Origin of the sequence: Pseudanabaena sp. CCNP1317 (assembly GCF_034931345.1) — a bacterium.
In the GTDB taxonomy this organism is placed as follows: Bacteria; Cyanobacteriota; Cyanobacteriia; order Pseudanabaenales; family Pseudanabaenaceae; genus Pseudanabaena; species Pseudanabaena galeata.
Genome location: NZ_JAYGIF010000096.1, coordinates 1 through 57,671 on the forward strand (window position 1 = coordinate 1; position 57,671 = coordinate 57,671).

The following is a 57,671-nucleotide window of genomic DNA, read 5'->3' on the forward strand; positions in this document are numbered from 1 at the left end:
CTGCGATCCAAGGACGCATACCGAGGCGGTAAGACAATTCCCATTCACGTCCCATGTAGCAGAAAATGCCGAGCAAGAAGTGGAATACTACCAATTGGTAAGGACCACCGTTGTATAGCCATTCGTCGAGGCTATCTGCTTCCCAAATGGGGTAAAAGTGCAGGCCAATCGCGTTTGAAGAGGGTACGACTGCGCCAGAAATCATGTTGTTTCCGAATAGCAAGCTGCCTGCTACTGGTTCGCGGATTCCGTCGATATCGACTGGAGGTGCGCCAACGAAGGCGATGATGAAGCAAATGGTGGCGGAGAGTAAGCAAGGGATCATGATTACGCCGAACCAACCTACATAGAGGCGGTTGTCGGTGCTGGTAATCCAATTGCAAAACTGATCCCAGATGGAAGCGCTTTCGCGTCTTTGTACTGCTGTGGTCATTTTTGTAATTTTTGTTTTAGCTTTATTTTTGATAAGCATTTACTGCTTATGTAAACTACTTTATCAAATTGTTAAGATTTGTCAATAATTCTTTCGGTAGAGTCGTGATTACCGATCCAAATAAAAAGGGAGGTGCGTTACACCTCCCTTTTTATTTGGTTTTGATTTATTCGTAAACCCAAGCGGTTAAGTTTGGTTGCCACTCGACTAATTCTTCAGGCTTAAACCAAAGATTAATCTCGGTTTGAGCAGTTTCGATCGCATCGGAACCATGAATAATGTTACGTCCAATATTTACGCCAAAGTCTCCACGAATAGTACCTGGTTCCGCAGTAAGAGGATTAGTTGCACCGATAATCTTGCGTGCTGAAGCAACTACACCGTCGCCTTCCCATACCATGGCGACTACTGGCCCTGAGGTAATAAAGTCAACTAGACCAGCAAAGAATGGTCTTTCCTTATGAACTGCATAGTGGCTTTCGGCTAGTTCGCGGGTTGGTTGCAACAATTTCAGTCCGACGAGCTTAAAGCCTTTAGTCTCATAACGACGGATAATTTCTCCGATTAGGTGACGTTGCACGCCATCGGGCTTGACTGCCAAAAAAGTACGTTCCATGATCTCTGTAAAAATATTCCTAGGAGTATTAAGCAATTGTAAAGAAGTTTACAGAAAGCATTATTTCATTTAAGGAACGCAAATGAAATAAAGAACCATTTTTTTCAGCAATTCTCATTATGAAACCGATTTTGGTGTTTCCAGCGCCGAAGGCGCTGGAAACACCAAAATCGGTTTTTTGAAAGCCCGCCAACGGCGGGCTTTCAAAAAACCGATTTTTATAATGAGAATTACCAACCATTTTCCAAGAGAAATGCTGGAGTTATGGCAGGAGCAGCGAGATTGTGTGGAGTCATATGACTTGACTTAAGAAATTTCTCCACATATTTACCCAGCAAATCACCCTCTAAATGCACTGAACTACCTATATCCAGATATTTCAAAGTGGTGTTGTCATAAGTATGGGGGATGACAGCTACCCGAAAATTTGAGCCTGAATCATTGCAGTAGGAAATCGTCAGGCTAATCCCATTAATCGTAATACTGCCTTTAAAGACAACGTAACGCGCCACTTCAGGAATAGCTTCAAAGCTTAACTCCCATGAATTTCCAACTAAGGCGCGATCGCTTAATTTCCCCACCCCATCGATATGCCCAGACACAAAATGTCCACCAATGCGATCGCCCACTGCTAGAGCCATTTCTAAATTGACATACTTTAATTTGCGATCGCCTAAATTAGTTCTTCCTAAAGTTTCAGGTGAGACATCAGCCACAAAGTTGGTCTCAGAGACATGCGTTGCAGTCAGACATACACCATTGACAGCAACACTATCGCCGATCGCAATTTTGGCAACGATGTCAGGACAATGAATGACCAGACGCGCATGATCGCGTTGCTCAATAAGTCCGATAGTTTGAATGAGTCCTGTAAACATAGGTTTTAGTTTACGACAGGGAGCGCAAAGCGCTATCTGTAGCGAGATCTGTTATGAGAGAAGTCAACTTATCAATGGTACGTGCAGCTTGTTTCGCTGGATTAGTCGTAGGTTGGCGATCGCGATCTAGCCAGAATGCTGTAATTCCCGCATTAGTCGCCCCCAGATAATCTTCACCAAAACTATCGCCAATATGCCATGCCAAATTAGGCGATCGCTCAATTTGATGTTTAGCTAGCGCCGCTTCAAATATTAAGGAATCGGGTTTAGCAGCCCCAATCTCAGTAGATATGGTGATCGAAGTGAAGTAATCTTCTAGCCTCAACGCTTTCATGACTGAGTAGATCCGACTATCAAAATTTGATAAGACACCCAAAGTAATGTCCTGCTTTTTCCATGTATCCAAGGCTAGCCAAGTATCTTCGTAAATAAACCAAGGCTCAGCCGTAGCAAAGTAGGCATATAGGCTTTTAAAGAATGTCTCGAAATCTAAAAATTTTGTTAAATCACCTGTTTGGCTAAAGGTCTGCTCAGCAAGCGATCGCCACCATTGATATTCAGCGAGGGGGATGTCAGACTGGGGCAAATCTGGAAAAGCGATCTTGGGTGCGGCTTGAAAAGCTTGGTAAAAAGCACGGTTAATTAACTGAGGATCGAGGCTAACATTAAAATCTGTGGCAATTTTGGCATATTGTTCACCAACGCTACCTTTCACTCCAAACAGAGTACCAACTGCATCTACAAAAATAACCTGAGGCGATCGCATTGTATTTCGGGGAAATTACTGAGATAAACTATTGAATGTACTGATACAATGACTGCCAAATCTTGTAAAAACTGACTCTATTATTATATTAAAACTACATTTATTATGACAGATGTTCAGTTTCTAATGATGAGATGGTTGGATTAAGGAGTACTTTTATGCATATATCTCAACTTGGCAAATTAATTCTATTGACATTGATTGCTTATACTCCTTTACCCGCTTGGGCGCAGAATACTACAATTGAAAAGCCATCTGCATCAGAGTCGTCAAATTCTAATCTCAAACCATTAGTTAATCTTAATGGTGGTAAACAGACTTTAAGTGTTAGTGAATCTCAAGACACATTTCGCTACACTCTAGGCGCAGGAGACAATATCAGAATTGAAGTTTTTAATGTGCCAGAGCTATCTGGAACTCAAACGATCGCTCCTGATGGAACGATTAATGTCTCCTTAATTGGGGCAGTCAAGCTAGAAGGATTAGGACTAGATGAAGCCAACGCTTTACTACGCGAGAAACTAAACCCTTTTCTAGTGCGTAATATTGTCAATATATCCTTGATTTCTCCCCGTCCCCTAAATATTGCGATCGTGGGCGAAGTAAACCGTCCCGGACCCCGTTTCTTAACCTATGTAGGAACTGCGGGTTTAGGAAGTAATGCCGCTACGTTAACTAGAGCATTGGAATCTGCTTCAGGAATTACCTCAAGAGCAGATATTAGTAACATTCAAATTTCACGTCGTGATGGGACTCTAGGTCGCCGCATCATTAAAGTCAATCTCCAAGACCTACTAGAGAAAGGTGATATTAGCCAAGATATTCGTATTCTTGACGGTGATTCAATTCTTGTACCGCCATTTTCTGAAGCAAGTGCATCCCAAACTCGAACTGTTAGCAACTCTACTTTTTCCCCTGATACGTTTACGATTCAAGTCGCGATCGTCGGTGAAGTTAATCGAGTTGGCCCACAAACTCTTGTTTACTCTAGAAATGGCGTTGTTCCCACTGGGCTTACAGGGGAAACTACATCGGCTGGCACTGCATCAGGCGGAGGTCCAGTTACCCTCAGTCGCGCCTTACAAGCGGCAAATGGGGTAACTGAAGTTGCCGATATTCGTAATGTCCAGATTTCCCGTTTGAATGATAAGGGGCAACGCACAATTGTTAAAGCAAACTTGCTGGATTTGATTACCAAAGCCGATCTCAGTCAAGATATTACTTTAACTGACGGTGATCTAATTACTGTACCTCGACTAGAGAAAACAAATCCTGCTGATTATCAACAAATTGCTAAGGCAACTTTTTCGCCTACAGTAATTACTGTACAAGTAGTTGGAGAAGCGGTTCGACCAGGACCGTTACAACTGAGACCCAATAGTTCGTTTACCGAAGCTATTTCCTTTGCAGGGGGTCTGACGAATGATGCTGATTGGCGAGCCGTTGAGCTTTATCGGGTCAATCCCGATGGTTCGATTATGCGCCGCAATCTAGTTGCTGATTTGAATCTTCCATTAAGTGAAGAGTCGAATCCAGGATTACGCGATCGCGATGTAATTGTGGTTCGCCCCTCCTTTGGAGCAGGCATTCTCAACTCAGCTACTAGATTTCTCGGAAACATTGTTGCTCCTTTCACATTAATTGATAACCTCTTTAGAAGATAAACATGAAAATTGTAGTTACTGGTGGTGCAGGTTTTATAGGATCACACTTAGTTGATCGACTGATGAATTCTGGGCATGAAGTTATTTGCATTGACAATCTATATACAGGGCGAAAATCAAATAATGCTCAATGGAGCGAAAACCCGAATTTTCAATTCATTGAGCATGATGTTGTTAATTCGATCGAGATTGATAATATTGATCAAATCTATCACCTTGCTTGCCCAGCTTCACCTGTGCATTATCAATCCGATCCCATTAAAACCGCTAAAACCAACTTTTTAGGAACTCTAAATATGTTGGAATTAGCAAAGAAATCTAAAGCACGGATTTTGCTAGCATCAACTTCAGAAGTATATGGTGATCCTCTAATTCATCCACAGGTCGAAAGCTATTGGGGAAATGTCAACTGTACAGGTATTCGTAGCTGCTACGATGAAGGGAAACGCATTTCCGAGACCATAACTTTTGACTACCACCGTCAGTTCAATGTTGAGGTGCGCGTTGCGCGAATTTTCAACACCCACGGGGAGCGAATGCTAGAAAATGACGGGCGTGTAGTTAGTAATTTTGTGGTTCAAGCCCTTAAAGGAATTCCTCTGACCGTCTATGGAGATGGCGCTCAAACCCGTAGCTTCTGCTATGTCTCAGATCTTGTTGAAGGATTGATGCGTCTGATGAATGGAAGTTATATTGGACCTGTTAATTTGGGCAATCCTGGGGAATATACAATTTTACAATTGGCTCAAACTATTCAGCACATGATTGATCCCACGACAGAATTGATTTTTAAGCCTTTACCTCAAGATGATCCCCAACGTCGTCAGCCTGACATCTCGCAAGCAAAGGTTCATTTAGATTGGGAGCCAAAAGTTCCCTTAAAAGAGGGACTTTTGAAGACGATCGCTTATTTCCGCGATTATCTCAATACCAATCAATTATAAAATCCCAACTCAATTTTATAGGCTCTGCTAATCAAACTGAGTTTTGCTTCTGAACAGTCAAAAGTTATAGGTAATAGAACATGCGTGTTTGTGTAATTGGAACTGGTTATGTGGGTTTAGTCACTGGTGCTTGTCTTGCCTATATTGGTCATGACGTGATTTGTGTCGATAATAACGAAGAAAAAGTCAAACTGATGAAATCAGGGCAATCGCCAATCCATGAGCCGGGATTGCCTGAAGTGATCGCTGAGTCAATTCGTCAAGGGAAAATCGAATTTACAACGGATATTGCGGCAGGTGTACAGCATGGTGAGATTTTATTTATTGCCGTGGGTACGCCATCTCTGGCTGATGGACGTAGTGATATGCGCTATGTAGAAGCCGTTGCCCGCAGCATTGGCGAAAGTCTCACGGAAGGATATCGTGTAATCGTGAATAAGTCCACAGTGCCGATTGGTTCTGGTGACTGGGTACGCATGATCGTAATGGATGGAATGTCGGGCAAGAGCAATATCGATCAGATTCAGTTTGATGTGGTGAGTAACCCTGAATTTCTGCGTGAGGGTGTCGCAGTTTTTGATACCTTCAATCCCGATCGCATTGTAGTTGGTAGTGGTAGCGATCGCGCTCTGAAGTTGATGCAAGAGCTTTATCAACCAATTATTGATCGTTCTTTTGCCGAAGACAAAACTTTGCCGCCAGTGCCTGTGGTTGTTACTGATCTGAACTCTGCGGAGATGATTAAATATGCTGCGAATGCATTTCTCGCCACTAAGATCAGTTTTGTGAATGAAGTTGCAAATATCTGCGATCGCGTCGGTGCAGATGTAAAGGAAGTTGCTAAGGGAATTGGATTAGATTCGCGCATTGGCTCTAAATTCTTACAAGCAGGGATTGGCTGGGGCGGCTCCTGCTTTGGCAAAGATGTTTCGGCTCTAATTTATACTGCCGAGGACTATGGATACTCCACAGAGATTTTAAAAGCTTGTGTACGGGTGAATGAATTGCAGCGGACTTTAGTCGTGGAGAAGTTGCAGCAAGCCCTGAAAATTCTCAAGGGTAAAACCATTGGTTTATTGGGCATGACCTTTAAGCCTGATACTGATGATATGCGTGATGCACCTGCTTTAACTTTAATTGATCAGCTCAGCCGTTTGGGAGCCAGAGTTAAAGCCTACGATCCCCTAGTTTCTCAATCGGGATTGCGTCAAGGTTTTTCTAATGTGATTGTCGAAACCGATCTAGAGCGTCTAGCCGATGGCTGTGATGCGGTGGTTTTGGTAACAGATTGGCAAGAATTCTTGGCGATCGACTATGCCAAAATGTTGACACTGATGGCGCACCCCGTCATTATCGATGCTCGTAACTTCCTTGATGGCAAGGAGCTAAAAGCGTTGGGATATCATTATATTGGTATTGGGCGATAATTTTTTCCTTTCTAGGGTGTGTGAAAATGCACCCTAGAAAGAGCATAAAAGCCTTTAACGTTTATATTCTTTAGTCAGGAGATCAAGCTATGTCTAAATCTAAAAAAGATAAAGGCGGTAAGTCCAAAAAATCGAAAATTAAAATCGAAGAGACTTTAGTTGATTCAGATTTAGGCGATCGCTCCGAAGATATGACTGATGATGGATTGAATGCTAAATCAACTGACTTGCCCAGACTGTCGAAGAAAAGTTATGAAAAGGAACTAAAGCACATACAAGTTGAACTTGTTAAACTGCAAGAATGGGTCAAACATCAAGGGCTGAAAGTAGTTGTTGTGTTTGAAGGAAGAGATGCTGCTGGTAAGGGTGGTGCTATCAAAAGTATTACTCAATCTCTAAATCCGCGTATTTGTCGAATTGTTGCGCTGGGTAAACCTTCAGATCAAGAGCGTACTCAGTGGTATTTTCAGCGCTACGCAGCCGAATTACCTGCGGCGGGTGAGATTGTGCTATTTGATCGCAGTTGGTACAACCGTGCAGGTGTCGAACATGTGATGGGCTATTGTACCCATGAGGAGTATGTGGAGTTTTTGCGTTCCTGTCCTGAGTTTGAAAATATGCTTCAGCGATCGGGAATTATTTTGATTAAATATTGGTTTTCAGTCAATGATACTGAACAGGAAAACCGCTTTCAAGATCGGATTAAAGATCCCCGCAAGCGTTGGAAGTTTAGTCCCATGGATTTAGAGGCAAGGACTAGATGGGTGGAATATTCTAAAGCGAAGGATGACATGTTTAATGCCACCGATACTGAGCTATCTCCTTGGTATGTGATTGATGGCGATGATAAGCGGAGGGCGCGTCTCAACTGTGTTAATCATTTATTAGCCAAAATCCCCTATGAGGACGTTCTGCCCAAGCCTTTTGACTTGCCTCCTTTACAAAACAAAATGGTCTATGTTCGCCCTCCAATGCATTTACAGAAATTTATTCCCGATGTAACAGCCCATTTAAAATAAAAAAAGCGGTGCTTTGCACCGCTTTTTTTTATTATGACATCCGACAAAATTGACCTGAATGTAATTTAATTTCCCCAAAATCAGGAATCCAGGCCGCCCAATGTCCGTCAGGATATTGACACATCAACAAGGCTTCATCGTAACAATTAGGAGTCGGCGGCTCTAACAAAGTTACCCAAGTAGAAGGCATAGGGGTAAGGCACTGAGGAGCAGAGTTGTGACGAATATTTTTAGTTGTTTGGACTGTGCGTTGACGTGTGGTGGTTTTCATAGCTTTCTTTCTGAAATTTTTCGAGTAACTTTATCAATCAACTTTTAAAGCAATTTTTTATACTGCACGTTTTACGAGTAACAAACAAAGTATGTTATGAAACTATTATATATGCAAATTTTAGTATTAAAAGATACAGAAATATTATTAAAAGTTAAAGCTTTAACCAAAAACAGAGAGGCAGCGCAAAGTGTTGCCTCTCTGTTTTTGGTTTTTACAGAGGATGTAAAGTGTTTTTGATCGAAATTAGGGTTTTATTAGTGGCAAAATACGGTTAAAATCTTGCCCTAGTTTGTGAATTTCTGGTGGACTGAATGCGCGATCGCCATTATTGGCAAGAAATGACTAGCAAGCCTTGGTGGATCTACTTGGGCATGGTGTTTGTGGCGATCGCAATCATCTATTGCTTAATTTTAGGAAGGATTGCACCTGCACAAGCCCAGTCCGTAGAGGAGTTAAAAAACTATCAAAACTTTGTCGATCAACAGCGTCAAATCATCCAGAAGCAACAGGAACAAATTAACGCACTCACTAAACCTGCCCAATCTCGACTTGATGCTCTAAGAAGGAATGTGCGGGTAACTGATACTCAAATTAAAGACAATGAGAAAAAAATTCGTCAGGCAAGAGAGCAACTCCAAAAACTCAGCACTAAACTACAAGAACTAGAATATGACCTCAATAAAAGACGGGGTACAACTACGGCGCGATTGCGCTATTTGCAGAGGCAACAACTACAGCGTTGGTGGGTAACTCTGCTCAGCAGTCAAGATCTCAATCAATTTGCCGATCGCCGTCGTCAAATTGAACGTATTTATGACAGAGATCGGAAGCTACTTGCAGATTTGACCCAAAGATCTAATCAGGTTGAAAAGCAGCGTAATCAAATCACTGCTCAAAGAAATGAGGTGGAACTATTAACTCAAAAGCTGAAATACCAAAAAGCCAATATTGAAGCCGAGGTGGTCGCGCAACAAAATACAATCGAACGACTTAAGAGCGATAATCAAGCCTTATCTCAAGCTGAAGATCGTCTTGCGGAAGATTCACGCCGTTTATCACAAATTATTTTGGCAAAAGTTCAGCCTTACGATGGACTAATACTCCCTCCTGGAACTGGACAGCTAATGTATCCCACGATTGGGCCAGTTACGAGTAACTTTGGCTGGCGTATACATCCCATTCTGGGTACTGAGCGCTTTCACGCAGGCATTGACTTTGGTGCGGATTACGGCAGTCTTATCTATGCTAGTGAGCAGGGGCGAGTGATTTATGCTGACTGGTATGGAGGCTATGGTAATGCTGTGATTATTGATCATGGCAATGGTATGACTACACTTTACGCCCATTGTAGTGAGTTATATGTCAAGGATGGAGATGTCGTTGCAAAAGGACAACCGATCGCTGCTGTTGGTTCGACAGGCTTTTCAACGGGGCCACATTTGCACTTTGAGTTACGAGCTAATGGTGAGCCTATTGATCCCGCTGCATATTTATAAAAAAATCAAAAAAGACGGCGCGTAGCGCCGTCTTTTTTACCAAACATCTTTTACCAAACATCTGGCAAAATCGCATCTTGAAAGTCAGTAGTTTCAGTACTTGCGCCACTAAAGTTCGCTTTACTAAGATTGGCACTAGTAAACTCAGCCCGATTGAGATCGGCACGACTTAAATCGGCTCCAATAAAATAGGCTTCACTACAATTTGTCCCGCGTAGATCCGCTCCTATGAGATCGCAGCCACAGAGATTAGCCCGATAAAGGTTTGCCCCAATTAAATTTGCCCTAGATAGATTTGACTCACTTAAGTCAATATCTACTAGAGTTGCACCAATCAGATCTGTACCAACCAATGTCGAAACATTGAGATTGCTATGGGAGAGATCGGCTTCGCTCAAATTAGCACGACTAAAATCAGTGCCTGCAAGATTAGCTTCCCTTATCTCAGCTCGGCTTAAATTTGATCCAATGAGAATTGCGCCAACCATGCTAGCTCCATTCAAGCTAGACATATTGAGCTTAGTGGTTGATAGATCGGCGAGATCAAGTTTAGCCAAACGCAGATTGGAGCCGCGAAGATCTGCACCACTTAAATTGGCTTGACTAAGATTAGCTTCACTCAAACAAACCATACTCATATGGGAAGCGCTCAGATTTGCTTGTTTGAGTTCGATCCCCCTAAGATTAGCCATACTTAAGTCTGCCCCGCGCAAGTTAGCCGATGATAGATTTACGTTATGCAACTTTGCCCCACGCAAGTTAACCATACTCAGGTCGATCCCTGTCAGGTTGAGTCCCTCTAGCTGAATTTCACTCAGATCAACACCACGCATATCAGGGGCGGATTCTCTCCACTCGTTCCAGATATCCACGCCTTGATGAAGCAGTTTTATAAATTCTTCTTTCGCCACAGTTACTTTTGCTTGTACATTTAGTACAGTTTCAGGTTAATAAATTTAAAGAGAACATATTTCGTAAGAGCTGCGAAGCAGCTATCACTAAATATGTTGTCAACGTTAATATTTTCGTTCTTGGGGAGTAAAACGATCGCGATCAAGCAATTGTAAACTCATATCAACTGCACGATCGCTAGTCTTTACATTACCACTTTCCAGATAGCCGAGGGTATGTTTGAGATAATTTGCATCATCACGTTGAGGGTAGTCTTCACGGGAATGTGCGCCACGACTTTCTTGACGTGATAATGCACTAGACATAATGATCTCACCTACCGTGAGCAAGCTTTTTAATTCGATCGCTTGCATGAGTTCCATATTAAATACAGAACTGCGATCATCCACCAGTAAGTCTTGGTCGTAGCGATCGCGGATAGTTTGTAATTTTTGCAAACCATCCTTTAAACGTTGATCATCCCGAAAGATGCCACAATGCTCAGTCATTGTGTCTTGTAATTGTTGGCGAATATCGGCAATGCGCGAATTACCCTGTTTCGATAATACGCCTTTTAACTTAGCTTCGGCTTCATTGAGATAAGGACGAGGATCAACCTTGGGCATGACGCGATCGCTAACATACGCCCCCAGTTTTTCTCCCGCACGTTTGCCAAAGACCACGCACTCTAACAGCGAATTTGCCCCTAAACGGTTTGCGCCATGAACGGATACACAGGCACATTCACCTGCGGCAAAAAATCCTGCGATCGCTTTGCTATCCGTACCAATTACTTGACAGTCAATATTTGTGGGAATGCCTCCCATAGAGTAATGCGCGGTCGGACGGACGGGTAAGGGATGATCGATGCAGTCCACACCTGCTAGGCGTAAACCCTCTTCACGGGCAAAGGGAATCCGACTTAAGATTTTCTCCTTTCCTAAATGACGCACATCTAAATGCACATAGTTACCACCATTGATCCCACGCCCTTCCATAATTTCACAGGCAATATTGCGCGAGGTGATATCACGGGGTGAGAGTTCCATCCGATTCTTGCTGATCGGATAATTTGCCATAAAGCGATCGCCTAAATTATTAATTAAATAGGCTCCTTCCCCACGTACTGCCTCAGAAATCAGTACGCCCACTGGATATAGTCCCGTAGGATGGAACTGCACAAATTCCATATCTTGCAATGGCAAGCCAATATTTGCGGTCAAACATAAGCCATCACCCGTTGAAGCCAAATCATTAGAAGTAGTATTAAAAACCCGTCCATAGCCACCTGTGGCTAGCAATACAGCTTTAGCACGAAATACTTCAATCTCCGAAGTTTCCAAACTATACGCGACAACGCCTTTTACCTCTTTGCCATTTGAGCCATCTTCGTAAATTAACTGCATGACGTACCATTCTTGATAAATCGTGCCGCCCAATCGCTTGAGGTTCATCACTAATTCATGCAGAATCGCATGTCCAGTTTTATCAGCAGCATAGCAAGCGCGACTATAGGTGTGTCCGCCAAAGGGTCGTTGAGCAATCCGTCCATCTTCAGCACGGGAGAATAAAACTCCTAAATGCTCTAAATCAATAATTACTTCGGGAGCCGATCGAGTCAAAACCTGTACCGCATTCTGATCGGCAAGATAGTCGGAGCCTTTGATGGTGTCAAAAGCATGGGTGAGCCAGTCGTCATTATCGACATTTTTTAGTGATGCGGCTATGCCTCCCTGTGCAGCGACGGAATGCGATCGAATCGGATGTACTTTAGAAACGAGTCCCACACTGAGATGGGGATAATTTTGGGCGACAGCTAGTGCGGCTCTAGAACCTGCTAATCCTCCACCAATAATCAATACATCATGCTCAATCATCGAACTCACTTCCTCTTACATACGTTCTAGAGTTTTACCGCCGATATCTCGATCGCCGAACTATACAGCAATTATCGCTCAAACAAACCACCAGAGATTTTTTGAGAGTGTGGCTTAGCCACACTCTCAAAAAATCACTTCCTTGGTTACTGCAATTACTGATCAAACGAACCACAATAAAATTTTTGAAAGCGTTACAAAGCAACGCTTTCAAAAATTTTATTGGTTTGGGTTTGAGCGCAAAGCGCTGTAAATAGTAAAACCCTATGCTTTAGCAATCACAAATATGCCGACAGCTATCATTACTCCACCAGCAGCTATGTTAATTTTGGTTTTGATTTTAGAACTAGCGATCGCACTCACTTTATCTGCCATTAGTACATACATAAGCTTCACACCACCTACGGCTAATGTGGCAACTAAGATAATAGCGATCTTATCTAAATAGGATATTTTCGAGATGTCAATAAAAGCTGGCAGAAAGCCAAGATAGAATAACGTCGCTTTTTGGTCACCTAAAGTAATCACTAACCCAGTAACAAAACTAGAAAACAATGAAGACGTTACAGGCTGATCAGTTTTAATTTCTTGTGCTTTTGACTTACATAGACTGATTCCTAGCCATATCAAATAAGCCCCACCAAGGTATTTGATCAAAATAAAGAGGCTGCCCATAGTTTCAGAAAGAAATGACAAGCCCCAAATGGCAATCAGTATGAGAATGATATCTCCCGTCACTATGCCGATGGTTGTGAATACGCCGTGAATAAATCCATAGGTAGCTGCTCTCGTGGTTACAGTTAACACACTAAGACTAGGAATCACAGCCAGTATGACCATGGAGATGAATAGGGAAACAATATTGCTAAATGTCATCATAGGAAACCGCTTAAAGATTTGCAGTGAAATGAACCTTAGAAACTGTCTAGATCCCCTCAGCTACACTTAAAAATGCGGAAAATTAAGCCCTTGCTCATCTCATCTTGTGACAAAATGTGCTGAGTTAGTTTACAAAAAATAACTATGTCTGATATCACAGCCTCTGAAATTTTGCAAAATCGTCTCAGCTATCAAGGTAGCAAATTTTCCTTTCATGTTGATCGCATCAAATTACCGCATGGCGTAACAGGTGAGTATTCATATATTAAACATCCAGGGGCAGGACTGGCGGTTCCTGTGACAGACGATGGCAAATTTGTATTAGTTAAGCAATATCGGTTTGCAATTCAGCGCTATTTATTAGAGTTTCCTGCTGGCACTTTAGAAGTTGGGGAAGATCATGGTGTAACAATCAAGCGCGAAATTGAAGAAGAAACAGGCTATCGAGCTAGCCAATGGCAATATTTAGGAGGCTTCTATATTTGCCCAGGTTATTCTGATGAGATTATTCATGCATATCTGGCTCAAGGGCTGGAGAAGCTAGAACATCCTCCTGCTCAAGATGAAGATGAAGAGATAGAAGTTGTGTTATTGAGTCGTGAAGAGATAGAAGCGTTATTGCGATCGCAGAGTGCCGATACTAGTCTGGATGCCAAATCAATCACTGCATTTCATCTGGCTTTGCAAGCTTTATAAACAATAAAAAACGGCGCTTTGCGCCGTTTTTTATTGTTTATAAAGCTGCTTCTTTTTTGAGTTTGTCGCGATCGCTTATCTTTGTATTCGGTGTCTGAAGAGCAAAGTAGAGCTTGTTCAAAGCACTGAGATAGGCTCTTGCTGAGGCAACAATAATATCGGTGTTTGCCGAATGTCCAGAAAGAGTACCAACATCAGGATGCTTGAGTCGAATTGTAACTTCGCCAAGAGCATCAATACCTGCAGTAACAGACTGCACTGAGTACTCGATCAATTGATTTGGGACATTTACAATGCGATTAATCGCTTTGTAAATCGCATCAACAGGACCAGTTCCCACTGATGCATCAGTAATTTCTTTTCCATCGGGCATCACAATCGTGATTGTTGCGGTGGGAATCGCGCGATCGCCACAGCTTACTTGCACATGATCGAGCTTGAAGGCTTCGGGCGCGTGACGGATTTCGTCGTTGACGATCGCCTCTAAATCGCGATCGCTAATCTCGCGCTTCTTATCCGCAAGTTCCTTAAAGCGGACAAAGGCGGCATTAAGTTCCTGTTCTGAAAGCTCAAAGCCAAGCTCTTTGAGGCGAGAACTCAAAGCATTACGTCCCGAAAGTTTACCAAGGACGATCAAGTTATCGGTTAAGCCGATGGACTGAGCATCCATGATTTCGTAGGTGAGACGATTTTTTAATACGCCATCCTGATGGATGCCTGACTCATGGGCAAAGGCATTTGCGCCAACGATCGCTTTATTGGGTTGTACCAACATGCCAGTGAGATTCGATACAAGACGAGAAGTTTTGTAAATCTGCTTGGTATCAATGTTGCAAAGTGGAGCAGTGGATTCGGTAGGGCGACCGAGAAAGCTATTGAAATAGGAGCGGCGCACATGCAACGCCATCACCAATTCTTCGAGAGCAGCATTTCCAGCCCGTTCACCGATCCCGTTGATCGTACATTCCATTTGACGCGCCCCATTTTTAGCAGCTTCAAGGAAGTTTGCCACTGCTAAGCCAAGATCGTTATGACCATGCACAGAAATAATGGCGCGATCAATATTTGGTACATTTTCTTTGATGCCCTTGATCAAGGCTCCAAACTCAGATGGAGTTAAGTAGCCAACAGTATCAGGAATATTTACCGTCGATGCTCCTGCGGCGATCGCTGCTTCTAAGACTTGATAGAGAAACTCAGGATCAGAGCGTCCAGCATCTTCAGGGGAAAACTCGACATCAGCAACTTTGGATCTGGCATAGGCTACCATCTCTGGCACGATCGCTAAAACTTCAGCACGAGTTTTGCGGAGCTTATATTCCAAGTGAATATCAGAGGTGGCAAGAAATGTATGAATGCGACCTTTTGCCGCAGGCTTGACCGCTTCAGCAGCCGCTTCAATATCACCTCTCGTCGCACGGGCTAAACCGCAGATTGTGGGACCATTCTCTGTACCAACGAGCTTAGCAATTTCTTGGACAGCATGAAAATCTCCTTTACTCGCAAAGGGAAAACCCGCCTCGATGATGTCTACACCAAGTCGAGCCAGTTGCTGCGCGATTAGCAGTTTTTGCTCCACGTTCAGAGTTGCGCCTGGGGACTGTTCGCCATCGCGCAAGGTGGTGTCAAAAAAGATAATGCGGTCTTGAGCAACTGGGGACTCTTGAGATGTAGTAGACATAACGCGTTAATTCATGAATATATATTGTGAAAACGTAACTATGGAGATTTGGCTAAATTTTGGGGCGATTAATTCGCTAGGCTGTAGCGATCACCACAGGATTTAGGCTATTGCAATCTTAGCCCTTTTTTTCAAAAATAGTAAGCCAATTAACGAGAGTTTGCCGTCCCTAGACGCGGTAAACACATACATATGCTAGGCTATGGCATCTGTATGAGATTTGCGATGTCGCGCATGAAATCTTTACCTGAATCATCAAAACCTTTTGGCGATCTTGTTAAGACAGATCGTGAGTTGCAAGACGTTAATTCCTCTGGACATGATTTGCCAGAGATCGATTTGCGCGATCGCTTCACATGGTCAAATCTAACTATCGTATTGAGCATTCCCATAGTTGGAGGACTAATTGGATTAGGGCTACTCTATCTGACTAATCCCTTAGCAATTAGTTGGTTAGTCGCTTCTGAGGCTCCTGCTTTTTATTCTAATTCATTATGGAATCTTCCTAAAAGCATCCCCCAAATCCAAGCAGAACTGGGGCGTAGCCAATTAAAACTTGGGCAGAATTTTAATCTCAAAACAGGGGAAATTATCTATACCGTTCTGGAAACAGAAACGCAAAATATCCGCGAAATCCGATTCTATCAAACAATTTCAGATCGGGGTGTTGAGAAATTACTATTGGTAAGCACAACCACGATCGCAGGAATTGACGAGTATTTTGTGCGATCGCCACGGTTTAAATATGCCACTGAAGCCATTCCTGAACGAATGCGCCCAGATCGCAATCGTCTTCCCCTTAAGAAATTATCACTGCTAAATAATGCTCCTTCTCAATTTAATGGAGTTTGGTTCACCACCTCAGGTAATGTCGATGGAATTAGCTACGGACAGATTTACTATTTTGTCAATAATAAGCGATCGCGGTTAGTAGAATTAGATACATGGACAAGTCCTATAGGAGAACTTCCCAAATGGCGTAATGCTTTAGCGAGTAATGCTGGTTCTGTGCAACTAGTAATTAATCAAACTCAAGCATTTGAACCACAATTTTTGATTTTTCAGCCTGAAGAAGCGATCGCTAATTCTATTCGCCCAGTAAAATTGCGACAGGTGACATTAAATGAAGCGAAGGGACAGCCCAAGTCTTACCGAGATGCTTTAGTGATGGCTAGTGTGGGGCTATGGTCACCTGCTTTGGGTAAGTTTAATTTGATGGTTGAGGACTTGAAAACTCAGGGTAAAACGCTTTCGCCATTTTTGCAAGAGCAGTATGACATGATTGCTTTACATGCTCAGATTACCTCGCAGCAAGCCAAAAATCCCAATTCTAATTTTGGCGATAAGGCTCTAATTAATATTATTGATGGCAGATGGGCTGATGCGCTGGCGATCGCCAATGATCCTGCTTACAAGGGTGACAAAATTGCGGAAATGTTAGCGAAATATCATCCCCATATTTGGCAAAGGGTGATGACCATGTTAACTTTTACGGGAGCCAAAGAAATTAAGTTGTGGGGAGGGTTAGTGGTTTTACAGCGCAATGGGTTACGCCGCGCTGAACATTGGCTCAGGGAGCAGAAAGTTGATCCTAAAGATTCCAATCAATTATTGCAACGTCTCGATCTGGCTCCAGTTACCCTCAACCCCAAACAATTGATGGGAACAGTTACCTATATTGGTAAGGGCGATGCTGCTGGTAATGAATGGTTTTTACCGCCACCAAAACTTGAATCAGGACAGGCTTGGTATGAAGTTAATATCAATTTAATTAAAGATGGGGATAAGTGGATTAATGATCCATTTCCCGAACTTAGCGATCGCTCCTCAATTTTGCTATGGAGGATTTTGGGACTTTCGCTGAATAATAGTCTGGGAGTCGTGCTATACGATGGCTATGGAAAATCGCAAACAGCAACTTTAACTGCCCAGTCTCTCTGGATTAGTAATAGCGGAGGACTGAGGATTCTGGCTTCAGGTGAGGCGAGCCTTGCTCCTTTGCTTAACACGAGTACGATCCCGCCCCTTGTTACCAGTGGCGGTGCTTTTAATGCACCCGCTGGCACTCCTGTCGAGTGGTCATCTCTCTCATCGGTAACGATTGAGAGCATCATTCGGACGATGTATCGTGAGTTGCAACGCAATGGTGAAGTTTCACTCAGTATCGAAGACTTTAGTGTGTTAGTGCAGCAGCAATGGACTCTATCATCAGTTAGTCTGGATGGTGTTGGTAAGCCCGAATATCTATTATTACTCGATCGCGAGAAAGTTGATTTAGGCGATCGGCATTACCCTCTAGCGATCGTTTTCTCTAATGATGGTGCTCTTCTATTCAGCGATATGAATGGCAACAGAATTTGGATGGATGTATTGCCCAGTAGTACTGAAGGACAAGTTCTCACTCTTCGCAATGGACGTTACGAGGTATGGAACTTTCGTTAATTACCAATCCTCTTAAGCCTAAAAATTATGGTTGTCTCATCCTTGAATTGGTATTTGTTATTCCCTCCACGATCGCTATTTCTTCTTCTGTCAAACCATACAACCGATAAACGATCGCATCAATCAGTTTGTCACAGTTTGTTAGTTTTTCTTTGATAGGTAAAAGAGTATTCATGCTATCTTGATATTCTTTTTCTAGCGATTGTTGTTCTTTGCGGGAGACTGGATCAATTTTAATTTTCTTTTTGTTTTTCTTGAGAACTTCGATTAGGTCATCAAAACTAAGACTTGACTCATTTTTGTAATAGTCACCTAGATAGTTTTGAATTTTAGATTTATTGGTAAGTGTATCAATTTCGCATCCGATAAAGCGCTCTAGCCATTTTAGAAAACTTTTAATTTCAGTTTGTTTTTGCTTATTGAGTTCGATCATTTGCTCGGCTAGATAAGCAAGCAAGTCATGGATCACATCTGCTTCTTCTTGCTCTTGACTAAGATGATGGTTGACTTGGTTTAAAAGCGGTTCAATTTGGCGATCGCTCTGGTATTGATGGTAAAGGGCGATCGCATTTTGTAATGACTGCTCACGGCGATCGAGTGGAGTAGTAAAATTTATCTTTGGAACTGGTAAAGATTCGATCTCGTAACCATTAACATTATTATTAGTGCTGGTTAGATTAAATCTCCAATCAAGAAAAGTTGAATTAAGTAGGGTAGATATAAAACCCAAACTATAATCTTTAATCTCTGATATATATCCAGTTGTATGAGAACAAAAATAGTTTTCAGGAAGTATTGTTGCAATCAATCTTCGATAATTATCTATAGCCGCATAGCGCTGATAAACGACTCTCATTTGTTGATGAGCTAGAGCTTTTTTACTATTGGCATGTTCTGACAAATATAAATCACGATTAAAAAAGATTGCTTCTCCTTGTTTTGGTTCGACAACTGCATACCTTGCAATATGGGAACCTCGAATTGCCTCCTCTCCAGAAATACTATCACTCAAGTATGGTTTAAATGAAATATTTATCATTAGTTCACCAGGGGAAGCTGAGATGAAATCTCCTAATCTGATAAATATCTCGTCAGTTGCTAAACGCAAGGTAAGATTCCAAGAGCGTTTATCTAATCCAGGAATCGAAAGATTATGTGAATCAAATTTCATAAAATCATTTTGCAATGTTTTGTAATAAGCTGAGTCATCTAAAATATCTTTTCCTAGATGAGTGCGAACATAAACTTGATGCTCTCTGTTAGGTAGTTTTTTGGAGAGTATATAAATGCAAGTTGATAGCTTTGCCTCAAAAAATATTCTGTTATGTCGATCATCTTTTTGAGGAAATTGTTCGATAGTGTTTAGCTCAAAATTTTCGAGTAAATACTTCCTTAAACTTAATGTAAATTGATCAGCTAAGAGAGATAAGGGTACAATAAAGCCATGCTTCCCGTTTGATTTGAGGATGCTAATACCTTGCACAATAAACAGTCGATAGATATTGATGCGATTACCTAGCGCGTGATTAAATCTGACTGCTGATTGGAAATAGACTATTTCATTAGCTACACTACTCCTCTCTTCTTCAGATAATTCCTCATACGGAGGATTACCGATTACTGCGTCAAAACCTGCATTGTTATCCCAACGGGCATTTTCTAGATCTATAAATACTTCTGGAAATTCGAGATCCCAATGAAAGAAGTGTTTTTCTTCACTGAGTTTTTGAGCATTTTTATATACAGCCGCATCAGCTTTATTCATTTTTGTGACATCAGCCGCGATCGCATTTGTTCCAAAAACACGTAAGAAATGATCGGCACGTTTTAATCCAAAAGATTTTGATACATAGATGTCTAGCAATTTTTTATAGGGTTTAGCCGCTTGATCGAATTGGCGAAATAGCTTTTCGCTTTGTTCTAACTCAGCAAAGGTGGCATCACTGAGAATACTCACCCCACGCATAATTTCGGCGGCGCGGAGCAATCCTACAAATGGACCAGCAAGCAAATTAAACTGTCCCGTTGACTCTTGTATCATACTGGCTTCAGCTTCCTTTACAGTTGTACCAATTAGCGAATTACCACAGCGTAAATGGTGATCAAGGAAGCTAAGCGGAGCGCCAACGGTAAAGGAATGCAACCACAAACTTACCTTTGCTAATTCCACTGCCATCAAGTTTAAATCCACACCATAAATACAACGCTTCATCACCACACGTTGTAAAAGTTGAGTTGGCTCTAACCGATCTGGACTAATCCTAATTCCTTGTTTTGCTAAATTTTCTAAAATGCTTTCACGGGTCTGATTTAGCATTTCTAAAATCGGATTATGCTCAGGATATTGATTCAAAATCAAAATCAATTCATCGGTTAAATAATCCACAGATTCGACTAAGAAGTGACCACTTCCCATCGATGGATCACATACTTTAATATCTAGTAATGTCGTTTGAGCTTCACGTCCTAAGCGTTGTAAATCCTTTTGAATTCCATTGCGACTTTGTACGCCTAAACGTTTATCTTGCAACTGTTGATTTAACTGGCTAATTTCTGTCATTAGCTCAGAAAATCTTTGCGATCGCTTTTCTAATATTGGCTTCAAAGTATGACTGACAATGTATTTGACAATATAATCGGGGGTGTAATAGGAACCCGTAGACTTACGTTCGCCTTTATCATTTTCTAAATGCACTTCTCCCTTTTCAGCATTGTCAATTACCACGCGATATTCTAACAATCCCTCATAGATAGAACCTAATTGACGCACACCTAAAAAGCTATAGTCGATTGGAAGTCCTTCAAATCTGGCTAATTTATCTAAAGCTGGCGCTAGAATTGCATCAGAAAGCTTAAATCTAAATAGAAAATGGTTGGCAGGATAATTAACCTGATCGTCAGACTGATTAAAGTCAAAGTGAAATAGTCCACCGTTATAACGCGGTACATCCAAACTTGGATCGCCACGATCAATAATTTGAAATAAGCTTAGCAATCGATCATATAGTCCTGTTCCTGTTTGACTAAATTTCTTCTGATTACCTATTCCTTGTGCTATTTCTTTCGACATCTCAATTAGACTATAATCTCGATAATCGCTATTAATTGGCAGTAAATTTCTCGCCTCAGCATAGAGTAAAAATAGAAGCTTGTAGAGAAATGATAAAGTTGCTTCATAAATCTCTTCGGATGTTACTTGATGTTGCAATCGGAAAGCATTTGCCGCAAAACCACCTGCCACACTTGGGAATACTTGCTCAAACACCAACGCCTTTAACTCTTTACCCACCTGCGTTGCATAGGTATTACTCCCTTCGCGTACTCGTTCTAAAAAATTACGCCCCTGTGGATCTTTAACAAAACTATCTCCACAAAAGAACAACCAAAAATATTTAAACTTTTCAAATTTATCCTCATCTCGCGATTCCAACAATTCCACCAAGTCCACTTGATAGAACTCCGTCGCAGTCGAAGAAGCTAATCGATAATAGAGCCGCCACTCACGACCATTTGTCAAAATCCCCCAATCAACCCCAGTTCCCACTAAATAATTCGTAATCTGAAAGGATGGATTGGCATTTTTATAAATATCGCGTTGATCATTTGCCGAAGCTTTACTAAGTGCGCGTTCCCAATACTTAGCCTCAGCGATCGCACTCACCCGCGCATAAAAAGCCATCTCATTACCTTGCAATGGATAAGCATCATTGCGATCGCTTTCACTAGTAAACAGTGCATAATCTGGACGCTCAGCCCTTCCCTTCCCATGGGTTGTTACTTGAGGAATATTACTAAATCCCAAGATATCCAAGACAGGCTTAATAAATTCTGCTTCTGTCTGGGCTTCACTTAGTTTTGGCAACAAATCCTTTTTAGACAAATAAAGTTTTTGCAGCGACTCAAACTTACCCCCTACATCAAGCTGCCATTCAGAACATTCTTGAATTCTGTGATCCAAGTAATGCTGCGAAAATAGAGGTTTGTTTGTCTTCTGCACATCTGTCATGCTCAGGTTCTCTTAGGGGTCGGTGATGGCGCTAAACTCTATAGTCAGCCATCTGAATTATATCTCAATCCATACCTCATGATTATTTCACTAGTTGAAACCACAAAAATTGCTGCGATCGCCTACACTAGTAACAAATCTTTACGCTAGCTAAAGCATAACTGCGATCGAATGCCAGACCATACTCATATTCATGTCAGGGGTGCTAGACAGCACAATCTCAAGAATGTTGATCTCACAATTCCCCGCGATCGCCTGATCGTGTTTACAGGTGTGTCTGGCTCTGGTAAATCATCCCTAGCCTTTGACACGATTTTCGCTGAGGGTCAACGCCGTTATGTTGAGTCCTTAAGTGCCTATGCCCGTCAATTTTTGGGACAAGTCGATAAGCCTGATGTGGACTACATTGAGGGCTTGAGTCCCGCAATTTCCATTGACCAAAAATCAACTTCCCATAATCCGCGCTCAACCGTTGGCACGGTCACCGAGATTTATGATTATTTGCGATTGTTATTTGGTCGTGCAGGTTCGCCCCATTGCCCGATCTGCGATCGCAATATTGCGCCGCAGACGATTGATCGGATGGTGGACTCGATTATGGAACTTAGCGATCGCACCAAGTTTCAATTACTAGCGCCTGTAATTCGTGGCAAAAAGGGAACTCATAAGAAATTATTGTCAAGCTTAGCGAGTGAAGGTTTTGCAAGGGTGCGGGTGGATGGAGAAGTACGTGAACTGAGCGACAATATTGAACTGGATAAGAACAAACTCCATGATATTGAAATTGTGGTTGATCGTCTGGTTCGCAAAAATGATATTCAAGAACGTTTGACTGATTCCCTCGCAACTTGTTTAAAACGTGCCGAAGGGATTGCAATGGTTGAGATTTTGCCCTCACCCCCAGCCCCTCTCCCAGAGGGAGAGGGGAGCAAGAATAATATTCTAACTTTCTCAGAAAATTTTGCCTGTCCTGAACATGGCGCAGTCATGGAAGAGCTATCGCCACGTATGTTCTCGTTTAACTCTCCCTATGGCGCTTGTCCAGCCTGTCATGGATTGGGAAGTATTAAGACCTTTAATCCTGAGTTGTTAGTTCCTGATCAGTCTTTACCTGTTTATGCAGCGATCGCTCCTTGGGCGGACAAAACCCATACCTACTATATTTCGCTTCTATCTAGTGTGGGCGAATATGCTGGCTTTGAGATTACCACACCTTGGGAAAAGCTATCTCAGGCTCAGATAGATATTATTCTGCATGGCACTACTGAGAAAATTTTAATTAAGCCAGACTCGCTCTATCGCGATCGCAGTGAGGGATATTACAAGCGCTATGAAGGGGCGATCGCTATTCTCGAACAGCAATACAAAGAAGCAGGAGAATCACAAAGGCAGAAACTCGAAAACTATCTAATTGAAGAGTCTTGCTCAACCTGTGACGGAACAAGACTGAAACCCGAATCTCTCGCAGTTCGGATTGGTGGTTATAACATTAACGATTTTGTGTCAGTGCCGATTGGGACTTGTCGCGATCGCCTCAAAAATCTCGACCTTGATGCGCGAACTCGCCAAATAGGCGATCGGGTATTACAAGAAATCGAAGCAAGACTGCAATTCCTTTTAGATGTGGGTTTAGATTATCTGACCCTCGATCGTTCTACGATGTCCCTCTCTGGTGGTGAAGCCCAACGCATCCGCCTTGCTACCCAGATTGGTTCAGGCTTGACAGGTGTTCTCTATGTATTGGATGAGCCGAGTATTGGACTGCATCAACGTGATAACTCGCGGCTGCTTGCGACATTAACCAAACTTCGCGATCTTGGGAATACCTTAATCGTGGTCGAACATGACGAAGAAACAATCCGTGCTGCTGACTATCTCGTAGACATTGGGCCAGGAGCGGGAGTGCATGGCGGTAAGATCGTGGCGCAGGGTAGTGTTAAAGAAATTGAAGAAAATCCTGAATCGCTCACAGGTGCTTATCTATCTAAACAAAAACAAATTCATACACCCGCCGAGCGACGAGAAGGTAATGGCAAGTATCTTGAAATCTGTAACGCCTATCTCAATAATCTCAAGCATATTAATGTCCAGATTCCCCTAGGAAAACTGGTTTGTATTACAGGTGTATCAGGCTCAGGTAAATCCACCTTGATTAATGATTTACTCCACCATTCCCTTGAACATAATTTTTCGCGCAAAGTACCAGTTCCCAAAGGTATTGATGAAGTAAAGGGACTGAAGCATCTCGATAAGTTCATCGTCATCGATCAATCGCCCATCGGACGCACACCTCGTTCCAATCCTGCGACTTATACAGGTTTATTTGATGTCATCCGCGAGACCTTTGCTTTGACGACTGCGGCGAAAACGAGAGGTTATAAAGCAGGGCAATTCTCTTTTAATGTCAAGGGTGGACGTTGTGAAGCTTGCTCTGGGCAAGGTGTGAATATCATTTCCATGAACTTTCTACCCGATGTCTATGTGCAATGCGATGTCTGTAAAGGTGCAAGATATAACCGCGAAACTCTACAGGTGAAGTACAAAGAGAAGACGATCGCTGATGTGTTAGATATGACCATCGAAGAAGCGATGCATTTCTTTGAGAATATTCCTTCGGCACATGCCAAATTAGGGATGCTGGTGGATGTGGGTTTAGGCTATGTCCGTCTTGGTCAGTCTGCTCCTACTCTCTCAGGTGGTGAAGCCCAACGGGTCAAGCTAGCCACAGAACTAGCGCGTCGAGCTACAGGTAAGACTCTCTATCTCATCGATGAACCGACCACAGGTTTAAGTTTTTACGATGTGCATAAATTATTAGATGTAATGCAACGCCTTGTCGATAAAGGCAATAGCATCATTACGATTGAGCATAATCTCGATGTGATTCGTTGTGCTGATTGGGTGATTGATTTGGGCCCAGAGGGAGGCGATCGCGGTGGTGAGATTGTCGCTGAGGGTACGCCCGAACAGGTCGCCAAGGTCAAAAAATCCTATACTGGCAAATATCTCAAGCAAGTATTAGCGGATTATCCCCGTGCTAAGTAGTAATCTGTAAAAAATAGGAGGTTAAATTTATGATCGCTACCCAACAAGAACTCCTCAAGACCTTTGCGAGCCTTCCGCCCGAAGCACAACGCCAAGCCCTAAACTTCATCGCCTTCTTGCAACAAACATATGCCCCTGCGATCTCTAAACCCCAAAAAATGGAAATTGATTGGGCAAATGATCCTTTTATAGGCATGTGGCAAGAGCGTCAAGACATGGATGACAGCACAACATGGGTACGCAATATTCGGAATAGCGAGTGGTAGACAATGACAAATCTAACTATTATTGATACAGATATCTTGATTGATACTTCTCGTAATAAAAGTGAAGCAATTGATTATCTGCAAAACTTACAATCAACTAGCATTCTAGCAATTAGTGCAGTTACACAAATGGAACTCATTGTCGGTTGCACCAATAAAGCAGATTTAAGAAAGATCGAAAATTTTCTCCAACAATTTTCTATCATCAAAATCGATCAAGATATTTCAGACAGATCAGTTGAGTTACTAAAATTTTATCGTTTGAGTCACGGATTGCTCATTGCTGACAGCCTGATCGCAGCCACTTCGATTGTTTGGGATTATCCACTCGCCACTAAAAATCAACGCGATTACAGATTTATTCAAGAACTAAAACTCTTGCCATATCCATAAATAGAGTGCATAAACATGCAAATTACCATTGAAATACCTGATGAACTTTAGCAATCTCATCCAAAATAAAGGTAAACCCCTTAATGTTGCGATTATCGAGGCACTAGGCTTATATGTGCAACATGAACCAGCTATCAACGCCATCCAAAATCCCATTCAACCAGAAATTGACTGGTCAGCAAAATGGGAACAATGGTTTGAAGAATGTGAAACTATGCCAATACATACCGCAAATTAGCGATCACGATTCATTTGAGGTGATTTGCCATGATAGTAAAATTTAGGAATTTTGAACTTGGTTAACTAAAAATCACTTATCTTAAAAAGTAAGCCCAGTGCAACTAATTTACATCCCATGACTAATGTTCATCCGTTTATCCGACTGACTCGCTATGCCCGTACTTATCGCCAACAAATTTGGATGGCGACAACTTGCTCGATTTTAAATAAATTCTTCGATTTGGCTCCGCCAGTCCTGATTGGTGCGGCGATCGATCTGGTACTGCAAAAAGAGAACTTTTGGGCAAATCCCTTTGGGGTGCAAGGATTAGCAGCGCAGTTACTAGTACTTTCGGCAATTAGTGGTGTGATCTGGGGCTTGGAGTCGATTTTTGAGTATGCCTATGCGCTTCAGTGGCGTAACCTTGCTCAGACGATTCAGCATGACTTGCGCCTTGATGCCTATCAGCATTTACAAGAGTTAGAGCTAGCCTTTTTTGAGGAGCGGAGTTCGGGGGGATTGATGTCGATATTGAGTGATGATGTTAATCAATTAGAACGATTTCTTGACGGTGGCGCAAATGAAGTAATTCAAGTTTCGGCGACGATTCTGTTGATTGGTGGTGCATTTTTTGTGATTACGCCCAATGTGGCTTGGTTAGCGCTATCACCAATGCCATTTATTTTATGGGGTTCGATTTGGTTTCAGAAATTCCTTGCGCCGCGATATGCAGAAGTTCGCGAAAAAGTGGGACTACTGAACGGGCAACTATCGAATAATATCGGCGGAATCACGACAATTAAGGCTTTTGTCACAGAAGCCTATGAACGTAAACGCATTGAGAAGGAAAGTAATCAATATCGTCAAAGTAATCGCAAAGCGATCGCCTACAGTGCCGCATTTGTTCCTTTGATCAGAATCCTGATCTTTATGGGATTTATTGCGATTCTTTATTATGGTGGCTTGGAAGTGCAAGCAAATAGGCTGTCGGTGGGTAATTACTCCGTAATGATTTATTTAATTCAGCGACTTTTATGGCCGCTCACGCGCTTAGGCGAAACCCTCGATCAATATCAAAGAGCGATGGCTTCGACTAACCGCATTCTCGATTTGCTCGATACCCCGATCGCAATTCACTCAGGCTCACAGGTACTAAACTCCGTAGTCACTGGCGATATTCAATTAAAAAATGTTACCTTTGGCTATGCCGCAAACTTCCCAATTGTAGAAAATCTATCCTTAGAAATCGCCGCCCATAAAACTACTGCCATCGTCGGGGCAACAGGTTCGGGCAAAAGTACCTTAGTAAAACTGCTGCTGCGTTTATACGAAATTCAATCAGGGAATATCTTTCTCGATCGCATTGATATTCGTGACTTAGAACTGCGATCGCTACGTTCTTGTATGGGCTGGGTGAGCCAAGATGTGTTTCTATTTCATGGCTCAGTTCTAGAAAACATTGCCTATGGCTCCTTTGATGCAACCGTGGATCAAATTGTCGAAGCTGCCAAGATTGCTGAAGCCCATGACTTTATCGAAATTTTGCCCAAGGGTTACGATACGATCGTCGGCGAGCGTGGTCAAAAGCTATCAGGAGGTCAGAGACAGCGCATTGCGATCGCCCGTGCAGTGCTACGCAATCCACCGATTTTAATTCTCGATGAAGCAACTTCGGCAGTGGATAATGAAACGGAAGCAGCGATCCAAAAGTCTTTAGATCGGATTACCAAAAATCGCACCACGATCGCGATCGCCCATCGTCTATCGACTATCCGCAATGCCGATCTCATCTATGTCATGGATCAAGGTAAAGTGGTAGAAACTGGAACCCATGATCAGTTAGTTGCAAACAATGGAATTTATGCAGGTTTATGGAATCTGCAAACAGGACAAACCCATATTTAAAGAAAAAAGGCAGCCCTTTGGGCCGCCTTTTTCATAACATTAGTGGGTTAAAGCCTCTAGTTTGGAAAGTTTGATATACATAGTTATATTGGTCTTCTATATTCTCTAAAAGAATAGCAATTTTACTGATATCTTCTTCAGTATATGCATTCGACTTGATTAACATCTTGCAAATAGATTGTAGGGCTTGGCAAGAAATAAGAAGTTGTGTGGCTCCAAAGGTAGCACTTCCTCCTTTGAGGGCGTGGTTGTGGGCTTCCATCTTCACAAAGTCTTTAGTCTGAAAAGCAGCTTTCATGGTGGCGATCTCTTTTGCCGAATGTTCTAAATAAACAGTAATTAACTCATCTAGATTCTGTGATCCTACGGAATCTTCTAGATTGGAGAGGATCGATAAGTCAATAGGCGGCTGACTATGATCAATAACCAAATTTTGATGTTGAGGAATTTTTTGTAAAGCTGCTATTAAGTTTGTGGTTTTTAGAGGTTTAGTCAGATAGTCATTCATCCCAGCACCCAGCGCCGAATCACGAGATTCTGAGAAAGCATTTGCCGATAGCCCGATAATCCAAGGTTGCTGAATTGCCAACTGACGGATACTTTGGCTTGAAGTCAAACCATCCATAATTGGCATTTGGATATCCATAAAAATGAGATCGTAGGCTTGATTTGAGACAGCATTAATAGCCTTCTGCCCATTATCCACAGAATCTGCTCTGTAGCCCAAACTTTCTAACATCAACAGTAGGATTTTGTGATTGACAGGATTATCTTCTACAACCAAAATTTTAAATGGATAGCAATTAGCAAAATTCTCGTCCTTCAAAATCTCATCGCTTGTATATAAGGATTGAGAACCTACATTAGTTATGCATTGGGGAAATGTTGTGGCTTTGCGACTAAAAACATTGGAAAAAGCTTGAAAGAGTTTTGATACCGATATGGGCTTAGTGATGTAATCTCTAAAGCAAGCTAATTTGATATTGTTATTTTCATTGAGGTTGATATTTACAGGAGTTAACAGAATTAAATTTAACTCAGGAAAAATCTCTTGAATATTTTTGGCGAGTTCTAAACCATCAATTTGAGAACCATCAGACTCTTTGAGTTTTCGATCAATTAAAACAACATCAAAGCTTGATGTTGTCAGGGATTGAAGTGCCTCGGTAGCTGAGTAAGCAGCCTGTACACGCATCCCCCATGGTTTAGTATATAGAGCGATCGCTTGCTGAAGTGTCGAATTAGTGTTAACGCTTAAAACCCTTTTTCCTATCAGTTCTGGCAAGAGCAAATTTGTGGTATCAGTATCCTCGGCGATGGCGCGAGATTTGATAGAGAAACTGAAAGTTGAGCCTTCCCCAACATTACTGCTCACCCCAATTTCACCACCCATTAGTTCGCAGAGTTGTTTGCAAATAACCAGTCCCAACCCAGTCCCACCATATTGCCGTGCAATCGATTTGTCAGCTTGACTATAGGCTCTAAAAAGTTTGGCGATCGCTTTAGGGGCAAGACCAATTCCTGTGTCACGCACATCAAACCGCAATTCATAGGTGTTGGTCTGATAATCGATTAATCGTGAAGTTACCGTAATGACAACTTCCCCAGATTCGGTAAACTTAATAGCATTGCTCACTAAATTAACGAGGATTTGACGTAAGCGTGTATAGTCTCCAAGCAACAGTTGTGGAACATCTAGACTCACAAATGTGACTAGTTCTAGAAACTTCTCGGCCGTGCGCGATGACATCAGTTCTAGCACTTCCTCAATACATTGTTGAAGTTTAAAAGGACTCTCTTCAATTTCTAAATATCCTGACTCAATTCGTGAAAAATCGAGAATATTATTAATCACTGATAGTAGCACCTCTCCACCTTGACGAATCGTAGCGACATATTGCTGCTGTTGCCGCGTTAGAAGAGTGTTCCCTAAAATCTCGGTCATCCCAATCACTGTATTCATTGGAGTTCGCAGTTCATGACTCATGACCGCGAGAAATTCACTTTTTGCTTTGTTCGACAATTCAGCTACTTGCGCTGCCGCTAATTTGGCTTCAGTTTGCTTGCGCTCAGTTACATCTTCTACCCCTGCTACAAATTGAATTGGCTTGCCATTTTCATCTCGCACTATTCCAAATCGACTAATCACACTGATCGCATGACCATTTTTATGAATATATTGTTTCTCAAGTTCACCACTAGTGGCTTCATTCTCAATTAAACGATTTAGAGCCTTTAATGTTTTTTCAACAGAATTGGGATGAGTAAGCTCAATTGCTGTCATATTCAGTAATTCTGCTTCGCTATATCCAAATGTATGACAGAAGCCTTGGTTTACCATCAAGAATTTACCTTCCAAGTCGAAAGTGGCGATCCCCAGTGGCACATTGGAGATCGTCAACTTGAGTAAAGTTTCATTCTGAAGAAGTTTGGCTTCTACAAGTTTGCGATCGCTAATGTCTTGAGCAGTTCCATAAAGCCTAACTACTTGCCCTTGATCATTATATTCTGCATGACCAATCGCTTCAATGTATTGACCAGAAACCTCAGGTCGTTGTAAATCTAGCTCTAAATGATAAGACTTTCCTGTATTGATGATTTCATCAACTGCTTGTCTTAATTTTTCCTGAGATGAGATTGTATAGAATTGCAGATGTTCTTCAAAGTTAGGGATTGGTATCGCAGGGTCGTACTTATAAATATTAAACAGTTCTCTTGACCAAATAATTTCATCATCTGAGATATTCCATTCCCAACTACCAAGTGAAGCAACTTGCTGAGCTTCAGCTAGACTTGCTTCACTTTTGCGTAAAGCTTGTTCAATCTCTTTGCGATCGCTAATATCAAAAGCGGAACCCCGTAAAACTTTAGTTTTCCCATCTGTTGCCAAACCAAGGTGAGCAGTATCACGCAGCCATATAATTTTGCCATCACTAGCAATCATTCGATATTCACAGCAAAAAGGTTCTCCAGTCTCTATAGTGTGTCGAACTGCTTGATGCACGCGATCGCGATCGTCAGGATGCACATACTCAGCCCAACTATTAAAAAAACCTGCATTCCATTTAGAAGAATCGATACCTAAAAGTGTTTGCAATTGTGGACTGACATAGGCAAACTCTGGAGTGTTCTTGATGGGTGAGACATAACATACATTAGGGATCTGCTCCACAAGACAACGATAATTCTCCATCCACCGATACAAGGTCGCGTAGGATTGCTCTGCGTCTTTTACCTGCTCTAGCAAACGGGTACTACGATTTTCTCGTTGTAAAATAATCTCGATCTGTATGGCTATTTGTTGGAGCATCAGCACATCATCTTGATCCCATGAGCTTTGAAAAGCCTCCCCATCCCTAGCCGTACATTGATGAACTGTCAGAAATCCCCATAATGGATGCTCTGGCTCTCGATCTGACAATATGATTGGCACAAGTAAATAAGCTTTACCTACAAATACTTCCGCCAAGTTAAGCTCACACCTAGTCATCCCCGCAGTATAAAGATCAAGGATTTGTCCTGTAATATCTTGTCCCCACTGATATTCTTCTCTCAGAATATTCTCAAGCTGAAATTGCGAGCAAGGCTGACATTGTGGTGCGATCGCCTCTGCAATAATCTTGCCACTGATCCCTATTCCACTATGGCGATCGGCAAATTTATCAAGCTTATAGATAGAAACATGAACAGCTTGAACTAAATTTAGTAACTTTGTGGTGATTGTTTGAAAAATTTTTTCTACGTTATCGCACTGATTGTCATAATGGCGCATACTTTGCAAAATTTCTGAGCAAATCAGCATCCTTGATCTGAATTTATCCATTTCAATACTTGAATGGTTAACTAAACTACTAATTTTCGCATCCTTTGATGATACGCATCTGTCAGGATCTAAATCTAGAGGGACATTCACTCATAACTCCAGTTAGTTCATAGTTTACAAAGATTATGGTGATAGTAAAACCTAGTACTGGCAGGTGAGACAGCACTACGAAATGACATCCAATGTTTAGGTAGGGACAAGCCCCCGTGCTTGCCATCACTCAACAGTAGCCATAGATTGATCATCTGCGTTCCACTTAAAATCGGGAAGAACTAATGAAGATTTATGATAATCGTCTCAAGGTAAGTATAGCAAAGCTTCTAAACTATGATTTTTCCAATCGCATGTATAGCAATGCAAGAGATAGCTAGGACAAATCAAAACCCAAAAGATGAGTGGCGGCGCTTCGCGCCGCCACTCATCTTTTGGGTTTTATGTCCTAAGCAAAACTTACATTGCTTGTAGTCCTTAAAACATAATAAAAAATTGTGACAGCTAATATTTATAGTAAAATTTCATAATTTTACCGTAGCAATCTTCCTGTTGCAAAAATGTGCAACTGTTACTTTTACAGCGCCTTATACTCAAATCCAAACCAATAAAATTTTTGAAAGTGTTGCTTTGTAACACTTTCAAAAATTTTATTGTGGTTCGTTAGATCGATAGTTGCTGTATATAGCAGTCCTATATCATTTGTGGATTTTTTTGGTTTGTGGAAGGACACCCCATCGGGGTGTCCTTCCACAAACCATTTAGGATTGCTATAGCTAACTTTTGAGCAATGTAAATTTTGCCGAGAATATAAAACTCAAATTAATTAAGGTGGCGCAAAGCGCCGCCTTAATTAATTTGAGTTTCGATTTTTCCTAATTATCTCTGTCCTTGCGATAGCATTCACTGAGAGCATTTCTTGATTTGTTACACTTGCAGAAGAAATAATTAATTAACTGTTAAATATCATGATCGGTAACCTGATTCAGACAAAAGAGCTAGCAAATCTGCAATATGCAACCGTTAGCGATCGCTTTGACGAAACATGGGAAGCCCCACTGGCGATTCTGTTGGGACTTGGACGCGCCGCAGGTGCGGATTTTGTAGAGTTTTTCTTAGAGCGTAATAATTACATTAGCTGTCTTGCAGAAGATGACACGATTACAAGTATCTCGCCAAGACTGTCTACAGGCGCAGGGATTCGTGCTTTTAAGGGCAAAGCCGATTGTTATGTCAGCACCAATGATTTGACTTTTCTAGGACTAAAATCAGCCCTCGAACGCGCTCTGTCCATCCTAGGACTACAGCTTCCTTCTCAAAAATCGATTATTCCTTCTATTCATTTAGAGCTATTCCGTGACTATGCCACTAAAAAAGAGAAAGAATCATGGATCGCGCAATGTAGTCCCATGCGAGAAATGGGTGATATCCTGCTTGGAGCCAATGCACTGTTAGCCCAAAAAGGAAAACATATCCAATCAAGGCGATCGGGGTATTTCCGTGATTGGCAAGAAGTTTTAGTAGCCGCTAGTGATGGTACATTCGCCAGAGATATTCGCCTTACTCAGTCGATAGGTTCTAACTTACTCTGTGCGGATGGTGCAAATCGTTCATCTATTGGTAAGCGAGTTGGTGGTACGAGCGACCCCAGCTACCTTCGCAATTGGAACTATGAACCTGTCGTCGATGAAATCGTCGAAGCCGCAGGGCAAATGCTCTATGCTGATTATGTGGAATCTGGTTCCTATCCGATTATCATGGCAAATCAGTTTGGTGGCGTGATTTTCCATGAAGCCTGTGGACATTTGCTAGAAACGACGGGCATCGAAGCCAAAACAACGCCTTTTGCTGAGATGAAAGGTAAGAAAATTGCCCATGAAAACCTCACGGCTTGGGATGAAGGACGCTCCGAAGAAGCTTTTGGAACCATCGATATGGATGATGAAGGAATGCCCACTCAGCGCACCCTCTTGATTGAGAATGGAATTTTGAAAAACTTTATCAGCGATCGCGCTGGTGAGTTACGCACTGGGCATCCGCGCACAGGTAGCGGTCGTCGCCAAAGTTACGCCTATGCGGCGGCAAGTCGGATGCGAAACACCTATATTGATGCAGGTGATTTTTCCTTAGACGATCTCTTTGCCTCTGTAGATAAAGGCATTTATTGCAAAAAAATGGGTGGCGGTAGCGTTTTGCCGACTGGTCAGTTTAACTTTGCTGTTGACGAGGCTTACCTGATCGAAAATGGCAAAATTACCAAACCCCTCAAAGGAGCCACTTTGATTGGGGATGCTAAAGAAATCATGCAAGAAATCTCGATGAGTTCTCGCGATCTAGAACTTGCCGCAGGTTTCTGTGGCTCTGTCAGTGGCAGTGTCTATGTCACGGTTGGACAACCTCATATTAAGGTTGATGCAATTACCGTCGGGGGACGCTAATCTCGCAAAAAAGGTGACGCAGAGCGTTGCCTTTTTGCCTTTGCCTTTAGGTAGCGTTTAGTCTAGTTTGTTTCCCCGCCTTCGGCGGGGAAACAAACCTTTGTACCTCGCTTGTTTGAAAATTGCTATATAAAAGAGCCGTAATACCAGATCAAGAAAGTGTGACAACACTTTCTTGATCTGGTATAAAGTAAGACTTTTAAATGACGTTACGTGGAACCCTCATCCCCCAACCCCTTCTCCCGCAGGAGAAGGGGATCAAAACCCATATTTTCTTGTTCCCCTCTCCTGCGGGAGAGGGGCTAGGGGTGAGGGCTTTACAATCTTCCACGTAACATGAGTTTTAATAAAAATCTAGGTTTTACTTCAGCACAAAGCACTGTAAGCTTTCTACTAAAATGATCAAAAGGTGATCAAGTCGTGCAAGCAAATGCGATCGATGTTTCTCAGTCAAAGATACTTGTGGTTGACAATGATCCAGATATCCGCCATGAGCTAGCATCGGCTCTAAAAAAACATGGCTATATCGTCAAAACGGCTGGAGATAGCAGCGATGCGTTGCTATATGTGCAATCCCATCCTCCAGACTTGATCCTGTTGAATATATTCTTGCCACAAATAAGTGGCTATGAAGTGGCTCGCATTCTCAAGGCTGACACAATCACCGAAAATATTCCAATCATTTTTACGAGCATCCATGATGATATCGCCGCAAAGCTTCAAGCTTTTGAAAGCGGTGGTTCAGATTTTATTGTCGTCAAACTGTCTCAGCTTGCTGAACTATTTGCGCGTGTGCATTTACATTTGTCATTGCGGCATCTGCAAATACACCTAGCCCAAAAGAATCAAGAACTCTCTCACGCGGTATTTGACAGAGTTGGGATGCTCAAGGATCTTCAACGGACTAACCTCCTACTCCATGCTCAAAAAGAGGCGGTGATCGATGGAATTCTTGCCGTTGATGAACAAGGACGCATTGTTAGTTTTAACCGTCGGTTTTGCGAAATGTGGAATATTCCCCATAACTTATTTATGGGTGATGGGCTGGAGCCTGAGTTTCATAATGGATCGCCTCTGGGGACATTTTTTATTAAATCCGATCTTCCTGAAGTATTAATAAATTTGATAGAGACTACTTACGATGATCCTGATGTGGTCAGACATGGTGAAATTATTTATGGCGATCGCGTATTTGATTACTACACTAGCCCTGTCAGTTCTGAGCAAAATAAATTCTTTGGCTTGATTTGGTGCTTTCGTGATATCACCGCCAAAAAACAAGCAGATCTACTACAGATGCAATTAATGGAAGATCTGCGTAAAGCCAAAGATGAGGCTGAAGAAGCAGTTCGCACTAAGGCTGCTTTTCTGGCGATGATGAGCCATGAAATTCGGACACCGATCAATGGGGTGATCGGTATGACCCAACTCCTAGCAGGGACTGATCTCAACAACGAACAGAATAAATTTGTACGGACGATCCAAGTCAGCGGGGAAATGCTACTTTCAGTAATCAATGATATTTTGGATTTCTCGAAAATTGAATCTGGCAAATTGGAATTAGAAAGTGTAGCCCTAGATGTCAGAGCTTTGGTACGCGATATCTATGATGTGCAGTTATCGAAAGCCAAGGAAAAGAGTCTGAAGTTTGAAGTTAGTATGCATACCTATGTCCCTCCCTTTATCGTAGGAGACGTGACCAGACTGCGACAAATTCTATTGAATCTGGTTTCTAATGCCCTCAAATTTACAGATACAGGTTCAGTACGAATTGGGGTGCGCTTAGCCTCTGATCAAGTTCCTAACCCCGATCAGCCCTTTCAATTACTATTTTCGGTAACTGATACGGGGATTGGCATTACCGATGAACAGAGACAGCGACTATTTCAGCCTTTTTCGCAAGCAACGGCGACGACCGCCCGTAAATATGGCGGTACTGGGCTAGGACTAGTGATCTGTAAGAATTTAGTAGAGACTATGGGAGGTAAAATTCAAGTCGAAAGCAAGACTAATCAAGGTTCGACTTTTTCCTTTACCATCACCACCCAAATTGCTAAGGAACGACCAAGCTATACTCTGCAAGATGCGATGAATAAGAGTATTAGTACTGGTAGTCGGTTAGGCGATCGCGTGCCATTAAAAATTTTGATTGCGGAAGATAATTTAATTAATCAAGAACTGGCGATGGCGATGCTGATTAAGATGGGCTATCAGCCCGATGTCGTCGATAATGGCTTGGCAGTATTAGAAGCTTTACAGGTAAACCGTTATGATTTGTTATTGCTAGATGTGCAGATGCCAGAAATGGATGGATTAGAAACCGCATCTCATCTGGTTAATCATTGGCATGATCTCCACACGGGTTATGAACGTCCTACGATTATTGCCATGACTGCTAGTGCGATGCAGGGCGATCGCGAAATGTGCTTACGCGCTGGGATGGATGATTACATCAGCAAGCCAATCATGATGGATTCACTGCAACGGACAATCGAGAAATGGGCTGTGGGTGAGCAAATTAATGAGGCGGATGCAATCAATACAGTTGCTAAGGATATGAGTTCTTCAGTGATCGATCCAGCCGCCATTAAAAATCTTCAACAAATTAATCCTAAGTTGATTGGGCGGATGATCAATTTATTCACGATCGAAGAAGCACCCGTCCTATTAAAAAACCTGCGACAGGCGATCGCCAATAATGATCTGCAAGAGGTGAGCTATAACGCTCACACCCTGAAAGGAAGTAGCAATATTTTGGGGGCTAAGGCTTTAGGAAAACTCTGTCTTGAAGTTGAGCTAAAGGGCAAACGTGAAGATTCCGTGGGCTTGCCCGACCTCTTCGCCCAAATTGAGCAGCAATATCAAATTGCTTGTCAAGAACTTGCAAAATTATGAACCAGTTTTTTAGGAATTACGCAAAAATGACTTGAAATATGCATTACAAAGTAAGGGCAATTCATGAATTGCCCTTACTTTGCGTTCTTTTTCGTAAGTCCCTTCTTTTATGACGTGGCTTCACCTCGTCATAAAAGAATTTTGTTGCGAAGTCCTTAGCATTTAAAGAAGTAGTAGTACAAAGCGCTGCCATTTCTTCTTTTTAAAAATGAAGGTTAGAATGGCTTAGCCATTCTAACCTTCATTTTTTTTATGCTTTCTATCCGCAATCTTTGCTATCACCCACCTGCTACCCCTGAAGCAATTCTTCAAAATATATCTTTTGAGTTGCAGGATCGGCAATTGGGCTTGATGGTGGGGCCCAGTGGTTCTGGCAAAAGTACCTTGCTGGAAATTTTGGCAGGATTTGTCGATTGGACTAGTGGCAGCATTTATTGGCACTCTCAAGAATTACTGCCTGACCACTTGCAGCAAATATGTGGATTAGTATTTCAGTTTCCTGAGCGTCATTTTTGTGGAAGTACGATTTTAGAAGAATTAAGATTGGGGCATATTGATCTAGATGGCGATCGCATCCAAGGAGCATTAAGTTCTGTGGGCTTAAGTTATCTCAGTCCTAGCACTTCGCCACAGTCCCTTAGTGGTGGTCAACAGAGACGGTTAGCGCTTGCGGTGCAGTTAATTCGTCAACCCAGCCTGTTATTGCTTGATGAGCCTACCGCAGGCTTAGACTGGTCAATGCGTAAGCAAATCCTAGGCATCCTGCAAGAACTTAAAAAAAATTGGACAATTCTCGTTGTTACCCATGATCCTGAAGAGCTTGACTCAATGGCGGATCAAACTTGGACTATTTCCCATGGCAAGATATAAAAAGAGCAGGTTGCAACGCGAAGCGCTGCAACCTGTTCTAACAAAAATTCTCGAAAGTTTGAAAACACTTTTGTGAATCAAAAACCAGACCTAGTAAAGGTTTTTAAATTAACGTGAGTTCGATATAGCCATTTGCGGCGTGCGAAGCACGCCGCAAATGGCAGAAAATGGTAAGAATCGCTTAGCGATTCTTACCATTTTCTGCTTTCGTCGAACTGGCGTTAAATTAAGAAATGGCGTAGCCATTTCTTAATTTGGTATAAACTACGCCAAGAAGCCTGTGGAATTCTCTAATGACTGATAGTAATGACAGTTTAATTGTCAAGCCCAAAAAATCTGGACTAGCGCCACTAATTCTCACATTAGTAGAACTGTTGCGTCAGTTAATGGAAGCCCAAGTAATTCGACGGATGGATGCTGAAAAGTTAACTGAATCCGAAATCGAGAAAGCCGCCGATAGTTTGCAAGCCTTAGAGCAGCAGATTTTTAATCTTTGCGAAGTTCTCGATATTGATCCTGAAGACCTGAATCTTGATTTAGGTGAATTCGGCAAACTTCTACCTAGACGCGGTGCATACTATCCCGACAAATCATCAAGTGAATCATCAATTTTGGAATTGCTCGATCGCTTAATCAGTACAGGAATCGTTTTAGAAGGTGATGTGCAAATAGGCTTGGCTGATATTAATTTAATTGACCTCAAGTTAAAATTATTACTGACTTCAGGCGATCGCACTTCATAACATAGCTGTCGCCAAGCATATTAGGACATAAAACCCAAGAAGAGAAAAGCGGCGCTTCGCGACGCTTTTCTCTTCTTGGGTCTTGATAGTGACAGCAGAAACTCCTTAACTCTTTGGTATGATCCATAATTAGAACGAGTTAGCAGGTAACTTATGTATCGACTCAAGTATCCAACTGAACAGAGCGATCCACCACTTTCTCCTAGAGAGACATTGCCAACAATGTATGACTTGCCTAGCGAAAATCATGAGGAGAATGGGGTGGATCAATTTCATAGTTTTCAGTCTGAGCTTTTATGGCTCACATTTCGCCCTGCGAATTACAAGAGCGATCGCATATTTAGCGCCAGTGATCTCAATCTTTATTACGATGTCCATCACCAAAATTGGTATAAGCGCCCCGATTGGTTTGGCGTGGTTGGTGTACCCAAACTCTATGATGATCAAGATCTGCGGCTAAGTTATGTAATCTGGCAAGAAGGAGTTAGTCCGCATATCGTTGTGGAACTACTATCACCCAGTACCGAAAAAGAAGATTTAGGTGAATCCCGCCCAAGAGCGCAAATTTATCAAAATGGCAATGCCGAGAAGCCTCCATCCAAATGGGAGGTATATGAAAAGATTTTGCGAATTCCTTACTATGTGATATTTAGCCGCTATACCGATCAGATGCGAGTGTATATGTTACAAAGCGATCGCTATGTAGAAACAGATCTCACAGAGCCAAAGGTGTGGATGCCTGAAATTGAGTTGGGAATCGGTCTATGGGAAGGTGAATATAAAGGAGTTAATCGCCTATGGTTGCGTTTTTATGATGCTAATGGTCATTGGATCTTGACTGAAGCAGAACAATCTGAACAACGAGCTAAATATTTAGAGCAACGCTTGCGAGAGTTAGGGATAGAACCTTAGGAAATCGTGGTATTAGTTACGCTCTTTCAATATCCTATAGCAATGTAAGTTTTGCTTAGGACATAAAACCAAAAAGATGGGTGGCGGCGCGAAGCGCCGCCACCCATCTTTTTAGTTTTGATTTGTCCTATCTATCTCTTGCGTTGCTATATTAAAAAAGGGTTTGGAGACCAAACCCTTACATTTTTTGGATAGGTAGGGGCTTGGTCTCCAAGCCCAAGTCTCTGTTTCCATGTATCAGTTAGCTATTTTTACGATCGCGCAAAATCTCTGAAAGCCTCTCTCCTGCGAGTTTCACTATCTCTTGAACTCGAATTAATGGAATATTATACGATCGCGCCAGCTTCGCACAGTCCTCATATTCTGGCTGAATCGTACAGAATCCATCGCGCCATGCAATCTTGACCCGCGCCTTGCCATATTCCGTTTCGACTTTATGAATTTCCCGATAGAGAATTTTACGCTCCTGTAATCGATATCTGATACCGAGAGTACTGGTTTCCTGAAACAGAATTTGCTCACAAATGGTTTGACGATCGCAGGGACAAATAACCGTAATCAGTATCCCATTGCGAGATTTCTTCATACCGATCGCTTGGGTATAAACATCCAGAGCGCCATTTGCTAATAACTGCTCCATCGTATAGGCGATCGCTTGCGCGGTCATGTCATCGACTTGAGTTTCTAAAACAGCGACGGTTTCGACAGTTTGAAACCATTGAAGTAAAGGATCATCGGGCAACGCCCGAAGTTCCTTTACTTCAAGATTTTTTTTTTGCTCTTACCAATCCATAGCCGCAAAGTATTAGGAATTTCTAAATCTTGCGTACCAGCACCTAAACCCACTTTTTTGATTTTCATTAAGGGAACTTCGCCAAATTTTTCACTGAGAGTTACAGCGATCGCCGCACCTGTGGGTGTGACTAATTCTTTCCTAATACCATTGTCAAACGTAGTCACCCCATGCATTTCCCACAATTTTAATGTGGCAGGTGCTGGCACTGGCATTTTACCATGATCGCAATTTACATATCCCCCACCCGCAGGCAAAGCCGAACAATAGATTTTTTCAACTTCTAACCATGCAAATCCTGCACAGGTACAGACAATATCAACGATCGCATCGATCGCCCCCACTTCATGAAAATGTACTGCTTCAGGTGCAATGCCATGTACTGCTCCTTCCGCGATCGCTAGTTCTTTAAAGGTTGCTAAGCTCCAAACTTCAACCTGTTTAGGTAATTTAGCATTACGGATAATTTTCTCAATATCGGGTAAGTGACGATGAATTGGATGGGAATGCGCTTTATGGGAATGCTCATGGCTATGGGAATCATGATTATGTTCTTCATGGCTATGGGAATGAACATGATCAGAATGAGAATGAGATTGTTCAGCCACAATGGTGGGTGGTTCCACGCCGCTATAGTTTAGTAGTTCGACATGCATTTTTGTGGCTGCTATCCCACCTCGATGAACGGATTCTGTCCACAACTTAACTTCGCGATCGAGTCCTAATTGATGAACAATATCTTGTAAATATTCTAAAGGTACACCTGCACTCACCAACGCACCTAAACACATATCACCCGCAATTCCTGTCGGACAATCCAAATATGCAACGAGTCCCATGCTAAGCCTTATGGAATTTATAAAAATAACCTGCAACTGAATCCTAGCATTTCAAACCCAAAAAAGCGTAAAGCGGCGCTTCGCGCCGCCTAATGCCTTTTTGGTTTTATGTCCTAAGCAGCGCAAACCTTACATTGCTATAACAGTATTATTTCAGAGAAATTCCAATTACTCCCTGAAGATTTGCACCTGTCCAAATCGTACTTTCAATAACTACATCAGTTAAATTAGCATTAGTTAGATTTGCCTTTTCTAAGTTAGTTCCAGTTAAGATCGCACCACTCAAATCAGCACCAGCTAAATAAGCATTTTGTAGGTCAGCGATCGCAAAATTTGCTTTTTTAAGAATTGCTATACTCAGATCCACTTCCTGCATTTCTGCATGACGAAATTTTGTTTCGATACAAGTTGTCTGTGACAAAATAGCCCTGTACATATAGGTTTGACTAAAATCAGCATCACTGAGATTTGCTTTCGTAAAATTAGCCATGCTCAGAGAAGCATCATTCAAAAATGTATTACATAAGGATGCTCCAACTAGTTGCGCTCCACTTAAAATCGCACCGCCCAAGTTTGCGTTGTTCAAAATAGCATTGTTTAAAATAGCCTCACTAAAATTCGCCATTAGGCAGCCCGCCATACTAATATCGGCAAAATCAAGGGATGCTCCGCATAAATTAGCACGAGTTAATAATGTTCCCCTTAATTTAGCTCGATTTAGTTTGGCTTTACTTAAGTTCACATTGCTTAAGTTTGCGCCACTAAAGTCAGTGTTTTGGAGATTTGCACCACTAAGATTTGCTCCGCTAAGATTTGCCCCTTTGAAGCTCTCATCACTAAGATTTGCTCCACGTAAATCTGCGCCACTAAGATTGGCGATGCCAAGATTTATACCTCTCAGTTCTAGCGATCGCAGATCTGTATTAGAGAGATTGACATCTTGAAGATTAGCCTGACTAAAGTTAACTTGCTTGAGAGTTGCACCACTCAAGTTAGCTCCCTTTAGATTGGCATTTACAAGGGCTGCCTCAGTTAAGTTTGAACCCGATAGATTTGCTTGGGATAAATCTGTTTTACTTAAGTTAGCTTTACTCAAGTTTACTTTAGACAGATTTGCACCACCTAGCTTCAAACCAGATAAGTCAGCCTTTTGCAGATCGATCTCGTCAGGCTGAGTTTTTTCACGCCAAGCATTCCAACGCTCAGCGCCATCTTTAATATGTCGAACAATCTTTAGATCAGCCAAGATGATTTAGTGAATATTTAATAAATAGATGTTTAGATATACTCAGGGCTTACGCCACCATACACACAATTGCAAGGCTCAAAGATCAAACCAGTTGAAATGGGTTGTTTAGAATTATGCTTTAGTCCATGTCAGCAGAGTTGAGCTTTTAGACAAGAACTTAAGTTCTTGATTTATTCTAGTACTTCTAATCTAAGATTTTATTGGATAAATCTATACAAGCTAAATGGCTGAGAGACAGCACGAGCACAATTTTATAAGTACCTGTGCAGAATAAATTACCCAAACCCGTAAAGTTGCGCCCCTGCGGGGCGCAACTTTACGGGTTTGGGTTTGTAATTAATTATGCCCATCTACTTAGTAACGCAAAGCATTGCTATCAATTATCGATCGCTGTTTTAGCATTGCGTTGCCAGCGATCGCGTTTAATTCTTCTCAAAGCTGAGCCTGTAAAATGTTGATCCCATTCTTGATCAGTCATATTTACTAAGGCTTCTAGCGGAGGATCAATATTGTGAGGGAAAGGCTGAAAATCATTCTCCAATGTTTCTTGAGCAAATCGCTGATTCCAAGGACAAACATCTTGGCAAATATCACAACCTGCCACCCAGTTTTGTAAATTAGTGGCGATCGCATCGGGGATTTGTGCAGCTTTGTTTTCAATTGTATGAAAAGCAATACAGCGATTGGCATCGACTACAAAGGGCTGGGCGATCGCTCCCGTCGGGCAGGCATCAATGCAGCGAGTACAAGTACCACAATGATCAGTATGTGGGCGATCGGGTTCTAATTCTAAATTAGTTAACACTTCTCCCAAAAATAACCAAGAACCATAGTCCCGCGTAATCACATTGCTATGCTTGCCAATCCAACCAATCCCTGATCTCTGAGCAAAGGCTTTTTCCGCAATTGGGCCAGTATCCACATAATAACGAGTTTGAATATTTTCCCCTTGAGTATTTAACCAAGTTGCCAAAGCTTTGAGCTTCTTGGTTAAAACCTTGTGGTAGTCACGCCCCCAACCGTAGCGGGAAATTTTACCAACATTGCGATCGCTAGAATGCTGATGAGGGGTGTAGTAATTTAAAGCCACACAAATAACTGACTTTACTCCTGTCATTACCTGTGAGATATCTTGCCGTTTAGGATTGGTCATCCAGTCCATATCCGCTTGATATCCTAAGGCTAACCATGACTGCAAACGTTCCGCCTCGATGCCCGATTCAGCTTTAGCTATGCCAACCTTGCTAAAACCGAGAGCGATCGCCTGTTGTTGGATCGCTACTTTAATTTCTGCTTGCGATAATTTTTTCATAATGCCAATAATATAGGCAGTGCAAAGCATTGCCTATATTATTAACCACCACCTAACCAACCAAAAAATCCACCTTTTTTGTCATTCTTGGCTTTAGGGTCTGTTTTTGTCTGGTTATTATTACCACTGGCATTAGTACCACTAGCATTATTACCACTTACTTGCTCAATATATTGCCTAGCTATTGATTCATCAGGATTTAGTTTTAAGGCTTGCTGAAAGCTGACTTTAGCCATGCCTGATAACTTTTGATTCATGTAGACAAATCCCAACAAAGCATGACATTTGCTATTGTTACAATCTATTTGGATAGCACTCCGCAGTTCCTTTAAAGCTGAAGCCCATAACTTTTGATTGATAAAGTTTTCCGCTTGACGAATATATTGATTAAGTGAACCATCAGCAGCATTATTTTTATTGCTCGCTTGGTTGTTATTGGTAGTTTGATTGGTGTTTTTTGCTGCATTAGCCGCAGTGTTAGATGTGCTGCTGTTGTTACGCAATGGTGCTTGAGACTCGCTCCGCATTTGATAACTGCCCGCACTATTGGAATAAGCTGAGCCTGTTCTATTAGTTCCTGTGTTATTAACGCCCGCGTTACTAGTAGAACTTGTTGAACTTGCTCTATTAACAGATGTATTATTTTGAATGCGGGTGTCATCGCTGCTAGTAGGCTTTGCTGGCGATGTATAGGCATTGCTAGAACTTACAGTTGGGTTACTTGGTGCATGTTTGTACCCCTCTTGTAGCAGGATATGCACTAAATTTAGTTCACTTAATAAGCCAATGTGTTCTAAAGCTTTGCCTAGATCTTGATACTGTTGTTTGGCTATTTCATGAATTGTTTGCTCATAATTAACTTCCTTTGAGGAAACCAAGTATTTTTGGGCAATATCTGACTGTGGTAAAAATTTTTGATTACGCTTCATTAAGCGTTTGCCCAGCAGTTTAAGAATTGCCGAATATTCTGTCCGTTCTCGCTCTTGAGACAGGACATTGTAGGCAGGATTAACTAATTTGGATAGATATTGGGTAGCTATTTGCTTTTCAGAATGCGATCGCCCATGAATATCAGGATGTAGACATTTGGCAATTAGAAGGTATCGTCTACGTACAAGGGAAGACTCTGCTGTTAATGGTAAGCCCAACACAGCATAGTAATCATTAAAGTCATATTGACCGATGCCGCGATCTATACGAAATGTTCTTGGGGTTTCCACTATCTATCCTCTGCGTTGCTCTACCCAAACAAGATCTTTCCAAACAAGATCTTTCAGATTTTAAAAGATTCTAAACTAGATAAGTAATAATAGCTTACCCATTAGTAGTACAGGTACTATCGCAATAATCACATATTTTCTATAGATTAAAGTACACAAGGTTGATTCGCTCCTAATCTTTTGGATAAAGCAAACTAAGTAGATGAGCATAATTAATTACAAACCCAAACCCGTAAAGTTGCGCCCCGCAGGGGCGCAACTTTACACGGGTTTGGGTAATTTATTCTGCACAGGTACTTATAAGCTGGCTAAAACTTGTTTTGCGGTTTGAATTTGCTCATTACTAAAACCTGCTTCGTTAAGAAAGTTTAAAAATTCAGGACTACGATATCGAGAATCAACACCGATCGCCTCTCTAAAAGTTTTTTTTGCCATAGTTTGATCACCAGATGTCCATTGGGCGATCGCACTAGCTACAAAGGGATGGGGATTATTTGGTTCTAGTTGAATTGCTCTTTGGGCATAGGCGATCGCTAGATCATATTGCTGTAAGCGTTGATAAGCCAAGCTGAGATTGTAATGGGCGATTTCGTTGTCAGCTTTGAGCATCGCCGCCCAACTATGCAGGATTATAGATTGCGGTAAATCGCCACGCACTAAATAAACAATGCCGATCGCATTAAAAGCTTGCTGTGATGTTGGTGATAAATAAATTGCTTCCCACAGTGAAGTAGCAGCATCATCATATTTTTTGGCAAGGTGTTGTGTCCAGCCAAGGATAATGCGCCCATCCAGATTTTGAGGATCGAGGGTGACTGATTTTTGCAAAGCGGCGATCGCTTCATCAAAACGTTCCTGCTGACGATAGGCAAGCCCCTGCTGACGATATTCATCAGCAGCGCGTTTGTTGGCTGGGGTGGTTTTGAGAGTCTGCGATAAATTTGCTTTGGTATTAACCGCGATCGCAGGTAATACTGACATGATGTTTGTGAGTACTACGCACAAATTCAAGCAGATCAAGAGTGTTGGCGATCGTTTCAAGAGAAATTTCCTGTTGGTTATACAAAAAAGTGGCAATTCTAATTATGAAACTGATTTTGTTGTTTCTAACTATGCAAGAAAAATAAATGAAGGCGGCGCTTCGCGCCGCCTTCATTTATTTTTCTTAGGATTTAGGGAGAGTCTCGCTTTGCGAGACTTTTGCATCATTTGCTTGCGTTAATTTGCCTATATGCTCTTGAAACTAGTTGATCATTAACAAAAGTAGCATTCATGCTTAAGTCGGGAGTTGACCAACTAATCACCACTGCGCGATCGCCAAACTTGCGATCAATCCCCAAAGGCTTTCCTTCAGCTCCCAAGATACTTGCCACTTGGTTGTAACGCATTCCCCGACTCAAACAGACATAGTTTTTGAGATTTATCGCAGGATTGCCACAACGGTATTGGGCATTGGTCATATTGCTGTCATGATGTTGGTTGGGCAAAAGTGCCAAGTTAAATGATGGACCAGACAGAGCCTCAATCAGCCACAAGGCGGCGATGACCATCACCCCAACAATTAGCAAATCCTCAATTACAGATCGCACCAAGTTTCGTTGATGGCGACGTTTGATTTGCTGAGCTTTTTCCTTTGTCCAAGTTTCCCAAGGGAAAGTATCAACCCATTGGATCGTGTCATTAAACTTTGCGATCGCATTGATTCGCACTGCATCCAATGCACCTCTGGGATCGCGAATTGTAATACGGCTGACTGTACGAGCTGCTTCGAGTGTTTTGGGATCAGTTAACCAGCCACGAAAACGGCGGACAAGGTTGCCAATTTTCGATTTGCCCTTAACTAGAGAACTTGCTTGCACATTCCGCACAGGCAGTCTCTTCGCATCATTACGCGCAAGAGCATTTTGTGGTAACGTTGCTGGTGCAGCGATCAAGCGAATGTCTCGACCCTGTGTTAAAAATGGTACTGCTTCCCCAATCACATAAAATTCCCATTCAATCCGCCGCACCCCAATTAATTGTAGGCGATTGAAATATCGATCAATACTTTGTGTAAATTCATTTAGGCGATCGCGATCAGCATCAGAAGCAATCAGGGTAAAAGCAATGGATAGAACTTGCTGCTCAAACTTAAATTCTGTTTGCTCAGCAGCCACTAGATCCATATAATCGGAAGCAAGACTCGTCAGAACATGCTGCAATTTCTGCCAAGCCTGTCTATCTTCAAGATTTAATCGCACTGCTTTCATGATTTATCCTCATCTTAGACCTTAGTTAGGTCTCATCGTCTTTGGCAACTTTTTGAATATATGGTTGCCCTGTTTGTAACAAGCAGGATGTTACCCAAACCCTTGTATTTTTTTAACATGCTTGAAAATATAGCTGTAGCCAGTCAAGTCAGGACATAAAACCCAAAATAAAAGTGGCGGCGCGAAGCGCCGCTACTTTTATTCATTAATCAGATCCAAAAGAAAAGAGATGGCGCTTTGCGCCATCTCTTTTCTTTATTACAGCAAGTTACGTTCAATAAACTCTTCTATTGCTTCTTTGGCTTCTCTAAGCCCTATTCCTGTTTCTTCTCGATAGAGCTTAATAGCTTCTAACTTTCTATAGGGATCAAGGGCGATCTGCTTGACTCGATCTGAAAGTTGAGATGGAACTTCAAGCTCCATACGATTTAAGAGCAAGCTTAGTGAGAGATCCATGCGTTTCATCTTTTTCTCAAGCCGCCTAATACTTGATTGGAGACTAAAGGTAATCAACACAATCGTAAAAAGGCAAGCATAAATAACGCCATCTGTTACTGTCATCATCCAACCCAAAAAAATCTAAAATTGATATTTATAAACCACTGATAGCTCTTTCAAGATTAGCGCGGGATTGGTTATAACCGATGATAGCTTGCAATCGATTAACCTCAGCACGAGTACGGTCTGACTCAGCAGTAATTACCTCAAGCTGTGTACCCACTCCTGCATCAAGGCGCAAACGAGCTAGACGCAATGCTTCTTCAGCACTTGCCACAGCTTTGGTTGCTGTTTCAATTTGCTGAAAGCGCGATCGCTGATTGATATATGACTCTTCTACGTCATAACGAGCTTGACGAGCATCTTGCTCAAACCGAGTTTCGGCAATAGCTTGGTCAGCTTTAAATTGATTTACTTGTGCGACAGCTCTACCACCGTCATAGAGATTCCAGTCTAGTCTTGCGCCAACTTGGTATCCAACGCCAATCCCACTACCACTGGTAAATTCAGAAGCCGTATTAAAGTTGCCAAATAAATTAACCCTAGGTCCTAATTGAGCTAGGGAGCTATTAGCACGATCGCGAGCTACTTCACGCTCTAATTTGCGAATATCTAGCTCAGCACGGTTCCTTACCGCTAGCAAGATTGTTTCTTCTATTGGTAATTTCCATTCAGGTACAGGTGCGATTTTATCAGCAGCCGTAATCTCGACAATCGCAGGGTAATTTAGCTGACGAGATAACTCCCGTCTGGCTACCAACTGAGCCGCTTCGGCATTGAGTAAATCTTGCTTAGCATTAGCAAGTTGCACTTCAGATTGCAATACATCAAATTTTGTGCCAACACCTGCTCTTTCTCTAGCTTTGGTATCTTTTAAGCTTCTTTCAGCATTTTCAACAGCTTTGCGTTGAATACGGATAGTTTCATCGGTATTTTGCAAGTTGTAATAGCCTGAAACAATACTGAGGCGTATATTTTGTCTGATCCGACTGAGATCTGCTTCCGCGATGCGTAAGTTGTTTTCCGCGATCCGAATGGCCGCATCCTTAGCCCCTGAATCAAAAATATTGTAATCAACCCCGATCGTACCAGTGAGTGGATTACTAGTGGTTTTGCCTAAAGGGGTATTGTTGTTAATACTATTTAGACGTACTTGGGCTGAGTCACTGTAACTGTACTGCACTGATCCTGTAACCGTTGGCGATCGCAAGGTTTCAGCTTCTTGTAATACAGCACGAGCACGTTCGATCACTATTCTGGCTCGAATTGCATCAGAATTAGTCTTTTCAACTAAGTCAAGAAGTTCTGCGAGGGAGACAGGCTTGGTGATGTCTAGCTTGACTTGACTGGGGGTAGTAGGTACAACTAGTGTTTGGGCAGGATCGAGTTGCCCTGAATTCGAGGCGGCTGAGCTAGGGATTACTCTGGCGGGTTCGGTCGAAGAACTGACTTTTTCTGGTTGTGCTCGTAGGCTATCTTGCAAGATAGTTGACTCTGAGGCAGGTAATATTGACTTGTCTGGAGATACGCCTTTGGGCAAAGCTGCGATCGTCAACTGGATATCTTGGAGGATTGGTTTCTGATTACTAATTAATCCAGCATTTGTCGTATTAATTTGTAGGCTATCCACCTTTGCTGGGATTTTCACTTCTGAAGCGATCAATGAAGTGTATTGGGTGGTATCGTCAGGCTCTAGGACAACCTTGGTATAAGGTGTCAGGGGCATGGTAAATTCTTGAGCATTGGCTGTCCAAGCTGGAATCAGAAGCGATAAACTCGCACCAAGCGTCAACCAACTGGAAGAAATTCGCATAATTCAGTCCGTCACTCCTCGCATTTAAATAGCAACCAACATACCTTAGTCAAAGCATCTTCTGATAGCTCCTACATCACATTCATCATGCTATCGGGTAAAGATGTCTGTATCTGTATGTTTGCATTACAGATTGTAGTATAAACCTAGAAATTTAGAGATATTACCCACAAAAGTCTCTAGATTTTGATCTCAAAATTTGAAGGACATAAAACCAAAAAGATGAGTGGCGGCGCTTTGCGCCGCCACTCATCTTTTTGGTTTTGAGGGGTAGAAACTGCACATGCCAAAGCTGCTTTGATGGGAAAACAGGAATTCACGTCCCTTCTACTTTCTAAGCTTTAATATTAGGTATAACGTCGCGACAATTTTTACAGACTGTATCTAAAATGAATATTCTCCCATCATTAACTGCTCCGCAGGCTTGGCATGGTGATGCCCTTGCGATCGCTGTTTTTGCTAGTCCAAAAGCGAGTAATGAGCAATCAGAAAATCCCGTAAAGCGAACTCTAGAACTATCTGCGCCATTAAAAAACTTGGATATTCAGGTTTTGGCTTGCACTTTAACGGATTTGATTACTGAGTCAGAGTTTACGGGGGAAATAGGGGCTACGGTCAGTGGACGTGTGGGTATTGACTATGCAATTCGTAAGGTGATTTTGATTGGTTTAGGAGATCCTGCTAAAGCTACTGCGGATGTCTGGCGTAAAGCTGCTGCATCGGCGGTGAAATGGGCTAATAAGGAGAAGGTGAAAAAGCTGGCGCTTTCTTTTCCTGCCTATAACCAAGATGTGAGTTTGACGGCTCAAGCGATCGCTGAAGGTGCGTTGCTTGCAGCGCATCAAGACAAACGGTTTAAATCCAAAAATGCCAATCCGCAATTCCTCGATCAAGTGGAGGTTTTAGAAACTGATCCTGAATTAGCAAATCCTGCGATCGCTAAGGCGCAGCAGATTGTTGATGGGGTGATATTGGCGAGAGAGCTAGTATCTGCGCCTGCGAATATCGTTACGCCGATTACGCTTGCGGAAACTGCGGTAGCGATCGCTAATGACTCAGGTTATTTCACTGTCAAAATTCTTGAACAAGCTGATTGTGAAGCCCTCAACATGGGTGCATTTCTTAGTGTGGCAAGAGCCTCGGATATTCCGCCGAAGTTCATTCATCTCACCTACAGCAACGGCACACCCAAGCGCAAATTGGCAATTGTGGGCAAAGGCTTAACCTTTGACTCTGGCGGTTTGAATCTGAAAACTGGTGTGGGTAGCAGCATCGAACTGATGAAAACTGACATGGGCGGCTCGGCGGCGGCGTTGGGTGCAGCTAAAGCGATCGCAAAGCTGCAACCCACTGACATCGAAGTGCATTTCATCGTCGCCTCTTGCGAAAACATGGTTAATGGCAGTGCCATGCGTCCAGGGGATATCCTTACGGCTTCCAATGGCAAAACCATTGAGGTGAATAATACTGATGCTGAAGGTCGCTTAACTCTTGCCGATGCGCTGGTCTATGCTGACAAGTTGGGTGTGGATGCGATCGTCGATCTTGCCACCCTGACAGGTGCTTGTGTAGTGGCTCTAGGTGAAGATATTGCTGGGATGTGGTCGATTGATGATGCCTTTGCTGAGGCGATCGCTAAAGCCGCAAAACATGCTGGAGAGAAATTCTGGCGGATGCCCCTCGAAGATCCCTATTTCGATCAATTAAAGTCAGTGGTTGCTGATTTTAAAAATACAGGTTCACGGGCTGGTGGTGCGATTACAGGAGCTTTATTCCTGAAGCAATTTGTGGAGAAAACTAGGGCATGGGCGCACCTTGATGTGGCAGGTCCCGTTTGGACTGAGCGGGAGTCTGGTTATAACAATGCTGGTGGTACTGGTTTCGCAGTGCGAACTTTGGTGAATTTAATTATCAATTAAACAAAAAAGGCTTGCTTAGCAAGCCTTTTTTGTTTAATTGGTTAATAATGTAGCAGTCCTAAATCTGGGTCACAAAGCAATGAGCGATGAGTCTAATCTGACATCAGCCAATATTTCCCCTGAGAATGAGGATTTATTGCAAGAGCTTTCGATGACGCTGGATCTGTATGAGGATGAGTTTAAGCTGCTGTTGGCTCGATGCAACTATCAAGATTTACGCGATCGCCTGATTACTCGCCTCAAGGAAATTCATCCACAGCCGATTTATGAGATTAGGTTGCCGCGAACGCAAAGGGATTTATATAACTACATCATTTCTCAAGTACCGTCAGAAACTCCCGCAGCATTGTCCATCGTGGGACTGGATGAACTTGAAGTTCTACAGGCAGCACTGTTGGATCTGAATATCAATCGCGAAATGTTTCGCAATCACTGCCCCTATCCGATTGTGTGGTGGATTTCCGATGCGGTGCATAAGCGGATTATTCGGGTTGCTCCTGACTTTGAGAGTTGGACGACGACTCTTGACTTTGAGATCGCTACCGATGAGTTAATAACTTCTTTGCATGATGGCAGTGAAACTTTATTTAGTCATGTACTCGCGCCCAGTGAGGTTCCTTTTTTTAAAAAGTTGGGGGAAATTAATCGTCTAGGTTCGATTCAATGTTCGGAACTGGAAATAGCGCTCAAGGACTTAGGCGATCGCGGTTTAAATCTTGAGCCGAAATTGCAAGCAAATCTTAACTTTATTCGCGGTTTAGATACGCTGCCGCCAAATAACTCACCTGAAAAGGCTTTGCAGTATTTGCAAGCGAGTTTTAACTATTGGCAAGAAATTCAAGATTTTGAACGTTGTGGTCTATTAATCAACCAAATTGGACAAGTCAATTACACAATTGCGGATGCTGAGAAATATCGCACACCTAATTGGGAATTAGCGCGATTGGGTTTTCAATCTGCTATCGATTTTTTTGAAAAGATAAACCGTTCTGATTTCGTAGCAAATATAATTATTCGCCTTTTTGTTACGGCATATCGCATGTCTGATTGGGATGCTGTTGAGGCAATTGTCCAAAAAGCTTTACCTTTACATCAGCAGTTTCTTGAACCTTATCATCTCTCGTTAGACTATCGATATCTAGCGGAGGTCGCGCTCCAAAAACAAGAATGGGAAACTGCCAGAAATCACGGAAAAATGGCGCTTTCTTTCTTGGATCAATCTCCTCAGGATTATCAAAAATGGCGCAATTTATATCTATTTATCATTGCTCAAGCTGAAATCAAACTCGAAAATTATCAAGAGGGATTAAAACTACTCCTTGAAGCAAAAGCGTTAGGAGATACTGGTCATCCACAGATTTATATCAAACTTTTAACAGAACTGCGATCGCTCTACACTAAACAAAAGCAATATCTCGAAGCCTATGTCACTAAGCAAGAACAGTATGCGATTGAGCAGCAATATGGCTATCGTGCGTTTATTGGTGCGGGAAGATTACAGGGTAAGAAGTCAGTCGGCAAATCTCAAACTGATGTAGCAACAGAAATTGAGGCTTCTGGTAGAAAACTTGATCTTGATGAGTTGATTACGCGCATTGCGAAGCCGAGTTATAAGCTGATTGTGCTGTATGGCAAGTCAGGCGTTGGTAAGAGTTCGCTGGTGAATGCAGGATTGATTCCGCTGTTGGAGCATACTTCCTTTGAGGGTAGGGATGTTTGCGCGATCGCCTTGCGGGTATATACAAATTGGGAAGAGGAGTTGGAGAAAGCTTTGAAGATCGTCTCCTTTCAGCCCCCTCTTCCATTAGAAAGTAAAGCCCTCACCCCCCAGCCCCCTCTCCCATTGGGAGAGGGGGAGCAAGACTCTGTTCTTAATTCGTTGTCTAAGAATGAAGTCTTGCTCCCCTCTCCGTCTGGGAGAGGGGCTGGGGGTGAGGGTCTTATCTCAAAACTACGAGAAAAAGAAGCGCAAAATAAACGTCTAGTCTTGATTTTTGATCAGTTTGAGGAGTTCTTTTTTGTTTATTACAATCAACCCACTGAGCGGCGGCGCTTTTTTGAGTTTATTGGGAAGTTGCTGAATGATTCGCAAAATCTATCTTCGCTGAAGGTGGTTTTGTCTTTGCGGGAGGACTATCTGCATTATTTGCTGGAATGCAATCAGATTGATAGCATGGCGGCGATCGACCAAGATATTCTCAGTAAGAATGTGTTGTATCGGGTGGGGAATCTCAAGGTGGAGGCGGCTAAGTCGCTGATCCAAACCCTGACGGAGAAGTCGCGGTTTTATTTGGAGCCTAAGCTGATTGGGGTGATCGCAGATGATCTTAAGGATGAGTTAGGTGAGGTGCGTCCCATTGAGCTTCAGGTTGTGGGGGCGCAGTTACAGCAGGAGGGAATTAAGACTTTGGAGCAATATCGTCTATTGGGTACGAATCCGAAGGCGATATTGGTGGAGCGTTATTTGAATGATGTGATTGTGGATTGTGGTGAGGAGAATAATCGATTAGCTAAGTTTTTGTTGTTTATGTTGACCGATGAGCGGGGGACTCGTCCCTTAAAGACTCGTGAGGAGTTAGAGAAAGATTTGCATGATTTGCTGGCTGAGATGCAGGGAGATACGTCGGCGTTAGATTTGGTGTTGGAAATTTTTGTGCGATCGGGTTTGGTGGTGTTGATTCCTGAGTCACCTTTGGATCGGTATCAGTTGGTGCATGACTATCTGGCGGAGTTTATCCGTGCGTCGCAAGCGCCTGAGATGGCGAAGTTGCAGCAGGAATTGGCGGAGACTAAGGAAACATTGAAGGAAACTGTGGATCGGCTGAGTGTTGCCGTTAAGGAGGAAGAGGCGGCGAAGTTTAAGGCAAGGGGGCGGAGTCGGTTGGCTTTTGGGGTGGGGATTGTGGCTAGTGTGATGGCAGTGGGCGCAGGGATTGCGGGTTTTATGGCTCTAAAAACTAGTGTTGACTCGCAATTTGTTACTGAGAGCTACAAGATGTTATCGTTAATGAATGGCAATCTTGAACTTGAGGCGTTAGTTGAGGTAGTAGAGACGGGGGAGAGATTAAAAAAAGATCAGATCGCCTCTCCCGACACAAAGATTCGGGTGATTACATCCATGCAAGAGGTGATCTATGCCATAAAAGAAAAAAATCGCTTTGCTCATAGCGCTAGTGTCACTAGCGTTGCCTTTAGCCCCGATGGCAAGACGATTGCGACAGGAAGTGGGGACAACACCTTCAAATTGTGGAATCTGGAAGGAAAAGAAATCCAAACCTTGAAAGGGCATAGCTCTGGTGTCAGTAGCGTAGCCTTTAGTCCCGATGGCAAGACGATCGCCACAGGAAGTGGGGACAACACCTTCAAATTGTGGAATCTGGAAGGCAAAGAAATCCAAACCTTGAGAGGGCATAGTGAAAATGTCAGTAGCGTAGCCTTTAGTCCCGATGGCAAGACGATCGCGACAGGCAGCGGGGACAATACCGTCAAATTGTGGAATCTGGAAGGAAAAGAAATCCAAACCTTGAAAGGGCATAGCAATTGGGTTAGTAGTGTAGCCTTTAGTCCCGATGGCAAGACGATTGCCACAGGAAGTGGGGACAACACCGTCAAATTGTGGAATCTGGAAGGAAAAGAAATCCAAACCTTGAAAGGGCATAGCTCTTATGTCAGTAGCGTAGCCTTTAGTCCAGATGGCAAGACGATCGCCACTGGCAGTTTCGACACAACCATCAAATTGTGGAATCTGGAAGGAAAAGAAATCCAAACCTTGAGAGGGCATAGTGAAAATGTCAGTAGCGTTGCCTTTAGTCCAGATGGCAAGACGATTGCCACTGGCAGTTTCGACTCAACCGTCAAATTGTGGAATCTGGAAGGAAAAGAAATCCAAACCTTGAGAGGGCATAGCATTGGTGTCAGTAGCGTTGCCTTTAGTCCAGATGGCAAGACGATCGCCACAGGAAGTGTGGACAACACCGTCAAATTGTGGAATCTGGAAGGCAAAGAAATCCAAACCTTGAAAGGGGAAATTAGCGTTGCCTTTAGTCCAGATGGTAAGACGATCGCCACAGGAAGTGTGGACAACACCGTCAAATTGTGGCAGATCGATGGAAAAGAAATCCAAACGTTGAAAGGGCATAGCGCTTGGGTCAGTAGCGTAGCCTTTAGTCCAGATGGCAAGACGATCGCCACAGGAAGTCAGGACAAAACCGTCAAATTGTGGAATCTGGAAGGCAAAGAAATCCAAACCTTCAAAGGGCATAGCAGTGATGTCACTAGCGTCACCTTTAGTCCCGATGGCAAGACAATCGCCACAGGAAGTCAGGACAAAACCGTCAAATTGTGGAATCTGGAAGGCAAAGAAATCCAAACCTTCAAAGGGCATAGCAGTGATGTCACTAGCGTCGCCTTTAGTCCCGATGGCAAGACCATTGCGACAGGAAGTTACGACACCACTGTCAAACTGTGGGATATAGAAGTTAGCAAAGAAATTCAAACATTGAAAGGGGATAGCTCTATTGTCTTTAGCGTCGCTTTTAGTCCCGATGGTAAGACGATTGCCTTAGGAAGTTATGACAAAACCGTCGAATTGTGGAACATAGAAGGTAAAAAAATCCAAACCTTGAAAGGGCATAGCTCTATTGTCTGGAGCGTAACCTTTAGCCCCGATGGCAAGACCATTGCGACAGGAAGTAATGATAACACTGTCAAATTGTGGAATATAGAAGGCAAAGAAATCCAAACTTTGAAAGGGCATAGCAAGCGTATCAGTAGCGTCGCCTTTAGTCCCGATGGCAAGACGATTGCGACAGGAAGTTACGACAACACCGTTAAGTTGTGGAGTTTGGATTTAGATCGTCAATTGGGACTTGCTTGCCATTGGCTACAAGACTACATCTCGACACAGCCAGACTTGCAACAAAGATTGGCAATTTGCAAAGAGCCGCTAATATTGAAAGCAGCAGCACCTGCCCTTGTCGCAGAGGCGAGAACAAAGCTCATGAGCAGTCAAAAAGATGATGCGATTTGGCTATTTAAAGAAGCCAAAAAACTCGATCGCGAACTTGTTCTTGATGCGGACATAGAAAACATGATCAAACAAAATAAGCACAAGTAGACTTTAAATGCCCAGATCTTCGACTTTTTCTTTGCAATCAAAAGTGATTTTCAAGTTCACAAAAAAAGTCGGGGATCTTAATCTCTGTGCTTCAGGTAGTGAGCTAAGCTATCGCCCTGATAAATGCCCAGATCCCCGACTTTTTCTTTGCAATCAAAAGTGATTTTCAAGTTCACAAAAAAAGTCGGGGATCTTAATCTCTGCTTTTCAGTTAGTGAGCTAAGCTATCGCCCTGATAAATATCCAGATCCCCGACTTTTTCTTTGCAATCAAAAGTGATTTTCAAGTTCACAAAAAAAGTCGGGGATCTTAATCTCTGCTCTTTGGTTTGTGAGTTAAGCGCCCTGATAAATGCCCAGATCCCCGACTTTTTCTTTGCTATCACAAGTGATTTTCAAGTTCACAGAAAAAGTCGGGGATCTTAATCTCTTTTCTTCAGGTTGTGAGATCTAAGCGATCACCCTGATAAATATCCAGATCCCCGACTTTTTCTTTGCAATCAAAAGTGATTTTCAAGTTCACAAAAAAAGTCGGGGATCTTAATCTCTGCTCTTTGGGTTGTGTGGTCAAAGCTATCGCCCTGATAAATACCCAGATCCCCGACTTTTTCTTTGCTATCAAAAGTGATTTGCAAGTTCACAAAAAAGTCGGGGATCTTAATCTCTGTGCTTCAGGTTGTGTGGTCAAAGCGATCGCCCTGATAAATGCCCAGATCCCCGACTTTTTCTCTGCTATCAAAAGTGATTTGCAAGTTCACAAAAAAAGTCGGGGATCTCAATCTCTGCTTTTCAGTTTGCGAGCTAAGCGATCGCCCTGATAAATGCCCAGATCCCCGACTTTTTCTCTGCTATCAAAAGTGATTTGCAAGTTCACAAAAAAAGTCGGGGATCTTAATCTCTGTGCTTCAGGTTGCGATCTAAGCGATCGCCCTGATAAATGCCCAGATCCCCGACTTTTTCTTTGCTATCAAAGTGATTTTCAAGTTCACAAAAAAAGTCGGGGATCTTAATCTCTGTGCTTCAGGTTTGGCGATAGGCGATCGCCATCGATAAAAATGCCAAAAGCTGTTGAGTCAGACCGAAATGACCACAAAATTGGGGCGCGGTTTGCCGTAGAAGCCACACTTACTACAGAACGACGGGTAACCGATCGCTTTTGCCGCTCTCCCATCAC

41 protein-coding genes and 2 pseudogenes (1 of these 43 running past the window's edge) are annotated in these 57,671 nt (G+C 42.5%); 21 read left to right on the forward strand and 22 right to left on the reverse strand.

What is annotated here, in order from left to right:
* The 5 genes and pseudogenes from VB775_RS16335 to VB775_RS16355 all read right to left on the reverse strand — a co-directional run.
* Window positions 1-433 (reverse strand): annotated as a pseudogene (locus VB775_RS16335) (photosystem II q(b) protein); the annotation flags it as partial.
* A 166-nt stretch (window positions 434-599) separates the two neighbouring features.
* Window positions 600-1,049 carry a nucleoside-diphosphate kinase gene (gene ndk, locus VB775_RS16340; protein WP_281005437.1) on the reverse strand — a complete coding sequence of 150 codons (450 nt, stop codon included), beginning with the start codon at window positions 1,047-1,049 and terminating at the stop codon, window positions 600-602.
* A gap of 28 nt (window positions 1,050-1,077) precedes the next feature.
* A complete protein-coding gene (locus tag VB775_RS16345; protein WP_281005436.1) occupies window positions 1,078-1,290 on the reverse strand; it encodes a hypothetical protein in 213 nt (70 codons plus the stop codon).
* A complete protein-coding gene (locus VB775_RS16350; RefSeq protein WP_281005435.1) occupies window positions 1,280-1,927 on the reverse strand; it encodes a riboflavin synthase in 648 nt (215 codons plus the stop codon). The genes VB775_RS16345 and VB775_RS16350 overlap by 11 nt, the downstream gene beginning before the upstream one ends.
* Window positions 1,928-1,937: 10 nt before the next feature.
* The gene (locus VB775_RS16355; RefSeq protein ID WP_281005434.1) at window positions 1,938-2,693 is read right to left on the reverse strand and encodes an HAD-IA family hydrolase; all 756 of its coding nucleotides are present in this window, start codon (window positions 2,691-2,693) and stop codon (window positions 1,938-1,940) included.
* 158 nt (window positions 2,694-2,851) lie between these two features.
* On the opposite strand from VB775_RS16355, the gene VB775_RS16360 reads away from it, so the two are divergent.
* From VB775_RS16360 to ppk2, 4 genes are all read left to right on the forward strand, one after another.
* Window positions 2,852-4,357, forward strand: a complete 1,506-nt coding sequence (locus tag VB775_RS16360) for a polysaccharide biosynthesis/export family protein (protein WP_281005433.1) — start codon at window positions 2,852-2,854, stop codon at window positions 4,355-4,357.
* 2 nt (window positions 4,358-4,359) lie between these two features.
* The gene (locus VB775_RS16365) at window positions 4,360-5,301 is read left to right on the forward strand and encodes a UDP-glucuronic acid decarboxylase family protein (RefSeq protein ID WP_281005432.1); all 942 of its coding nucleotides are present in this window, start codon (window positions 4,360-4,362) and stop codon (window positions 5,299-5,301) included.
* 80 nt (window positions 5,302-5,381) lie between these two features.
* Window positions 5,382-6,728 (forward strand): UDP-glucose dehydrogenase family protein, encoded by a 1,347-nt coding sequence (locus tag VB775_RS16370; protein WP_281005431.1) that lies wholly within the window; start codon window positions 5,382-5,384, stop codon window positions 6,726-6,728.
* Between the two features lie 89 nt (window positions 6,729-6,817).
* Window positions 6,818-7,747 (forward strand): polyphosphate kinase 2, encoded by a 930-nt coding sequence (ppk2, locus tag VB775_RS16375; protein WP_281005430.1) that lies wholly within the window; start codon window positions 6,818-6,820, stop codon window positions 7,745-7,747.
* Window positions 7,748-7,778: 31 nt separating this feature from the next.
* Here the strand turns inward: ppk2 and VB775_RS16380 are convergent, their stop codons facing one another.
* Window positions 7,779-8,018: a hypothetical protein gene (locus tag VB775_RS16380; protein WP_190577863.1), complete on the reverse strand. Its 240-nt coding sequence runs from the start codon at window positions 8,016-8,018 to the stop codon at window positions 7,779-7,781.
* Window positions 8,019-8,129: 111 nt separating this feature from the next.
* On the opposite strand from VB775_RS16380, the gene VB775_RS16385 reads away from it, so the two are divergent.
* On the forward strand, window positions 8,130-8,258 hold the full coding sequence (locus VB775_RS16385; protein WP_281005429.1) for a hypothetical protein: 129 nt from the start codon (window positions 8,130-8,132) through the stop codon (window positions 8,256-8,258).
* Window positions 8,259-8,332: 74 nt separating this feature from the next.
* On the forward strand, window positions 8,333-9,517 hold the full coding sequence (locus tag VB775_RS16390; RefSeq protein ID WP_323216886.1) for a murein hydrolase activator EnvC family protein: 1,185 nt from the start codon (window positions 8,333-8,335) through the stop codon (window positions 9,515-9,517).
* Between the two features lie 50 nt (window positions 9,518-9,567).
* On the opposite strand, the gene VB775_RS16395 is transcribed toward VB775_RS16390, so the two are convergent.
* From VB775_RS16395 to VB775_RS16405, 3 genes are all read right to left on the reverse strand, one after another.
* Entirely contained in the window at window positions 9,568-10,428 is an 861-nt protein-coding gene (locus tag VB775_RS16395; protein ID WP_281005427.1) for a pentapeptide repeat-containing protein, read from the reverse strand.
* Between the two features lie 105 nt (window positions 10,429-10,533).
* On the reverse strand, window positions 10,534-12,285 hold the full coding sequence (locus tag VB775_RS16400; protein ID WP_281005426.1) for a succinate dehydrogenase/fumarate reductase flavoprotein subunit: 1,752 nt from the start codon (window positions 12,283-12,285) through the stop codon (window positions 10,534-10,536).
* Window positions 12,286-12,549: 264 nt separating this feature from the next.
* On the reverse strand, window positions 12,550-13,161 hold the full coding sequence (locus tag VB775_RS16405) for a LysE family translocator (protein WP_407072986.1): 612 nt from the start codon (window positions 13,159-13,161) through the stop codon (window positions 12,550-12,552).
* A 147-nt stretch (window positions 13,162-13,308) separates the two neighbouring features.
* Between VB775_RS16405 and VB775_RS16410 the strand changes: the two genes are divergently transcribed.
* Complete coding sequence (locus VB775_RS16410; RefSeq protein WP_281005424.1) at window positions 13,309-13,860, forward strand: NUDIX hydrolase; 552 nt, start codon at window positions 13,309-13,311, stop codon at window positions 13,858-13,860.
* A 37-nt stretch (window positions 13,861-13,897) separates the two neighbouring features.
* Here VB775_RS16410 and VB775_RS16415 read toward each other — a convergent pair whose 3' ends face one another.
* Window positions 13,898-15,541, reverse strand: a complete 1,644-nt coding sequence (locus VB775_RS16415; protein ID WP_281005423.1) for a 2-isopropylmalate synthase — start codon at window positions 15,539-15,541, stop codon at window positions 13,898-13,900.
* A 234-nt stretch (window positions 15,542-15,775) separates the two neighbouring features.
* On the opposite strand from VB775_RS16415, the gene VB775_RS16420 reads away from it, so the two are divergent.
* Window positions 15,776-17,983: a hypothetical protein gene (locus VB775_RS16420; protein ID WP_281005422.1), complete on the forward strand. Its 2,208-nt coding sequence runs from the start codon at window positions 15,776-15,778 to the stop codon at window positions 17,981-17,983.
* A gap of 25 nt (window positions 17,984-18,008) precedes the next feature.
* Here VB775_RS16420 and VB775_RS16425 read toward each other — a convergent pair whose 3' ends face one another.
* Window positions 18,009-21,989: an Eco57I restriction-modification methylase domain-containing protein gene (locus VB775_RS16425; RefSeq protein ID WP_281005421.1), complete on the reverse strand. Its 3,981-nt coding sequence runs from the start codon at window positions 21,987-21,989 to the stop codon at window positions 18,009-18,011.
* Between the two features lie 171 nt (window positions 21,990-22,160).
* Between VB775_RS16425 and uvrA the strand changes: the two genes are divergently transcribed.
* From uvrA to VB775_RS16450, 5 genes are all read left to right on the forward strand, one after another.
* The gene (uvrA, locus tag VB775_RS16430; RefSeq protein ID WP_281005420.1) at window positions 22,161-25,034 is read left to right on the forward strand and encodes an excinuclease ABC subunit UvrA; all 2,874 of its coding nucleotides are present in this window, start codon (window positions 22,161-22,163) and stop codon (window positions 25,032-25,034) included.
* A 29-nt stretch (window positions 25,035-25,063) separates the two neighbouring features.
* On the forward strand, window positions 25,064-25,300 hold the full coding sequence (locus VB775_RS16435) for a DUF2281 domain-containing protein (protein ID WP_281005419.1): 237 nt from the start codon (window positions 25,064-25,066) through the stop codon (window positions 25,298-25,300).
* Window positions 25,301-25,303: 3 nt separating this feature from the next.
* Window positions 25,304-25,693, forward strand: a complete 390-nt coding sequence (locus VB775_RS16440) for a type II toxin-antitoxin system VapC family toxin (RefSeq protein WP_281005418.1) — start codon at window positions 25,304-25,306, stop codon at window positions 25,691-25,693.
* 40 nt (window positions 25,694-25,733) lie between these two features.
* A complete protein-coding gene (locus VB775_RS16445) occupies window positions 25,734-25,931 on the forward strand; it encodes a hypothetical protein (RefSeq protein WP_281005417.1) in 198 nt (65 codons plus the stop codon).
* Between the two features lie 117 nt (window positions 25,932-26,048).
* Window positions 26,049-27,818 carry an ABC transporter ATP-binding protein gene (locus VB775_RS16450; protein WP_281005416.1) on the forward strand — a complete coding sequence of 590 codons (1,770 nt, stop codon included), beginning with the start codon at window positions 26,049-26,051 and terminating at the stop codon, window positions 27,816-27,818.
* 31 nt (window positions 27,819-27,849) lie between these two features.
* On the opposite strand, the gene VB775_RS16455 is transcribed toward VB775_RS16450, so the two are convergent.
* A complete protein-coding gene (locus tag VB775_RS16455; protein WP_281005415.1) occupies window positions 27,850-31,641 on the reverse strand; it encodes a PAS domain-containing protein in 3,792 nt (1,263 codons plus the stop codon).
* Between the two features lie 959 nt (window positions 31,642-32,600).
* Between VB775_RS16455 and VB775_RS16460 the strand changes: the two genes are divergently transcribed.
* The 5 genes from VB775_RS16460 to VB775_RS16480 all read left to right on the forward strand — a co-directional run bounded on the left by VB775_RS16460 (window position 32,601) and on the right by VB775_RS16480 (window position 39,490).
* On the forward strand, window positions 32,601-34,070 hold the full coding sequence (locus VB775_RS16460) for a TldD/PmbA family protein (protein WP_281005414.1): 1,470 nt from the start codon (window positions 32,601-32,603) through the stop codon (window positions 34,068-34,070).
* A gap of 420 nt (window positions 34,071-34,490) precedes the next feature.
* Window positions 34,491-36,965: a response regulator gene (locus VB775_RS16465; RefSeq protein WP_281005413.1), complete on the forward strand. Its 2,475-nt coding sequence runs from the start codon at window positions 34,491-34,493 to the stop codon at window positions 36,963-36,965.
* A 252-nt stretch (window positions 36,966-37,217) separates the two neighbouring features.
* Window positions 37,218-37,835 carry an ABC transporter ATP-binding protein gene (locus VB775_RS16470; RefSeq protein ID WP_281005412.1) on the forward strand — a complete coding sequence of 206 codons (618 nt, stop codon included), beginning with the start codon at window positions 37,218-37,220 and terminating at the stop codon, window positions 37,833-37,835.
* A 293-nt stretch (window positions 37,836-38,128) separates the two neighbouring features.
* Complete coding sequence (gvpJ, locus tag VB775_RS16475) at window positions 38,129-38,578, forward strand: gas vesicle protein GvpJ (RefSeq protein ID WP_281005411.1); 450 nt, start codon at window positions 38,129-38,131, stop codon at window positions 38,576-38,578.
* Window positions 38,579-38,731: 153 nt separating this feature from the next.
* Entirely contained in the window at window positions 38,732-39,490 is a 759-nt protein-coding gene (locus VB775_RS16480) for a Uma2 family endonuclease (RefSeq protein WP_281005410.1), read from the forward strand.
* Between the two features lie 241 nt (window positions 39,491-39,731).
* Here VB775_RS16480 and larC (VB775_RS16485) read toward each other — a convergent pair whose 3' ends face one another.
* From larC (VB775_RS16485) to VB775_RS16525, 9 genes are all read right to left on the reverse strand, one after another.
* A complete protein-coding gene (gene larC / locus VB775_RS16485; RefSeq protein WP_281005409.1) occupies window positions 39,732-40,232 on the reverse strand; it encodes a nickel insertion protein in 501 nt (166 codons plus the stop codon).
* 14 nt (window positions 40,233-40,246) lie between these two features.
* On the reverse strand, window positions 40,247-41,122 hold the full coding sequence (gene larC, locus VB775_RS16490; RefSeq protein ID WP_281005408.1) for a nickel pincer cofactor biosynthesis protein LarC: 876 nt from the start codon (window positions 41,120-41,122) through the stop codon (window positions 40,247-40,249).
* Between the two features lie 148 nt (window positions 41,123-41,270).
* Window positions 41,271-42,368: a pentapeptide repeat-containing protein gene (locus tag VB775_RS16495; RefSeq protein ID WP_281005407.1), complete on the reverse strand. Its 1,098-nt coding sequence runs from the start codon at window positions 42,366-42,368 to the stop codon at window positions 41,271-41,273.
* 379 nt (window positions 42,369-42,747) lie between these two features.
* On the reverse strand, window positions 42,748-43,683 hold the full coding sequence (gene queG / locus VB775_RS16500; protein WP_281005406.1) for a tRNA epoxyqueuosine(34) reductase QueG: 936 nt from the start codon (window positions 43,681-43,683) through the stop codon (window positions 42,748-42,750).
* 41 nt (window positions 43,684-43,724) lie between these two features.
* The gene (locus tag VB775_RS16505) at window positions 43,725-44,903 is read right to left on the reverse strand and encodes a DnaJ domain-containing protein (protein ID WP_281005405.1); all 1,179 of its coding nucleotides are present in this window, start codon (window positions 44,901-44,903) and stop codon (window positions 43,725-43,727) included.
* A 297-nt stretch (window positions 44,904-45,200) separates the two neighbouring features.
* Window positions 45,201-45,884, reverse strand: a complete 684-nt coding sequence (locus tag VB775_RS16510) for a tetratricopeptide repeat protein (protein WP_281005404.1) — start codon at window positions 45,882-45,884, stop codon at window positions 45,201-45,203.
* A gap of 224 nt (window positions 45,885-46,108) precedes the next feature.
* The gene (locus tag VB775_RS16515) at window positions 46,109-47,152 is read right to left on the reverse strand and encodes a hypothetical protein (RefSeq protein WP_281005403.1); all 1,044 of its coding nucleotides are present in this window, start codon (window positions 47,150-47,152) and stop codon (window positions 46,109-46,111) included.
* Between the two features lie 258 nt (window positions 47,153-47,410).
* Window positions 47,411-47,713, reverse strand: coding sequence for a hypothetical protein (locus tag VB775_RS16520; protein ID WP_323216887.1), 303 nt, complete (start codon window positions 47,711-47,713; stop codon window positions 47,411-47,413).
* Between the two features lie 31 nt (window positions 47,714-47,744).
* Window positions 47,745-49,463 (reverse strand): TolC family protein, encoded by a 1,719-nt coding sequence (locus VB775_RS16525; RefSeq protein ID WP_281005401.1) that lies wholly within the window; start codon window positions 49,461-49,463, stop codon window positions 47,745-47,747.
* Window positions 49,464-49,852: 389 nt separating this feature from the next.
* Here VB775_RS16525 and VB775_RS16530 point away from each other — a divergent pair, with 389 nt between their 5' ends.
* The 3 genes from VB775_RS16530 (at window position 49,853) to VB775_RS16540 (ending at window position 57,315) form a co-directional block, all read left to right on the forward strand.
* Window positions 49,853-51,382, forward strand: coding sequence for a leucyl aminopeptidase (locus tag VB775_RS16530; RefSeq protein ID WP_281005400.1), 1,530 nt, complete (start codon window positions 49,853-49,855; stop codon window positions 51,380-51,382).
* 79 nt (window positions 51,383-51,461) lie between these two features.
* Window positions 51,462-56,498 (forward strand): eIF2A-related protein, encoded by a 5,037-nt coding sequence (locus tag VB775_RS16535; protein ID WP_281005399.1) that lies wholly within the window; start codon window positions 51,462-51,464, stop codon window positions 56,496-56,498.
* A gap of 562 nt (window positions 56,499-57,060) precedes the next feature.
* Entirely contained in the window at window positions 57,061-57,315 is a 255-nt protein-coding gene (locus tag VB775_RS16540) for a hypothetical protein (protein WP_281005398.1), read from the forward strand.
* Between the two features lie 218 nt (window positions 57,316-57,533).
* Here VB775_RS16540 and VB775_RS26535 read toward each other — a convergent pair.
* Window positions 57,534-57,671: pseudogene (locus tag VB775_RS26535) on the reverse strand (WGR domain-containing protein) (its annotated part continues 218 nt past the right edge of the window); the annotation flags it as partial.

Excerpts from the sequence above, each read along its gene's own strand:
- VB775_RS16435 (WP_281005419.1), top strand. The coding sequence starts at position 25,064 with ATGATCGCTACCCAACAAGAACTCCTCAAGACCTTTGCGAGCCTTCCG.
- VB775_RS16390 (WP_323216886.1), top strand. The coding sequence starts at position 8,333 with ATGCGCGATCGCCATTATTGGCAAGAAATGACTAGCAAGCCTTGGTGG.
- VB775_RS16530 (WP_281005400.1), top strand. The coding sequence starts at position 49,853 with ATGAATATTCTCCCATCATTAACTGCTCCGCAGGCTTGGCATGGTGAT.
- VB775_RS16415 (WP_281005423.1), bottom strand. The coding sequence starts at position 15,541 with ATGTCTACTACATCTCAAGAGTCCCCAGTTGCTCAAGACCGCATTATC.
- VB775_RS16380 (WP_190577863.1), bottom strand. The coding sequence starts at position 8,018 with ATGAAAACCACCACACGTCAACGCACAGTCCAAACAACTAAAAATATT.
- VB775_RS16400 (WP_281005426.1), bottom strand. The coding sequence starts at position 12,285 with ATGATTGAGCATGATGTATTGATTATTGGTGGAGGATTAGCAGGTTCT.
- VB775_RS16445 (WP_281005417.1), top strand. The coding sequence starts at position 25,734 with ATGAACTTTAGCAATCTCATCCAAAATAAAGGTAAACCCCTTAATGTT.
- VB775_RS16410 (WP_281005424.1), top strand. The coding sequence starts at position 13,309 with ATGTCTGATATCACAGCCTCTGAAATTTTGCAAAATCGTCTCAGCTAT.
- VB775_RS16520 (WP_323216887.1), bottom strand. The coding sequence starts at position 47,713 with ATGACAGTAACAGATGGCGTTATTTATGCTTGCCTTTTTACGATTGTG.
- VB775_RS16535 (WP_281005399.1), top strand. The coding sequence starts at position 51,462 with ATGAGCGATGAGTCTAATCTGACATCAGCCAATATTTCCCCTGAGAAT.
- VB775_RS16345 (WP_281005436.1), bottom strand. The coding sequence starts at position 1,290 with ATGGTTGGTAATTCTCATTATAAAAATCGGTTTTTTGAAAGCCCGCCG.
- ppk2 (WP_281005430.1), top strand. The coding sequence starts at position 6,818 with ATGTCTAAATCTAAAAAAGATAAAGGCGGTAAGTCCAAAAAATCGAAA.
- VB775_RS16365 (WP_281005432.1), top strand. The coding sequence starts at position 4,360 with ATGAAAATTGTAGTTACTGGTGGTGCAGGTTTTATAGGATCACACTTA.
- VB775_RS16420 (WP_281005422.1), top strand. The coding sequence starts at position 15,776 with ATGAAATCTTTACCTGAATCATCAAAACCTTTTGGCGATCTTGTTAAG.
- VB775_RS16480 (WP_281005410.1), top strand. The coding sequence starts at position 38,732 with ATGTATCGACTCAAGTATCCAACTGAACAGAGCGATCCACCACTTTCT.
- VB775_RS16455 (WP_281005415.1), bottom strand. The coding sequence starts at position 31,641 with ATGGATAAATTCAGATCAAGGATGCTGATTTGCTCAGAAATTTTGCAA.
- VB775_RS16460 (WP_281005414.1), top strand. The coding sequence starts at position 32,601 with ATGATCGGTAACCTGATTCAGACAAAAGAGCTAGCAAATCTGCAATAT.
- VB775_RS16355 (WP_281005434.1), bottom strand. The coding sequence starts at position 2,693 with ATGCGATCGCCTCAGGTTATTTTTGTAGATGCAGTTGGTACTCTGTTT.
- VB775_RS16360 (WP_281005433.1), top strand. The coding sequence starts at position 2,852 with ATGCATATATCTCAACTTGGCAAATTAATTCTATTGACATTGATTGCT.
- VB775_RS16470 (WP_281005412.1), top strand. The coding sequence starts at position 37,218 with ATGCTTTCTATCCGCAATCTTTGCTATCACCCACCTGCTACCCCTGAA.
- queG (WP_281005406.1), bottom strand. The coding sequence starts at position 43,683 with ATGAAAAAATTATCGCAAGCAGAAATTAAAGTAGCGATCCAACAACAG.
- VB775_RS16510 (WP_281005404.1), bottom strand. The coding sequence starts at position 45,884 with ATGTCAGTATTACCTGCGATCGCGGTTAATACCAAAGCAAATTTATCG.
- VB775_RS16515 (WP_281005403.1), bottom strand. The coding sequence starts at position 47,152 with ATGAAAGCAGTGCGATTAAATCTTGAAGATAGACAGGCTTGGCAGAAA.
- VB775_RS16385 (WP_281005429.1), top strand. The coding sequence starts at position 8,130 with ATGCAAATTTTAGTATTAAAAGATACAGAAATATTATTAAAAGTTAAA.
- VB775_RS16350 (WP_281005435.1), bottom strand. The coding sequence starts at position 1,927 with ATGTTTACAGGACTCATTCAAACTATCGGACTTATTGAGCAACGCGAT.
- VB775_RS16440 (WP_281005418.1), top strand. The coding sequence starts at position 25,304 with ATGACAAATCTAACTATTATTGATACAGATATCTTGATTGATACTTCT.
- larC (WP_281005408.1), bottom strand. The coding sequence starts at position 41,122 with ATGGGACTCGTTGCATATTTGGATTGTCCGACAGGAATTGCGGGTGAT.
- VB775_RS16425 (WP_281005421.1), bottom strand. The coding sequence starts at position 21,989 with ATGACAGATGTGCAGAAGACAAACAAACCTCTATTTTCGCAGCATTAC.
- VB775_RS16525 (WP_281005401.1), bottom strand. The coding sequence starts at position 49,463 with ATGCGAATTTCTTCCAGTTGGTTGACGCTTGGTGCGAGTTTATCGCTT.
- VB775_RS16405 (WP_407072986.1), bottom strand. The coding sequence starts at position 13,161 with ATGACATTTAGCAATATTGTTTCCCTATTCATCTCCATGGTCATACTG.
- uvrA (WP_281005420.1), top strand. The coding sequence starts at position 22,161 with ATGCCAGACCATACTCATATTCATGTCAGGGGTGCTAGACAGCACAAT.
- gvpJ (WP_281005411.1), top strand. The coding sequence starts at position 38,129 with ATGACTGATAGTAATGACAGTTTAATTGTCAAGCCCAAAAAATCTGGA.
- VB775_RS16370 (WP_281005431.1), top strand. The coding sequence starts at position 5,382 with ATGCGTGTTTGTGTAATTGGAACTGGTTATGTGGGTTTAGTCACTGGT.
- VB775_RS16450 (WP_281005416.1), top strand. The coding sequence starts at position 26,049 with ATGACTAATGTTCATCCGTTTATCCGACTGACTCGCTATGCCCGTACT.
- ndk (WP_281005437.1), bottom strand. The coding sequence starts at position 1,049 with ATGGAACGTACTTTTTTGGCAGTCAAGCCCGATGGCGTGCAACGTCAC.